At 68.2% G+C, this 57671-nt stretch carries 54 protein-coding genes (2 of these 54 only partly in view); 15 read left to right on the top strand and 39 right to left on the bottom strand.

Annotated elements, in window-relative coordinates:
- Positions 1 to 446: the 3' portion of an RNA polymerase sigma factor SigJ gene (gene sigJ / locus FYX01_RS06095; RefSeq protein ID WP_150238403.1), read on the top strand. It extends 460 nt beyond the left edge of the window; the window shows 446 of its 906 coding nt (coding positions 461-906); its start codon lies off the left edge, out of view; the stop codon is at positions 444 to 446.
- A gap of 95 nt (positions 447 to 541) precedes the next feature.
- On the opposite strand, the gene FYX01_RS06090 is transcribed toward sigJ, so the two are convergent.
- Positions 542 to 910, bottom strand: coding sequence for a VOC family protein (locus FYX01_RS06090; protein ID WP_150238401.1), 369 nt, complete (start codon positions 908 to 910; stop codon positions 542 to 544).
- A 1111-nt stretch (positions 911 to 2021) separates the two neighbouring features.
- Between FYX01_RS06090 and FYX01_RS06085 the strand changes: the two genes are divergently transcribed.
- The 5 genes from FYX01_RS06085 to FYX01_RS06065 all read left to right on the top strand — a co-directional run bounded on the left by FYX01_RS06085 (position 2022) and on the right by FYX01_RS06065 (position 6935).
- Positions 2022 to 2366 carry a MerR family transcriptional regulator gene (locus FYX01_RS06085; protein WP_150238399.1) on the top strand — a complete coding sequence of 115 codons (345 nt, stop codon included), beginning with the start codon at positions 2022 to 2024 and terminating at the stop codon, positions 2364 to 2366.
- 97 nt (positions 2367 to 2463) lie between these two features.
- The gene (locus FYX01_RS06080; protein WP_150238397.1) at positions 2464 to 3516 is read left to right on the top strand and encodes a LacI family DNA-binding transcriptional regulator; all 1053 of its coding nucleotides are present in this window, start codon (positions 2464 to 2466) and stop codon (positions 3514 to 3516) included.
- Between the two features lie 217 nt (positions 3517 to 3733).
- Complete coding sequence (locus FYX01_RS06075; protein ID WP_150238395.1) at positions 3734 to 5050, top strand: ABC transporter substrate-binding protein; 1317 nt, start codon at positions 3734 to 3736, stop codon at positions 5048 to 5050.
- Between the two features lie 60 nt (positions 5051 to 5110).
- Positions 5111 to 6103, top strand: a complete 993-nt coding sequence (locus tag FYX01_RS06070; protein WP_150238393.1) for a carbohydrate ABC transporter permease — start codon at positions 5111 to 5113, stop codon at positions 6101 to 6103.
- Positions 6096 to 6935 (top strand): carbohydrate ABC transporter permease, encoded by an 840-nt coding sequence (locus tag FYX01_RS06065; RefSeq protein ID WP_150238391.1) that lies wholly within the window; start codon positions 6096 to 6098, stop codon positions 6933 to 6935. Before FYX01_RS06070 ends, FYX01_RS06065 begins: the two co-directional genes overlap by 8 nt.
- Here the strand turns inward: FYX01_RS06065 and FYX01_RS06060 are convergent.
- Together FYX01_RS06060 and FYX01_RS06055 are read right to left on the bottom strand one after the other, a co-directional pair.
- Positions 6896 to 7150, bottom strand: coding sequence for a hypothetical protein (locus FYX01_RS06060; RefSeq protein WP_150238389.1), 255 nt, complete (start codon positions 7148 to 7150; stop codon positions 6896 to 6898). The genes FYX01_RS06065 and FYX01_RS06060 overlap by 40 nt on opposite strands.
- A gap of 155 nt (positions 7151 to 7305) precedes the next feature.
- Positions 7306 to 7917 (bottom strand): PaaI family thioesterase, encoded by a 612-nt coding sequence (locus tag FYX01_RS06055; RefSeq protein ID WP_150238387.1) that lies wholly within the window; start codon positions 7915 to 7917, stop codon positions 7306 to 7308.
- A 127-nt stretch (positions 7918 to 8044) separates the two neighbouring features.
- Between FYX01_RS06055 and FYX01_RS06050 the strand changes: the two genes are divergently transcribed.
- A complete protein-coding gene (locus tag FYX01_RS06050; RefSeq protein WP_150238385.1) occupies positions 8045 to 8797 on the top strand; it encodes an SDR family NAD(P)-dependent oxidoreductase in 753 nt (250 codons plus the stop codon).
- Between the two features lie 975 nt (positions 8798 to 9772).
- Here FYX01_RS06050 and FYX01_RS06045 read toward each other — a convergent pair.
- The 12 genes from FYX01_RS06045 to FYX01_RS05990 all read right to left on the bottom strand — a co-directional run bounded on the left by FYX01_RS06045 (position 9773) and on the right by FYX01_RS05990 (position 22556).
- Positions 9773 to 11446 carry a flavin-containing monooxygenase gene (locus tag FYX01_RS06045; protein WP_150238383.1) on the bottom strand — a complete coding sequence of 558 codons (1674 nt, stop codon included), beginning with the start codon at positions 11444 to 11446 and terminating at the stop codon, positions 9773 to 9775.
- A gap of 75 nt (positions 11447 to 11521) precedes the next feature.
- Complete coding sequence (locus FYX01_RS06040; RefSeq protein WP_150238382.1) at positions 11522 to 12409, bottom strand: LLM class F420-dependent oxidoreductase; 888 nt, start codon at positions 12407 to 12409, stop codon at positions 11522 to 11524.
- Entirely contained in the window at positions 12406 to 13980 is a 1575-nt protein-coding gene (locus tag FYX01_RS06035) for a class I adenylate-forming enzyme family protein (protein ID WP_150238380.1), read from the bottom strand. The genes FYX01_RS06040 and FYX01_RS06035 overlap by 4 nt, the downstream gene beginning before the upstream one ends.
- Positions 13977 to 14945, bottom strand: coding sequence for an amidohydrolase family protein (locus FYX01_RS06030; RefSeq protein ID WP_150238378.1), 969 nt, complete (start codon positions 14943 to 14945; stop codon positions 13977 to 13979). Before FYX01_RS06030 ends, FYX01_RS06035 begins: the two co-directional genes overlap by 4 nt.
- Positions 14946 to 16133: a thiolase family protein gene (locus FYX01_RS06025; RefSeq protein ID WP_190394203.1), complete on the bottom strand. Its 1188-nt coding sequence runs from the start codon at positions 16131 to 16133 to the stop codon at positions 14946 to 14948.
- Positions 16134 to 16145: 12 nt separating this feature from the next.
- Entirely contained in the window at positions 16146 to 16868 is a 723-nt protein-coding gene (locus FYX01_RS06020) for an SDR family NAD(P)-dependent oxidoreductase (RefSeq protein ID WP_190394202.1), read from the bottom strand.
- Positions 16869 to 16950: 82 nt separating this feature from the next.
- Positions 16951 to 18120, bottom strand: a complete 1170-nt coding sequence (locus tag FYX01_RS06015) for an acyl-CoA dehydrogenase family protein (protein ID WP_190394201.1) — start codon at positions 18118 to 18120, stop codon at positions 16951 to 16953.
- 159 nt (positions 18121 to 18279) lie between these two features.
- A complete protein-coding gene (locus FYX01_RS06010; protein WP_150238371.1) occupies positions 18280 to 19176 on the bottom strand; it encodes an SDR family NAD(P)-dependent oxidoreductase in 897 nt (298 codons plus the stop codon).
- A 65-nt stretch (positions 19177 to 19241) separates the two neighbouring features.
- Entirely contained in the window at positions 19242 to 19946 is a 705-nt protein-coding gene (locus FYX01_RS06005; protein ID WP_150238370.1) for an ABC transporter ATP-binding protein, read from the bottom strand.
- On the bottom strand, positions 19891 to 20709 hold the full coding sequence (locus FYX01_RS06000; protein WP_223830327.1) for an ABC transporter ATP-binding protein: 819 nt from the start codon (positions 20707 to 20709) through the stop codon (positions 19891 to 19893). Before FYX01_RS06000 ends, FYX01_RS06005 begins: the two co-directional genes overlap by 56 nt.
- A gap of 29 nt (positions 20710 to 20738) precedes the next feature.
- Complete coding sequence (locus FYX01_RS05995) at positions 20739 to 21641, bottom strand: branched-chain amino acid ABC transporter permease (protein WP_150238368.1); 903 nt, start codon at positions 21639 to 21641, stop codon at positions 20739 to 20741.
- A gap of 27 nt (positions 21642 to 21668) precedes the next feature.
- Complete coding sequence (locus FYX01_RS05990; RefSeq protein ID WP_190394200.1) at positions 21669 to 22556, bottom strand: branched-chain amino acid ABC transporter permease; 888 nt, start codon at positions 22554 to 22556, stop codon at positions 21669 to 21671.
- Positions 22557 to 22782: 226 nt separating this feature from the next.
- Here FYX01_RS05990 and FYX01_RS05985 point away from each other — a divergent pair, with 226 nt between their 5' ends.
- On the top strand, positions 22783 to 24054 hold the full coding sequence (locus tag FYX01_RS05985) for an acetyl-CoA hydrolase/transferase family protein (protein ID WP_150238363.1): 1272 nt from the start codon (positions 22783 to 22785) through the stop codon (positions 24052 to 24054).
- Complete coding sequence (locus FYX01_RS05980; RefSeq protein WP_223830326.1) at positions 24051 to 24542, top strand: MaoC family dehydratase; 492 nt, start codon at positions 24051 to 24053, stop codon at positions 24540 to 24542. Before FYX01_RS05985 ends, FYX01_RS05980 begins: the two co-directional genes overlap by 4 nt.
- 689 nt (positions 24543 to 25231) lie before the next feature.
- Here FYX01_RS05980 and FYX01_RS05975 read toward each other — a convergent pair.
- From FYX01_RS05975 to FYX01_RS05895, 17 genes are all read right to left on the bottom strand, one after another.
- Complete coding sequence (locus tag FYX01_RS05975; RefSeq protein WP_150238361.1) at positions 25232 to 26389, bottom strand: thiolase C-terminal domain-containing protein; 1158 nt, start codon at positions 26387 to 26389, stop codon at positions 25232 to 25234.
- Positions 26386 to 26787, bottom strand: coding sequence for a Zn-ribbon domain-containing OB-fold protein (locus FYX01_RS05970; RefSeq protein ID WP_150238359.1), 402 nt, complete (start codon positions 26785 to 26787; stop codon positions 26386 to 26388). The genes FYX01_RS05975 and FYX01_RS05970 overlap by 4 nt, the downstream gene beginning before the upstream one ends.
- 42 nt (positions 26788 to 26829) lie before the next feature.
- Positions 26830 to 28374 (bottom strand): AMP-binding protein, encoded by a 1545-nt coding sequence (locus tag FYX01_RS05965; protein ID WP_150238357.1) that lies wholly within the window; start codon positions 28372 to 28374, stop codon positions 26830 to 26832.
- A gap of 2 nt (positions 28375 to 28376) precedes the next feature.
- Positions 28377 to 29399: an acyl-CoA dehydrogenase family protein gene (locus tag FYX01_RS05960; protein ID WP_190394199.1), complete on the bottom strand. Its 1023-nt coding sequence runs from the start codon at positions 29397 to 29399 to the stop codon at positions 28377 to 28379.
- The gene (locus FYX01_RS05955) at positions 29396 to 30616 is read right to left on the bottom strand and encodes an acyl-CoA dehydrogenase family protein (protein ID WP_150238353.1); all 1221 of its coding nucleotides are present in this window, start codon (positions 30614 to 30616) and stop codon (positions 29396 to 29398) included. The genes FYX01_RS05960 and FYX01_RS05955 overlap by 4 nt, the downstream gene beginning before the upstream one ends.
- Positions 30613 to 31563 carry an LLM class flavin-dependent oxidoreductase gene (locus FYX01_RS05950; protein ID WP_150238352.1) on the bottom strand — a complete coding sequence of 317 codons (951 nt, stop codon included), beginning with the start codon at positions 31561 to 31563 and terminating at the stop codon, positions 30613 to 30615. The genes FYX01_RS05955 and FYX01_RS05950 overlap by 4 nt, the downstream gene beginning before the upstream one ends.
- Complete coding sequence (locus tag FYX01_RS05945) at positions 31560 to 32348, bottom strand: LLM class flavin-dependent oxidoreductase (RefSeq protein WP_150238350.1); 789 nt, start codon at positions 32346 to 32348, stop codon at positions 31560 to 31562. Before FYX01_RS05945 ends, FYX01_RS05950 begins: the two co-directional genes overlap by 4 nt.
- Positions 32349 to 32498: 150 nt before the next feature.
- A complete protein-coding gene (locus FYX01_RS05940) occupies positions 32499 to 33674 on the bottom strand; it encodes an ABC transporter substrate-binding protein (protein WP_150238348.1) in 1176 nt (391 codons plus the stop codon).
- 308 nt (positions 33675 to 33982) lie between these two features.
- Complete coding sequence (locus FYX01_RS05935; protein ID WP_150238347.1) at positions 33983 to 35191, bottom strand: ABC transporter substrate-binding protein; 1209 nt, start codon at positions 35189 to 35191, stop codon at positions 33983 to 33985.
- 116 nt (positions 35192 to 35307) lie between these two features.
- On the bottom strand, positions 35308 to 35559 hold the full coding sequence (locus tag FYX01_RS05930; RefSeq protein ID WP_263363689.1) for an AMP-binding enzyme: 252 nt from the start codon (positions 35557 to 35559) through the stop codon (positions 35308 to 35310).
- Positions 35560 to 35651: 92 nt separating this feature from the next.
- Entirely contained in the window at positions 35652 to 35834 is a 183-nt protein-coding gene (locus FYX01_RS05925) for an AMP-binding protein (RefSeq protein WP_150238343.1), read from the bottom strand.
- Positions 35835 to 36420: 586 nt separating this feature from the next.
- Positions 36421 to 37278, bottom strand: coding sequence for a MaoC/PaaZ C-terminal domain-containing protein (locus FYX01_RS05920; RefSeq protein WP_150238341.1), 858 nt, complete (start codon positions 37276 to 37278; stop codon positions 36421 to 36423).
- 75 nt (positions 37279 to 37353) lie between these two features.
- Positions 37354 to 38265: a hydroxymethylglutaryl-CoA lyase gene (locus FYX01_RS05915; RefSeq protein WP_150238339.1), complete on the bottom strand. Its 912-nt coding sequence runs from the start codon at positions 38263 to 38265 to the stop codon at positions 37354 to 37356.
- On the bottom strand, positions 38262 to 39347 hold the full coding sequence (locus FYX01_RS05910; RefSeq protein ID WP_150238337.1) for an acyl-CoA dehydrogenase family protein: 1086 nt from the start codon (positions 39345 to 39347) through the stop codon (positions 38262 to 38264). Before FYX01_RS05910 ends, FYX01_RS05915 begins: the two co-directional genes overlap by 4 nt.
- A gap of 69 nt (positions 39348 to 39416) precedes the next feature.
- The gene (locus tag FYX01_RS05905; RefSeq protein ID WP_190394197.1) at positions 39417 to 39962 is read right to left on the bottom strand and encodes a TetR/AcrR family transcriptional regulator; all 546 of its coding nucleotides are present in this window, start codon (positions 39960 to 39962) and stop codon (positions 39417 to 39419) included.
- 162 nt (positions 39963 to 40124) lie between these two features.
- Positions 40125 to 41318, bottom strand: coding sequence for an acetyl-CoA acetyltransferase (locus FYX01_RS05900; RefSeq protein WP_150238333.1), 1194 nt, complete (start codon positions 41316 to 41318; stop codon positions 40125 to 40127).
- Positions 41318 to 42706, bottom strand: coding sequence for a hydroxymethylglutaryl-CoA synthase (locus tag FYX01_RS05895; RefSeq protein WP_150238331.1), 1389 nt, complete (start codon positions 42704 to 42706; stop codon positions 41318 to 41320). Before FYX01_RS05895 ends, FYX01_RS05900 begins: the two co-directional genes overlap by 1 nt.
- Before the next feature lie 146 nt (positions 42707 to 42852).
- On the opposite strand from FYX01_RS05895, the gene FYX01_RS05890 reads away from it, so the two are divergent.
- From FYX01_RS05890 to FYX01_RS05880, 3 genes are read left to right on the top strand one after another with little or no spacing between them, the layout of a single operon-like run.
- Positions 42853 to 44058 (top strand): acyl-CoA dehydrogenase family protein, encoded by a 1206-nt coding sequence (locus FYX01_RS05890; RefSeq protein ID WP_150238329.1) that lies wholly within the window; start codon positions 42853 to 42855, stop codon positions 44056 to 44058.
- Positions 44055 to 45083, top strand: a complete 1029-nt coding sequence (locus FYX01_RS05885; protein ID WP_150238327.1) for a TIGR03617 family F420-dependent LLM class oxidoreductase — start codon at positions 44055 to 44057, stop codon at positions 45081 to 45083. Before FYX01_RS05890 ends, FYX01_RS05885 begins: the two co-directional genes overlap by 4 nt.
- On the top strand, positions 45080 to 45571 hold the full coding sequence (locus tag FYX01_RS05880) for a nuclear transport factor 2 family protein (protein WP_190394196.1): 492 nt from the start codon (positions 45080 to 45082) through the stop codon (positions 45569 to 45571). The genes FYX01_RS05885 and FYX01_RS05880 overlap by 4 nt, the downstream gene beginning before the upstream one ends.
- A 615-nt stretch (positions 45572 to 46186) precedes the next feature.
- On the opposite strand, the gene msrA is transcribed toward FYX01_RS05880, so the two are convergent.
- Entirely contained in the window at positions 46187 to 46849 is a 663-nt protein-coding gene (gene msrA / locus FYX01_RS05875) for a peptide-methionine (S)-S-oxide reductase MsrA (protein ID WP_150238323.1), read from the bottom strand.
- Between the two features lie 116 nt (positions 46850 to 46965).
- Between msrA and rarD the strand changes: the two genes are divergently transcribed.
- From rarD to FYX01_RS05860, 3 genes are all read left to right on the top strand, one after another.
- Positions 46966 to 47994 (top strand): EamA family transporter RarD, encoded by a 1029-nt coding sequence (rarD, locus tag FYX01_RS05870; protein WP_150238320.1) that lies wholly within the window; start codon positions 46966 to 46968, stop codon positions 47992 to 47994.
- Between the two features lie 120 nt (positions 47995 to 48114).
- A complete protein-coding gene (locus FYX01_RS26035) occupies positions 48115 to 49125 on the top strand; it encodes a flagellar associated protein (protein WP_190394195.1) in 1011 nt (336 codons plus the stop codon).
- A 221-nt stretch (positions 49126 to 49346) separates the two neighbouring features.
- Entirely contained in the window at positions 49347 to 50417 is a 1071-nt protein-coding gene (locus tag FYX01_RS05860) for a hypothetical protein (RefSeq protein WP_150238316.1), read from the top strand.
- Positions 50418 to 50505: 88 nt separating this feature from the next.
- Here the strand turns inward: FYX01_RS05860 and FYX01_RS05855 are convergent, their stop codons facing one another.
- The 6 genes from FYX01_RS05855 to FYX01_RS05830 form a co-directional block, all read right to left on the bottom strand.
- Complete coding sequence (locus tag FYX01_RS05855; protein WP_150238314.1) at positions 50506 to 51510, bottom strand: polyprenyl synthetase family protein; 1005 nt, start codon at positions 51508 to 51510, stop codon at positions 50506 to 50508.
- A 178-nt stretch (positions 51511 to 51688) separates the two neighbouring features.
- Positions 51689 to 53326 (bottom strand): NADH-quinone oxidoreductase subunit NuoN, encoded by a 1638-nt coding sequence (gene nuoN / locus FYX01_RS05850; protein ID WP_150238700.1) that lies wholly within the window; start codon positions 53324 to 53326, stop codon positions 51689 to 51691.
- An 8-nt stretch (positions 53327 to 53334) separates the two neighbouring features.
- Entirely contained in the window at positions 53335 to 55020 is a 1686-nt protein-coding gene (locus FYX01_RS05845; protein ID WP_150238312.1) for an NADH-quinone oxidoreductase subunit M, read from the bottom strand.
- 3 nt (positions 55021 to 55023) lie between these two features.
- Entirely contained in the window at positions 55024 to 56967 is a 1944-nt protein-coding gene (gene nuoL, locus FYX01_RS05840; protein ID WP_150238698.1) for an NADH-quinone oxidoreductase subunit L, read from the bottom strand.
- Positions 56968 to 56981: 14 nt separating this feature from the next.
- Positions 56982 to 57281, bottom strand: a complete 300-nt coding sequence (gene nuoK / locus FYX01_RS05835; protein ID WP_150238310.1) for an NADH-quinone oxidoreductase subunit NuoK — start codon at positions 57279 to 57281, stop codon at positions 56982 to 56984.
- Positions 57269 to 57671: the 3' portion of an NADH-quinone oxidoreductase subunit J gene (locus tag FYX01_RS05830; protein ID WP_150238308.1), read on the bottom strand. The gene runs 665 nt beyond the window's last position; 403 of the gene's 1068 nt are visible here — the last part of the coding sequence; its start codon lies beyond the right edge, outside the window; it ends in the stop codon at positions 57269 to 57271. Before FYX01_RS05830 ends, nuoK begins: the two co-directional genes overlap by 13 nt.

Here is a 57671-nt window from a genome sequence, read left to right as displayed (position 1 = left end):
TCCGAAGCCGGCGCCCCCGGTTCGAGGCCGACCGGGCCACCCGGAGGCGGATGACCGAGCGCTTCCTCCAGGCCTGCCTGGAGGGCGACCTGGACGGGCTGACCGGCCTGCTCGCCGACGACGTCACCCTGGTCAGCGACAGCGGCGGCAGGGCCAGGGCGCCCCGCCGGGTCCTGAACGGCGCCGCTAAGGTCGGCCGGTTCCTGGCGTCCTTGGTACTGCCGCGCAACACCGAGCGGTTCCTGCGCTCGGTGGACCTGCGTGGGACGGAGGACCTGCGGCCCGTGGTCACCGAGGTCAACGGCGGCCCGGCGGCGATCATCTCCGCAGGCGGCAGGGCGGTCACACTGGCGTCCCTGGACATCGCCGGGGGCCGGGTCCAACACGTGTACCTTCTGGTCAACCCCGAGAAGCTGTCACGCCTGCGGACGCCCGGACCGTCCTAGTGGTGTGTCCGCGCCTCGTATCCGGGGTTGCGGGGAGTACGGCGGGCGCCGCGGACACGCCCTCGGCGCGAGAGCGTGCGGTCAGGCGGGACCGCTCAGACGGGGACGTGCGAGACGGCCTCGACGTTGTTGCCGTCGGGGTCGCGGACGAACGCGCCGTAGTAGTGCTCGTGGTACTCGGGCCACTCCTTCGGCTCGTGGAGCACCTCCGCGCCCGCCTCGACGGCCGCCGCGAAGAAGGCGTCCACCGTCGCCCGGTCGGGCGCGGTGAAGGCGATGTGGGACTCCCGGGCGTCACCCGGCGTGTTCGCGGGCCCGATCCAGAAGTCCGGGGCCGACGTGCCGTAGCCGATGTTCTCGCCGAAGTCGAGGATGCGTCCGGCGCCCAGCGGGGCGAGGACCCTGTCGTAGAAGGCGGCGCTCGCCGCGGGGTCGCTGACCTGGATACCGAGATGGTCCAACATGTGCCGAGTGTGGCACGCCTCACCGACATCTCCCGGGCCGCGGTCCGGGAGGGCGTCCTGCGGGACGACCACACCAAGCGCCACGGGTACGCGGCGTTCGGTGTGACCGCCTACCGGGTCATCGACGCCCTGCCCGGCAAGGTCTCGGCATCATCGAACTGCGCCTGGAGGACGGTCAGTGCCGTGAGGTCACCCGGGCCTGGGACGAGGAGGCCTTCGAAACGGACCTGCCGTCCCCCGCGGGGTTCGTACCCCACCGGCTCACCACCGGCGGCGAGCCGGAGGAGGCCCAGGCGCCATCCAGCGGTAGAGACGCTCCGGGTGGTCCGCCGGGCGTGGTGCCTCCGACCCGGGCTGATCCCGTGGTCCGCCCTTCCCCGCGGCCCCGCCTCCGCCTCCGCGTCCCGGGAACGGGACACCGGTCTCCCGTCCTCGGAATACCTGTTCGCGGGACACACCGAAATCTCCATCGGTCGTAGTAGACATGTGTTTCCAGTGCTGCTAGATTTCTTCTCGTAGCCACAGAGATCCACGAGTGGACCACCGGATACGCCGGTGGGGAGCGGTACCGGTGTCCCGCCCGCACGGGGGACGCCGTAGCAGTGAGCAGGACAGCAAGAAGGACGCGGTAGGGCTCGACCGGCGCGCGGGTGTTGGACGGCGCCGGGAGCCGGTAGGACCGCAGCACCGCAGTACCGGTGCTCCGCCCGCACGGGGAGGACCGCGCAGTAACAGAGCAGGTCGGCTCGACCGGTGTGCACGTGCTTCAAGACGCCGGGAGCCGGTAGGACCGCAACACCGCAGTACCGGTGTCCCGCCCGCACGGGGGACACGGCAGTACGAGGAAACGCACGCAGTGAGGTCGAGAGGAGCAGTCGCCATCAGGATCGCCCGGGTGTGGGGATGTTCCGCTCGGGTACCGCAGGCCCCGGTTCGGAAGTAGGTGGTCCACGGTCACACAACCGCGATCCCCGCGATCCCGTCCCAGCTTGACCTCGGGAAGCGGAAGACCGGCAGCGACCGGTAGGTGGTACTGAACTCTCGGGCCCCGGCGCCGCACGGCGCTGGGGCCCTCGACGTGCGCTCAGGCTCAGGAGAGAAAGAGAGACGCTTGTCCCGTCCCGCAACCGAAGACCGGTTCGACGATGACGACTACCCCGCCTACACCATGGGCCGCGCGGCGGAGATGCTCGGCACCACGCCGGCGTTCCTGCGCGCCCTGGGCGACGCCCGGCTGATCGAGCCCCTGCGCTCGGCGGGCGGCCACCGCCGCTACTCCCGCTACCAGCTGAGGATCGCCTCCCGCGCCCGCGAACTCGTGGACGAGGGCACCCCGATCGAGGCCGCCTGCAAGATCATCATCCTGGAGGACCAGTTGGAGGAGGCGCAGCGGATCAACGAGGAGCTCCGCGCCTCCGAAGCCGGTTCGCGGGACGACAGGCGGTCGTCACCGTAATCGGTACCGAACGCGTTCCGGCCCGCAGCACCCGGAGGCCGCGGGGCCAGACACCATCGGCGCGTGTCCCCGAGGTCCAACGGACTACCATCTTCCCATGACAAGCGGAAACACGGGTCGAAAACGCCCCACGATCAGCGATGTCGCCCGTCGGGCGGGCGTGAGCAAGGGCGCTGTGTCACGAGCGTTGAACACCGGTACCGGTACCAGCGCCAGCACCCGTGAACGCATCCGCCAGGCGGCGGTCGAACTGGGATGGAGCCCGAGTTACGCCGCACGCGCGCTCAACGGCAAGTCGCTGGGCACCGTGGGCCTGGTCGTACGCCGCTCCCCCGAGATCCTCGACTTCGACGCGTTCTTCCCGTCGTTCCTGTCCGGCATCGAGTCGGTGCTCTCCGGCGAGGAGCACGCCACCGTCATCCGCTTCGTACCCGACGAGCGGACCGAGACCGCCACCTACGAGCGGCTGTTCAACGACCACTTCGTCGACGGTTTCCTGGTCACCGACCTGCGGACGGACGACGGTCGCCCCGCGCTGCTGCGCCGTCTGGGCGCTCCCGCCGTCGTGGGCGGTGCGCCCGAGGGCTCCTCCGACCTCCCCACCATCACCAATGACTCCGAGGAGGCGATCCGCGGTCTGGTTCGCCGCTTCGCCGAGGCGGGCCATCAGCGCATCGCCCACGTGCAGGGAGACCCCCACATGCTGCACGCACTCCAGCGCCGACGCCACTGGGAGAAGGCAGTGCGCGAGTTCGGGCTGGAACCTGGGCCGGTGGAGGAGCAAGGCGGCTACACCATCGCGGGCGGGGCCCAGGCCACGGAGCGCATCATCGCCAGGCGCGACGGTGAACGCCCCACCGCCATCTTCTACGGCAGCGACCTCATGGCCATAGGCGGTTACTCCGTGCTGAGGGAGGCGGGTCTGACCATCCCCGACGACATGGCGGTGGCCGGGTTCGACGACATCCCCCTGGCCTCGTTCGTCACGCCGCCACTGACGACCGTCCGCAACAGGCACCGCGCGCTGGGCAGTGTCGGCGCCCGCATCCTGCTGGACATGCTCAAGGGGCAGGAGCCGCCGCTGTCGACCGTACTCACCGGTGAGCTCTGCCTGAGGGAGTCCTCCGGACAGCCGGACCATCGCTTGTAACGGTTCCACAACTGACTCTGCTGCCTTCCTGTGATCTCACCTACACTGGCCAGGTAAACCGGTTTACTTAACCGTTGGGCTACGTAGAGCGACATGTGTGGCCCACCGGTTCCGATGCCCCTTGCCCACAGGTCGACGGGCGCGTCCGCCCTGCCCGTTCCGTCATCGCCGACGCTGACGACGGGCTCCCATGGCCTGCAGAGAAACGGAGACGGCCGTGAAGACACCTCCCACAGCGCTACTGTCCGCTTCGACCGCACTCGGACTCGTCGCCGCACTGACCGCCTGTGGTTCCGGCGAGGATTCCGGGGACCAGACGCTGACCTACTGGGCCAGCAACCAGGGAGCGAGCGTGGAGGAGGACCAGGAAGTCCTCCAGCCCGCGCTCGACCGCTTCACCGAGGAGACCGGAGTCGAGGTCGAACTGGAGGTCATCCCCTGGAGCGAGCTGTACAACCGCATCCTCACCGCGGTCAGCAGCGGCGACGCGCCCGACGTACTCAACATCGGCAACACCTGGGCAGCCAGCCTCCAGGAGACCGGTGCCTTCGTGCCCTACGAGGGCGCGGACCTTGAGGCGGTGGGCGGCGAGGAGCGCTTCGTCAGCACCAGCTTCGCCACCGGCGGCGCCGAGGGCCGGCCGCCGACGTCGGTGCCGCTCTACGGCCTGTCCTACGCGCTGTTCTACAACCCCACCATGTTCGAGGAGGCGGGCATCGAGGAACCGCCCGCGACCTGGGAGGAGTTCGTCGACACCGCGGACGAGCTGACCAGGGACGCCGACGGCGACGGCGAGACCGACCAGTACGGCTTCGTGATGGAGGGCGGCAGCGAGCGGCAGAACTCCCACATGGCCTTCGTCCTCGGCCAGCAGCAGGGCGGACAACTGTGGGGGGAGGACGGGCCCGCCTTCTCCTCCGACGAGCAGGTCACCGCGATCAAGCGGTGGGTGGACCTGATGGCCGTGGAAGAGGTCGTCGACCCCAGCAGCGCCGAGTTCAGTGACGGCACCCAGGGCATCAGCGACTTCGTCGACGGGCGCGCGGCCATGATCATCGTGCAGGGCAGCGCCCGTACCACCATGGCCGCCCGCGGATTCGACGACTACGAGGTCGCCCAGGTGCCGATGCTCGACCCGCTGCCGGGCGAGCCCATCCAGAGCCACGCGGCCGGGATCAACATCAGCGTCTTCAACGACACCGACGACAAGGAGGGCGCTTTGCAGCTGGTCGAGCACCTGACCAGCCCGGAGGAGCAGGTGTACCTGTCCCAGGAGTTCCAGACGCTGCCGGTGGCCGACGAGTCCTACGACAGCGAGGAGTTGCAGAGCGAGTCGATGGACACCTTCCGCACGATCCTCACCGAGCACTCCGCACCGATGCCGCTGATCCCCGAGGAGGGACAGATGGAGACGGTGCTCGGCGAGGCGATCAGTGGGCTCTTCGCCGAGGTGGCGACCGGCAGCGAGATCACCGAGGCCGACATCCGCCAGGCCATGGAGGAAGCCGAGACCCAGATGGACGCCGCGAACTAGGCGGTGTGTCCTTCGGTCGCCTCGCCCCGCGGCGGGGCGACCGTGTGATGGAGGCGCTAGATGTCGACTACCGAAGAACCGGAGCCCGGGGCCGCGGAGGGTCTGTCCGGGACCGGCCCCGTGGAAGGACCCGACAGGCGGCGCGGGCGCCGCCCGGGGTGGTTCCTGCCGTACGGCATGGTGTTGCCGGCGGCGGTACTGGAGCTGCTGGTCCATATCATCCCCATGGCCCTGGGGATCTACATCGCGTTCACCTCGCTGACGCAGCTGACCATCCGGCGCTGGACGACGGCGCCGTTCGTCGGCCTCGACAACTTCGTCCGCGGTCTCGATCCCGGGAACGCCCTGGGCAGCGCCCTGTTCGAGAGCCTGTTCCGCACCTCCGTCTACACCGTGCTGGTGGTGGGGTTGTCGTGGACGCTGGGGATGGCTGCCGCTGTCGCGTTGAACACGAAGTTCCGGGGGCGCGGTGTACTACGCACCCTGTTCCTCGTGCCTTACGCCCTGCCGGTCTACGTCGCCGCGATCCTCTGGGCGTTCATGTTCAACCAGCGCGACGGCATGGTCAACCGGATGCTCGTGCAGGATCTGGGGCTGCTGGACGAGCGCCCGTTCTGGCTCATCGGTGAGAACGCGTTCTGGGTGCTGGTGATCGTGTCGGTGTGGCGGCTGTGGCCGTTCGCGTTCCTGATGCTGCTGGCGGCGCTACAGAGCATCCCCGAGGACATGTACGAGGCCGCCGCCATCGACGGCGCCTCGACCTGGAAGCGGTTCACCGGCATCACGCTGCCCATGGTGCGCTCGGCGAACGCGGTCGTACTGCTTGTCATGGGGTTGTGGACGTTCAACGAGTTCAACATCCCCTTCCTGCTCTTCGGCGACACCTCACCCGAGAGCGCACGGCTGATCTCACCGCTGATCTACGAGCACTCCTTCGTCAACTGGAACTTCGGGCTGGGCGCCGCGATGAGCGTGCTGCTGCTTGTCGCGCTGGTCATCGCGTCGGTGGTCTACGTCCGCATGGTGCTGCCCAAGGGGAGGGGCAATGAATGAGACACGGGGATTCCGCTGGTTCCGCCGGATCGTCCTGACCTTTCTCACCGTGTTCACCGTGCTGCCCCTGTACGTGCTGGTGGTGACCTCGGTGAAGCCGCTGGAGAACGTCCGGGGAGCGTTCACCTGGCTTCCGGACCGCGTCACCCTCCAGCCGTACGTGGACATGTGGACGACGATCCCGCTGGCCCGCTACCTCGTCAACAGCCTGATCGTCACGACCACGGCGACGGTCCTGGCGCTGGTGGTGGCGGTGCTGGCCGCCTATCCGCTGTCGCGGCTGCGCTTTCGCGGCAAGCGGCTGTTCAGCATGACGGTGCTCTCGACGCAGATGTTCCCCGGCATCCTGTTCCTGCTGCCGCTCTTCCTGATCTTCGTGCGGCTGGAGGACCTCACCGGCATCGAGTTCACCGGCTCCTACACCGGGCTCATCATCACCTACCTGACCTTCGCCCTGCCGTTCTCGATCTGGATGCTGGCCGGATACTTCAGCGCCATCCCCGAGGGCTTGGAGGAAGCGGCGATGATCGACGGCACCGGCAGGATCGGTGCCCTGGTCCGGGTCATCCTTCCCGTGGCCCGCCCGGGCATCCTCGCCGTCGGGGTGTTCGCGTTCATCACCGCCTGGGGCGAGGTGCTGTTCGCCTCGGTGCTGACCGACACCGAGACCCGCACGCTCTCCATCGGGCTCAAGCTCTACACCAGCCAGACCGACACCCTGTGGAACGAGCTGCTGGCCGCGTCGCTGACCATTTCCCTGCCGGTGGTCGTCGCCTTCATGCTGGTCCAGCGCTACCTCGTGTCCGGGCTCTCTGCGGGCGCGGTGAAGTAGCGCGGGGTCCCGGCCGTCCCACCGCCGCGGCTGTCCGGCACCGCCACCGACAGGTTCAGGGCGCTCCACAGGGCGGTCGGGGCCTCCACCCCGCTGAGCCCGGTCGGGGAGGACTTCCTGGTCGGCGGCGGCCGGCGCATCCCCTTCATCCTGAGCGCGGTGGCGGTCGTCATCGGCCCGGCCATCCGTATGAAGGTCGACGGGTCACCGCTCATGACCGAGCTTGAGCGCGCCGAGGACCTCTCCCACCGCCCGTGGCGCGGCCCGTGCCAGAACGGCCGGAGTGCCGCGCGAGCGCACCGGCCGGGTCGCCAGCACGCCCGCGCGGGTGTGTGCCCTACGTAGTTCTCCGGTCCACGTGAGATCGGGTTCAGGCCTGACCGGGTCTCAGGGTGACGAAGAGGGCCTCCGCCTCCGCGCACAGCACTTGGCCGTGCCGCAGTTCGGCTCGCATGAACCTTTTGCGACCCTCCACGCGGTCCGTCCAAGCAGAGAAGGTGAGTTCGACTCCGATGCCGACGACTGAGTGGTAGCGGGTGTTCAGGTACGCCGTCCGTGAAGCCGGCATACCTTCGGCATTCGCCAACCTTCCGAACAACTCGTCGAAGAGCAGCGGTATGGATCCCCCGTGGGCGGCGCCTCTGCCGCCGAGGAAGAACGGACCGAAGACCGCTCGGCCCACGAGCAAATCAGGCAGTGTCAGTTCGAGTACCTCGTACCAGGGACTGGTCGCCTGACCTGCCGCAGGCAGATGGGGAAGGTGGCCGTAGTGCCGCCGTTCTTCGGGCGCCTGGTCCTCGGCGAGCCCTTGGGCCAAGTCGAACAAGGTGGCGCGGAGTTCTTCGCTCGCCGCCCCGGTGAGGACCGCGGAGGAGAACCTGTCCAGAAAAACACGCAGCTGCGAGACCAGCTGGTCGTGGTGCTGATCCGGGGAAGAGGTGATATCGGTCTGCGGGTCGGTCGTCGACGGGTTATCTACCACACAGGAAGTCTATCAAGCAGTTGCTTGACATGCGACTGAAGAAAGCCCTACCCTCGCGGACAAAGGTCGCGTCGGATCTCAGCGCAGAGAACAGCTGCGTCCGCCGCGGTCGACGAGGAGCGGGGTCATGGAACTGAGGCTTGACGGTACCCGGGCAATCGTCACCGGGGCCGGTGCAGGCATCGGCCGCGCGGTGGCGAGCGCTCTCGCCGAGAACGGTGCGCATGTGCTACTGGTCGCCCGGCGTGTCCACACACTCGAAATGGTCGCCGATCAGATCACCGAGTCCACGGGAAGGCGTCCGACTTTTCTCGCCTGTGACCTCAGCGCCCCTGATGCTGCCTGGGAAGTCGGCCGGGCGGCACGCGAAGGATTCGATGGCGTGGACATTCTGGTCAACAACGCAGGCCAGGCGGACCCGCCTTCCAGCGTTCTCGACGAAGAGGCTTGGAGGCACTCCTTTGAGTTGAACTTCCATGTCAAGCGCCGGCTCGCCGAGGAGTTCCGCCGCGAACTCGAGGCGTCCGGCCGTGGTCGGGTGGTGAATGTGGTCGGCCTGATCGAGCCCGTCGCGGTCACGGCTGCCCAAGCAGCCATCGCGGCTTGCCGCCTCTGGTCCAAGGCGTTCTCTCGCGAGGTCGCCGCCGCGGGCGTGACCGTCAACTGCGTGGCGCCCGGGCGGATCGACAGTGAGCAGGTGCGGCGTCACTTCCCCACTCCGGAGTCTCGCGAGGAGTACGCCTCACAGAACATTCCTTCGAAGCGCTTCGGCGATCCGGAGGAGGTGGCTGCCTTGATCGCTTTCCTGTGTTCAGAGGGAGCTTCCTACGTCAGCGGGGAGACGATCGGCGTCGATGGGGGTCTGCGGCGCCACGCGTGATCGAGGCCATGGGTGGACCGTGCCGTGGGACTTCTGGAACAGGGCCGCTCCCGGGCCCGCACGCATGCTCGGACCCCGACCGGGAGTATGGCGGTTGGCGGTACCTGGACTGACTCGTGCCGCACTGGGAGGTCCGAGTCCTGGATACGTCCTCTGGCCTGTGGTTCCCTGGTCGAGCGTAGGTTGGCTCGGGTACTGAGAACCTGGGGCGGAACGGTGGGAGCCGGCCACCGCGGTCTCCGAAACCGCCGATGCCCGCACTCGACCACCAGCCTGCTGACACCCGTGGAGTTCGAGAACAGACCACCCATCGCGGACCGGCCCGAGAACCAGGAACACGGCTCCATCACACCCAGCACGAAACACGTGTGGTGGGCGGGGAGGGCGCGGCACCGGCCCCCGCGGGCGGACCGGCTCACCCACGGGCAACCTGGGACCACAGAGGTTGCCTCCCCGCCGCACGGCGGCTGGAGGCAAAGGCGCTTCGTGACCGGCACGGACACCGTCGGCGAGGAACGGGTGTTCCGTGGCGGGGCGCCCGCCCTCCGGCTTCAGCCGCCCCGGGCCCTGACGGGGCGTGCGGCCCCGGCTCATATCGCCCAAGCCGCGTTCACCGGGTCTTCCGGAGGAGGCCGGTTTCCGCCTGGCACCGTGAAGGACATCGCGGCGGGTCTACAGCCGCTACGGTGCAGTTCACAGCGCATGTTCGAGGACGGCCCGGCCGATCGGACGAGCGACAGCGCGTACGCCTTCCCGTAGTACCTCGGCCAAGGCGATCTCCTCGCGTTCAGCCGGAGTGCGCCTCCGCCACACCCCCTGGCCGGCCACTGGGGCCTGCTGTGCTCCTCCGGCGGCAGATCCCCCCTTCGCCACGGCACACGGACAAGGGTCACCGTGGACCACGCGCTCTCGCTCCCCTGTGACCGAGTGAACTCTTCTCCTCGCGATTCTCCGTCCGGTTGTCTCGTGATGCCGTCAGGTCGATGGTGCCGCCGACACGGAAGAATGTGACAGAAGGAAGCTGGGATAGTCGTTCTCGATTTCCTCGGCAAGTCGGCGGCGATACCGGGGAGCACCCCCGAGATACACCATGACGCGCGGGTTGTCGTCGCGGTCGAGATTGATGTTGTGTCCGTTGAACCACGACCGTGTCTGCGACATCAGCAGTTTGGAGTTCATCTCACGCACGTGCGCGACCCACTCGATCTCTGCATCGCGACGCCCTTCGAACCTGCCGATTTCGTGCTTCTCGATGTAAAGCGCCGTCTGTGTCATCCAGTTGACGACGTCTTCGATCCCACGCGGAAAGTTGGCCGAGGCCGATCCCGACTGTGGTCCCACAAGAACGAACAGGTTGGGGAAGGAAGAGACCTGGATCCCCAAACACGTCTCCGGACCGTCCTTCCACTGGTCCTTGAGCCGAACATCATCGACGCCAATGATCTCGATCCGGTCGAGGGGCCCGGTCACAGCGTCGAATCCAGTGGCATAGACGATGACATCCAGCTCAAGGTCGCGGAATTCTCCGGAACCGAGGTCGATCCTGATACCGGTCTCGGTCACCTCGTGGATCGGATGATCCATCAGATCGACCAGTTCGACGTTGGATTTGTTGAAAACCTCGTAGAAACCAGATTCTCCCGCAACCCGCTTCATCCCGAACCCGTGGTCCTTGGGAATCAACAGGTCGGCCACCCCGGGGGCGCTGACTCGCTCGCGGATTTTTTCGGCAACGAACTCAGAAAGCTCACGGTTCGGTTCCGGTTCCATGATGCAATCACGGTAGTTACCCATGTACAGGCCGGCACCTTGGCCATTGTAGAGCTCCTCCCAGTGACGTAGCCGCTCTTCACGTGTCACGTCGGTCGAAAGCGTCCGGTCGGGCCGGTGGATGAATCCCGCCGGAGTTTCACGACACCAGGCGAAGATCTCATCGTACTTTTCTCTCAACTCGCGCATCTCCTCTGTGGAGATCGGCGCGTTGCCCAAGGGCGCACACCAGTTGGCGTCTCGTTGGAGGACGTACATCGACTCCACCCCGTCGGCGATATCGGTGATCACCTGTACACCGCTCGAACCGGTGCCGATCACCGCGACCCGCTTCCCGGTCACGTCGTATCCCTCTGGCCAGTCGAACGTGTGCGTCTCCAGCCCTCGGAACGCTCCCCGACCCGCGATCCGCGGATATGTAGGAACGGAGAGAAGACCCATCGCGCCCAGCACGAACTTGGCGCGGGTCGTCCGACCGCCCTCGAAGGTGAGTGTCCACCGCCAGTCGTCCTCCGACCACTCGGCCCGGACAACACGCGCGTTGAAGGTGATGTGCGGACGCAGGTCGAACTTGTCCGCCACGTACTCGAGGTAGGAAAGCGTCTCGGGTTGCGCGGCGAACTTCTCTTTCCAGTCCCACTCGTCGAGAAGTTCCTGGGAGAACGAGTACTGGTACGTGTAGGACTCGGAGTCGAAACGACAGCCCGGGTACCGGTTCTTGTACCACGTACCGCCGAGTCCCGCGTTGGCGTCGACCACCCGCACATCGGCCCCGATCTCGAGCAACTGGTGCAGTTGGTAGAGACCACACACCCCGGCGCCGATGATGAGGTAGTCCACCTCGGATGTCCGCTCTGTCTCGCCGCTGACTTGCGCCACGCCATCTCCTAATTAATCAAGCGCTTGCTCTATTACACGGTACCGTACAACCGCCGAGGCAGGTAGTGACGGCGCTCAAAGACCGATGATCTCGGCGTAGCGGCGCATGTCCCTCTCGTAGTTCTCGTCACCGATCCGGGGTGAGACCACGACTTCATCGATACCCAGCCGGAAGGCCTCGTCAATGTAGGCACGGGTGTCCTCCCAGTCCTTCTCCGTCGAACCCTTGTTGCGTCGACCGACCTTGAGGGAAAGCTCAGACATGTCACGACCGGCCGCCGTCATCCCTTCCTCGAGTTGCTCCAGGAAGATACGGATGTCCTCATGCGTTTGGCTGTAACCGGCCCATCCGTCGCCGAACTCCACGATACGTCGCAGAGTCGAAGCCGAATTACCTCCGACGATGACAGGCAGAGGCCGCTGGGCAGGTTTGGGGAAACAGTAGAGAGGATCGAACTCCACGAACTCCCCGCGGTACTCACTCAACTCTTCCTCGGCCCACAGGACACGCATCGCGGCCAGGTAGTCGTTCATACGGGCGCCCCGCCGTTCGAACGGCACGTCGAGCGCTTCGTACTCCTCCTCGGCCCAGCCCACACCGACACCGAACTCGAAGCGTCCTCCGCTGAGCTGGTCGAGGCTCGCCACCTGGCGGGCGGTGACGATCGGGTTGCGCTGCGGAACGACAAAGACGTACGTCCCGATGCGCAGCGTCTCCGTGCTCGCCGCGATGGAGGCGGCGAGCACCAGCGGGTCGTGTACCCCCAGCGTCCGGTTGACCTCTGCCCCGCCGCCCGACTCGTACGGGTACTTCGAGCGATAGTCCGGGAAGAACACGACGTGCTCGGGCAGCCACACCGAGTTGTAGCCGATCTCCTCGATCAGCTGGGCCGCGTCGTTGGACCACGTGCCCGATCGAGATCCCGTGCCCGGGAAAAGCTCACTGATACCAAGCTTGCTCATGGTCGGACTCCGTTGACGTTGTCGTCCGTGCCCGGAACGAACTGTTCCTTGAGCACGTGTTTCATGACCTTCAGACTGGCGTTGCGTGGCAGTTCGTCCACGAAGAACACGTTCACCGGCTTCTTGTATCCGGCGAGCCGCGACCGTGCGAAAGCGCGCACGGTCTCCTCGTCCACGGTCGCGCCCGCAGCACGTACGACGGCAGCGGACACCGCCTCGCCCCAGTGGTCATCGGGCAGACCGAAGACCGCCGCGTCGGCGACCTCGTCCATCGACACCAGAACCCGCTCGACCTCCGCCGGGTAGACGTTGGCGCCCCCGCTGATGATGAGGTCCTGGGCCCGCCCGGTGAGGTAGCAGTAACCGGTTTCATCGCGGTACCCCAGGTCACCGGTGAAGTACTCACCGTCTCGGAGTACCTCCGCGGTTTTCTCCGGCTGGCCGTGGTAACCGGAGAACATGGTGTCGGCCTCGATCACGAGCTCTCCGACCTCGCCTTCGGGAACCGGATCACCGTCGCTGTCGACGACGCGCACCGACGCGGTCGGCAAGGGACGGCCGACGGAGGAGAAGATGTCGCGTGCTGCGCCCTGTCCCGTCCAGTCCCCGCGATTGGTGATGGTGATCGGGCCGACGACCTCGGTCATGCCCCAGGTCTCCACCAGCCGGTCCCCGATGGTGTCGACGAGCTTCCTCGCCTGCTCGGATGGCAGCGGCCCGCCGGAGTGAAGCACGGTCTGCAGAGTCCGCAGCGCGGCGGGATGGGCCTCGATGGCCGCGAGCAGTCCCGGGATCAGCGGGGTGAGACCGAGTGTGAAGGTCGCTCCGTACTCGACCATGTGTCGGCCCCACTCCTGGGGTGTCGCACCGGGGATGAACGCCACGGTCCCACCGGTGTAGAAGTTCGGGAAGATCACCCCCCACAGACCTGAGACGAAGGACCAGCCCCCCGGGAACGCCACATGGCCCTGTAGCGGCATCCGGTAGGCGTACGGCACCAGCTTGACGCAGTTGACCACCGCACGATGGCTGACCAAGACGCCCTTGGGGAAACCCGTCGTGCCACTGGTGTAGCCGATCAGTGCGATGTCCTCCAACGACCGGTCGATCGGCAGGGGTGATGCATCGGCGCCGGCGAGCGCGTCGGCATACGGGGTGGCTCCCGCGGGCGGCGACTCGTCGATGGCCAACCACGTGGAGAGCCGATCGGCGGTGGACAACCCGGCCGCCACCTTGCTCGCCTGACCGGTGTGGACCAGCGCCGCGGCGCCTGAGTCGGTCAACACGTGGTCGACCTCCGGCGCTGTGAGGCGGTCGTTGACGTGGACCGCGGTGTAGCCGCCGAGCGCGAGTCCGACATAGACCTCCAGCGACTCGACCCGGTTGCCGAGCATCGCCGCCACCGGGGTCCCGGGTTCGATCCCCCGAGCGCGCAACGCGTGTGTGAGTCGCCAACCGTTCTCGACCACCTCCGCGAACGTGCGCTGTTCCCCCTGCGAGATGATCGCCACGTTGTCGGCGAACCGCTGGCCGGCCTTACGGAAGACTTCTCCCAGTGTCTCCTCGGTCATGCGTACTCCTTCAGGTCATAGAGTCGTACCGCGTTCCGCGCCAGGAAGAGCGCGAGTTCCTCTGTGCTCAACACGGGAGGATCCCCCGCGTGTGACGACGCCAGGTCGCGCACTCTCGTGATCCATTCCTCCAGGTGTGCTCCGTCGGGGTCCTCTCTGGGCCCGCGGATGATGTCGGAGCCGAAGACGAGGCGGTGTGCGCCGATCTGGTCCCGCATCCGACGCACTCGCCGTCGGAACTCGGGGTAGTCGGTGAGGGCGCAGCGCTGCCACAACGACAGTTCCAGGTAGGCGTGCTGCCAGCCGGTCGCGCAGTCCAATGCCTCCGCCCACCACGCCTCCAGTCCGGCGTGGGCGAACACCACACGGAGTTCGGGATGGCGCGACATCATCGAGGCGACCTCGGCGGGGCGGCACCGGGCGACCTGGAGCGGGTCTCCGCCCAGCGGGCTCGTGTGGACCACGACGGGCAGTCGACGCTCCTGCAGTTCGTCGAACAGCCAGGAATGCGCTTCGTCGGCGAGGTCCCACCCCGCCGCCGGGTAAAGCTTGAAGCCCTTGCAGTGGGGGTGTTCGAGCGCGGCGGCGAACAGTTCGCGTGCGTTCCCGTGTCTCGGGTCGAGACCGGCGCAGAAGTAGAGACGTCCTTCGTTGGCCGCGCAGACGTTCTCGTAACGTGCGTTGAGTTCACCAATGGGGAGGTGTCGTCCACCCGGCGTCCCGACGATCGTCCAGTCGACGACCGGTACCACTCCGGCGGCGACCCCCGCACGGTCGAAGGCCGCGGTGGTCAACGCGGCGTTCGGGTCGCTCTGCCCCACCGCCACCCGGTCCATTAGGATCTCGGGGTCGCGCTCGGGGAGTCGCCGACCGGACGCTTGTCTGGCCCAAGCACGGCGTAGACCCTCAGGGAGCCAGCTCGCGTCCCAGACGTGCATGTGCGCGTCGATGACGAGGTCGCTCATCTAGCCCCTCCCCAGCACGTGCACCGTGGAGGCCGCTGTCTGCCAGTCCACCACCCCGCCACCGATCTGCACCACCGCGCGTTCCGGCGCGGTGTCGAGTTGCAGCTCCCCGGCCTCCCCGCGCAGCTGCGCCACCACGTCGTGCACTTGCGCCAGACCGCTGGCACCGAGCGCGTGGCCCCGGCCCACCAGACCTCCCGTCCGGTTGACCGGCAGGGTTCCGTCCGCCTCGGTGATCCCCTCGGCGATCCACCGGTGCTCCTCACCCCTCTGGCAGAGACCGACATCGGTCCAGGCCATCAGTTCGTAGGCGACCGAGGCATCGTGCACCTCGGCCAGATCCATGTCCGAAGGGCCCAGACCCGCCTGCTCGAACGCTGCGAGCGCCGATGCCTGGACCGCGTTGGGCGCATCCGGCCGGTCCTTGGGCGGGCGGGTGGCCAGCTGCGAGGCGAGGATGCGAACGGCGCGGTCCGACGCCGCCACCTCGGGTCTGCTCGTGACGACGACCGCGGCGGCGCCGTCGCTGACCGGCGAGCTCATCAGCACGGTGAGGGGGTCCACAACGACACGCGCCGCGAGCACTTCCTCCGTGGTCGCGCCGAAACGACGGTGGGCGAACGGGTTCAGCATGGCACTCTTCAGCGAGCGGGACGCGACCTGGGCAAGGTCCTCGACCGTTACTCCGCGCTCATCGAACAACGCGGTGGCCAGCTTGGCCTGGCGGTCGACGAACGGGCTGCGGTCCTGCCCCGCCCCCTCCCCGGTGCTGAAGCTCTCCTCCACGTCCGCGCCCGCCGCGTAGGCGCTGAACATCCGTTGCCGGTCGGCGTGGTTGGCCTTCTCCACACCCAGTGCCAACACGGTGTCGTACATCCCCGACGCGACCGCCATCCACGCGAGGTGGAGCGCGTTGCCCCCCGAGGCGCAGGCGTTCTCGACGTTGTGGATCGGGATGCCGGCGAGCCCGAGCGGATAGCCCACCACTTCGCCGCGAATGCACTCCTGGCCGGTGATCAGGCCGGCGAGCGCGTTGGAGAAGAACATCGCCTGGACATCACCTACCCCGATGCCGGCGTCCGCCAGTGCGGCGTCCACAGCCACCCGGCCGAGGTCCTTCATCGAACGGTCGAGAAACTTCCCGAACGGGCTCATACCCACGCCGCTCACCACCACGGTCTCAGCCATCGTCATCCTTTCTCAAGCAGGTGCGAGCGGGGGCGTCGGCCATGCGGCGCTGACTCCCCCGTCCACCAGCAGGTTCTGGCCGGTCACGTAGCCCGCATCGTCGCCGGCGAGGAAAGCGACCGCCGCGGCCACTTCCTCAGGGGTTCCCTCTCGCCCCATCGGGACCACCGAGCCGCGCGTTGCTCCCCCGTCTCCGAACTCTCGTCGTACCAGCGCAGAGTCGATGTTGCCCAGGGCCACCGCGTTGGAGCGGACCCCTCGGCCGGCGTAACGCACCGCGAGGTGTCGCATCACGCCGAGTTGAGCCGCCTTGGTCGCTTCGTAGGAGAGCGAGCGCCGGCTGCTCAGCACTCCGGCCGTGGAGCCGATGAAGACGAACACGCCCTGCCGCCGGGCGAGCATCTGCGGCAGTGCCGCTTGGGCCGTCAGCCAGTGCGAGCGGACGTTGACGGCGTTCGCGGTGTCCCAGTCCTCCAGGGACTGCACCTTGGCCGGCTCGTGGCCGGAGACACCGACGTTGCAGACCACGACGTCCAGGCGCCCGCCACCGAACCGCACGGCCTCCTCGACCGCGGCCCGACAGGATTCGGGGTCGGCTGCGTCGACCTCGACGGCCAGACCCGGGGTCTCAAGGTGGGCCACCGTCAGCTCGGCGCGCCCGCGGTCCTTGTCACCGACGACGACCCGGGCTCCCTCGGAGGCGAGCCGGAGCGCGATCGCGCGTCCGTTACCCATGGGGAGCTCCTCTCCCGCACGTGTGGGACCCTCGCTTCCGCCCCCCAGGACGTAGGCGACCCTGCCTTCGAACCGACCCATCTCAGTAGCTCCTCGGAAGGCCGAGTACCTGCTGGGCGATGAAGTTCAGCGACATCTCCTGACTCACCGGCGCCAGGCGCATGATGCGCGCCTCCCGCCAGTACCGTTCCACGTGGTACTCCTGGGCGTAGCCCAGTCCACCGTGGGTCTGCATGGCGCGGTCCGCGGCCTGGTAACCGGCGTCGGCGGCGAGGTACTTCGCGATGTTGGCCTCGGCGCCGCAAGGCTGGTCGGCGTCGTACTTGGCCGCGGCGATCAGCGTCATCTCCCAGGCCGCCTCGAGGCGCGCGTACGAATCTGCGAGCGGGTGGCTCAAGGCCTGGTTGCTGCCGATCGGCCGATCGAAGACTCGGCGCACCTTGGCGTGCTCGGTCGCTCGTCGCATGGCCGCCTGACCGATCCCGACGGCCTCGGCGGCGATCAGCACCCGCTCCGGGTTGAGACCGGAGAGAATGTGTTTGAAGCCCTTCCCCTCCTCGCCGACGAGCCGCCACCCCTCGACCGGTAGGTCGTCGTAGAAGGTCTCGCACGAGGTGACCGCGTTCCGTCCCGCTTTGGGGATCGGCCGGATGTCGACGTACTTCGGGTCCATGTCGACGAGGAAGAGGCTGAGCCCGTCGAAGCGCCGGGCGGGGTCATCGGGTGCCGGAGACGTACGTGCCAGCATCAGGGCCACCGAGGATTCGATCGCCTTGCTGGTCCAGATCTTCTGGCCGCTGATGCGCCAGCCGTCGCCGTCGCGCACCGCCCGCGTCTTGATGCGTGACGTGTCCGTACCGGCGTCCGGCTCGGTGACGGCGAAGGCCACATGGAGGTCTCCGGCGGCGGCCTGGGGCAGGAACGTCTCCTTGAGCCGGTCGTTGCCGTACTTGATCACCGGCTGCAGCCCGAAGACGTTCATGTGCAGGGCCGTACAGCCGTTCATCGCCGCGCCCGAGGCAGCGACCTCACGCATGAGGATCGCCGCCTCGGTGACGCCCCGCCCGCCGCCCCCGTACTGCTCCGGCACGGCGATGCCGACCCAGCCGCCGTCCGCCATCGCGGTGAAGAACTCCCAGGGGAACCGGTGGTCGCGGTCGCAGGCCAACCAGTAGTCGTCGTCGAACTCGGTCAATCTTTCTCTGACCGCCCCCGCGATGAGGGCATGGTCGGGGTCGAGTAGCTCTGGCACGAGCCGCCTCCAGATTCAGCCAGCGCCCATCGCTGGGCTCCTTCGTCGAATGTCGACCGTGGTCCGCGGCGTTCACGCCGGGATCACCCCACTGTATCAAGCAAGTGCTTGATTTCCTATGCGCACACCCGTACCACCCCGGCTCGGCAGTAGCCGGGCTCAGCCTCGCAACATCTCGGTGAGCAGGGTGAGCTCCTGCTGGAAATCGGTCAGCACCACCGTCTCGGCGGGGTCGTTGATCTCCTCCCAGGCGTCCCGGATGCGTTCCGCGGTCAGTTCACGTGCGAAGAGACCCGGTGTCTGGGCGACCAGCACACGTGCGACGCGGCCGCCGCCGACGTTGTACACCTCCCCCGTGGCCTCACACTCGCGCGCGCTGAGCCACAGGACCAAGGGCGCGACCAGTGAGGGATCGAGGCTGTCGGCGAGGTCGCCGAGCAGATCCTCCGTCATCTGGGTCCGAGCCCCCGGTTCGATGGCGTTGACCAGTACACCGGAGCGGGCGCCCTCGATCGCGAGAGTCTTGGTGAGACCGATGATGGCGGCCTTGGCCGCCGCATAGTTGGCCTGGCCGAAGTTGCCGAACAGTCCCGCGGCCGAGGTGGTGTTGATGATCCGCCCGGACCCCTGCCCCCTCATCACCGGCCAAGCAGCCTTCGACATCCACAGCGTTCCACCGACGTGCACCTTCATGACCGGGTCGATCTCCTCGCTCGAGATCTTGGAGAAGGAGCGGTCACGCAGGATCCCCGCGTTGTTGACGAGGATGTCGAGTCTCCCGTAGGTCGACGTCGCGAGGTCGACGACCCGAGCCGCCCCTTCCGGTGTACTCACGTCGGTGCCCTCGACCGTGGCGGTGCCCCCCGCCACCCGGATCTCGTCGACGACCTGCCGCGCGGGTGAGACCGCGCCGCCCGCACCGTCGCGCGGTCCGCTGACGTCATTGACCACGACCCGGGCACCGCGTTCGGCCAGCAGCAACGCGTGCGCACGGCCAAGGCCCTGTCCGGCGCCGGTGACGATGGCGACCTGCCCGTCAAGGCTGATCTCACTCATGGGACTCCTCATATTCGGGGCCGACACCCCGTCGGCCGGATTCGACGGCCGAGCCTCTGAAGGACTCATCCGAACAGGGCGGCCATGGCCTCACTACGCTCGCGAACCTCTTCCGGTTCGCCCGAGGCGACGATCTGTCCTCTCTGCATCACGTACACCCGGTCACTGACCGCGAGTGCGAGTTCGGCGTTCTGCTCGACGAGAAGGATCGTCGCACCCGCCTCGTGCAGCGTTGTGATGGTCTCGAAGAGCACGTCGACGATCGAGGGCGCAAGACCCATCGACGGCTCGTCGAGCAGCAGTACGTCGGGGTTGGTCATCAGTGCACGCCCGACCGCGAGCATCTGTTGCTCACCGCCGCTCAGCATCCCCGCAAGCTGGTTGCGCCGTTCAGCGAGTCGGGGGAAAAGATCGAGGACGTGCTCGTGCCGCACACGGAACTCGGCTTTGGTACTGCGCCTGCTGTAGGTCGCCAGACCAAGGTTCTCCTCCACGGTCAGCGGCGGTGCGATACGGCGCCCTTCAGCCACCAGCGCGACACCGGCACGCACTACCTTGTGGCATGTCCAACCGGTGATATCGGCACCGTCGAGCTCGACGGTGCCGCCTGCGGGGCGGTGCAGCCCCGCAATACTGTGCAGTGTCGTGGTCTTGCCCACACCGTTGGAGCCGATCAGCGCGACCAGCGATCCCTTGGCAACGTCCAGGTCGATTTCACGAACCGCCTGAACCGCGCCGTGCGCGGCGGAGAGTCGCGATACGCGCAGCATCGGAGCGCTTTCCAAAATAGGCCTCCCTCACATCGTCTTGCTCCAGACACCAGCCCGGCGTACCTTGCGCGAGCATCACCCCAGAGTTCATCACCGACACCGACTCACAGAATCCCTCGACGAGCCTCATGTTGTGCTCGATGAGGATCAAGGTGAGCCCGGATTCGCGCAGTTCGAGCAGGAGCTGCCCGATCTCGTGGGACTCGGCGTCGTTCATTCCAGCGGTCGGCTCGTCCAGCAGCAGTACCTTCGGATCGGTGGCGAGCGCACGGGCGATCTCCACTCGACGCTGGTCACCGTAGGAGAGTGTTTCGGCGAGCTCATCGTGTGCGGATCTCACTCCGACCTGTTCCAGGATGGAGTGAGCCTGCTCGCGCACCCTTCTGCGCTCACGGCGCTCGCCTGGGCTGAGGAGGAGCGTCCCTCCGATGGTGGAGGAACGACGCAGATAGGCACCGGCCACCACGGTCTCCAGCACCGTCATCCCCGCGAAGAGGCGGATGTTCTGGTACGTCCGGGCCACCCCGTGCCGGGCGATCCGATGCGGCGGTATCCGCGTCACCTCGTGACCGAAGACCGAGATCGAGCCGTCGTCGGGGGCGATGAAGCCACTGATCATGTTCAGCACGGTGGTCTTACCCGCACCGTTGGGACCGAGAATGCCGTGGATGCGTCGTTCGGCGACCTCGATGTCGATGTCGGACACGGCGGTCAGGCCGCCGAACCTCTTGGTCAGGCCCGCGATCTCGACCGCGGGGGTCACTGACCCGGAAGCCTCGGGAGAAGCCGAGGTCATGAGACCACCTCCTGGTTCGCCGAATCGCGCGACGCACTGGCGCCAGGGGGCGCCTCACCCCGCGACCGGTGTCGGAACAATCGGAACCGTCGCAGGTCGACCAGGCCGCGTGGCATGTAGATGATGATGGCGACGAGAAGGACACCGGTGACCACGCGGTCGTAGTCACCCATCACATCGCGCAACAGCTCGGGCAGGATCGTGAACACGAGGGCGCCGACGATCGGGCCCGCCCAGTGAAACGCTCCGCCCAGGACGACGGCTGCCAACGTCACAAAGCCGAGGTGGGTGTAGAAGGTGTCCGGTCCGATGTACTGCAGGAAGCTCGCCTGCATCACACCGGCCGCTCCCGCGAAGGCGCCGGAGAGGATGAAACCCACCAACTGGATGTGGCGGGTCGAGATGCCCAGGGTCTGCGCGACCGCAGGGTCCTCCCTCACCGCGTCGGCGGCAAAGCCGAAGCGGGAACCCGCCAGTCGCGACAGCACGAACCCGGCGATGGCCAAACACCCGATCAGCCACAGCCATGTGCCGAGCTCGCCCGGCACCAGCGTGCCGGCGGCACCACCCGTGTAATCCGGAAGGTTGATGATCAGCACCCGGCCGATGAGCACCATCGCGATGGTGGCCATCGCCAGGTAGTGACTGCTGAGCCGAATGACGATCCCGGCCGTGAGTACCCCCAGACCCGCACCGATGACCACTCCGAGCACCAGTCCGAGAAACGGGGGGAGGCCCAGGGCGGCGGAGAGGTAGCCGAAGGTGAAAGCACCCACGGCGCCGAAGAAGATCGGTGCCAGGCTCAGGACTCCGGTCCATAGGGACGCATACACACTCAGGGCGAAGAGCGCGTTCACACCGGCGAACTGGAGTGTGGTGATCCAAGCGGTTGTGCTCACAGATGACCCTTTCGAGACGCGATGCGGTCAGGCGCGGACCAGTTGACGTTCCCTGAACAGCCCTTGGGGCCTGGTCACGAGGACCAGCAGCAGGATTCCGAAGGTGATGGCATCGCGGAAGTCGGAGGAGATGTACTGAGAGCTGAGGACCTCCAGAACCCCGATCGTCACCCCCACCGCGGCCGCGCCACGAATGTCGCCGTAACCACCCACCACGACCGCGGCGAAGCCCTTCAGCAGCAGAGCCTCTCCCAAGCCGAACGACACGTTGTTGTCAGCCAGCCCCGAAAGGAGGCCGGCGATCCCGGCGATCCCGGCCGCCATGAAGGCGACGACCAGGAGGGTCCACCGGGGATTCACGCCCACGATCGCCGCCGAGCGACTGTCCACCGAAACCGCGCGCACCGCCGCTCCGAACCGCGAGCGACTGAGCAGGAGGTGAACCGCCGTGACCACGAAGATCAGCGTCGCCACGATCAGGATGTGGGCCGGCAGCATGACGATCCCACCGATCTCCATAGGCGTCGATGGGACCACGTCGATCGGAAAGCTCTTGGTGGTGGGCCCGATGAACGCCTCTGCGACGTTGAGCAGAACAATCCAGATGCCGATACTCGCGATGATCGGAGCGAACGATCCAGCGTTGCGTTTGCGCAAGGGCCCGAAGGCGAAGACCTCTGCCAGCACACCGAGGAGACCCGCGAAGACGACGCCCAGCACCGCCGCGACCCAGAAGTTCAATCCCCCCTGGACGACCAGCCAGAAGGAGGAGAGTGCTCCCCAGGTGGCGAAGGTCCCGTGCGCCACGTTCAGGATCCCCATGCGCGCCAGGATGAGGGCGAACCCGATCGCGAACAGAGCGTAGACCGAGCCGACCGCGAGCCCGTTGAAGAGTTGTTGCGCTAACAGTCCCACCGAGTCGATCTCCTGCCTCTAGAGGTCCGACGAGCATCAATCGAGCGCTCGCTAGACACCAAGTAAGCCACGTCACACCGACTGGGGTCAATACACAATCAAGCACTTGCTTCATTCTGGCATTGCGGCTAGTGTCGCTGCACGGACGTGCGAAAACGTCCCCCATCGGCTGCGACCCGCTTCCGGTCCGGCAACCTCGGCTGGGCCCGTGCATAGAGGAGGAGCGATGAAGCCGTCTCGGACGGTCTCCGCGACCGCGGCGATCCGAACCATTCCTCCTCGAAGCACCGTCGTGGCGGCACCCGGCTGCGGCACCCCGGAGACGCTGCTCACCGCGCTCGGCGGGCTCGCGGACACGCTGAGGTCGGCGCGCCTGTGTTCAGGCCTTCAACTCGGCTCGTATCCGTTCCTCGAAGCCTCGGCGGCCGGCCACCTCCCGTACGTGACGTGGCACCCCTACGGCCCCGCCCGTGCCGCCCTGCGTGCCGGCAGCGTCGACTACGTACCGGCACGCGCCTCGGCCGTCCCTGAACTGCTCGATCTCTGGAACACCTCCGTCGCTCTGGTGCGTGTTTCACCCCCCGATCACAACGGGTGGTGCAGCCTCGGCCCGTCGGCCAGCTACGTCAGGCACGCGGTCGACCGCGCGGCCCTCGTGTTGGCCGAGGTCGACCCCGAGGTCCCCCGCACCCACGGCGATTCGATGGTGCACGCCACGTCGATCACCCGCTTCGTCGAGGCCGACACACCGATGTGCGAGTTCCCCGCCGCGACACGGGACTCGGTCAGCGACCGTGTGGCCGAGCACCTCCTGGCGCTCCTTCCTGAACGACCAACCCTCCAACTGGGGATCGGCGCCGTGCCCGAGGCGCTGACGGCCTTCCTCCTCGACAGCGGACTGCGCGACGTCCGCTTCGTCGGAATGGCCAACGACGCGATGGTGCCGTTGTTCGCCGCCGGAGTCACCCCCTGGAGCACCGAGCCCCGACCAGCCATCCTCGCCGCGGAACTGATGGGCACCCGGCAGCTGATGGAGTTCGCCCACCACAATCCCGCGATCGTGCTGCATGACAGTAGGTCCTCGCACTCCCCGCAGGCACTCGCTCAGATCCCGCGCCTGGTCACGGTGAACTCCGCGGTCGAGGTCGATCTAGCAGGCCAGGTCAACGCCGAACTCGTCGGGAGCCGACAGATCTCCGGGATCGGTGGCAGCGCCGACTTCGTCGAAGCCGGGTTCGGGTCGCCCGGAGGTCTTTCGCTCATCGCCCTGCCCTCGACGACCCCCGACGGTCGCCGCAGCAGGATCGTCTCCCGGCTCGGCACCGACATCGTCTCGCTCGCCCGCCACACTCCCGACGCGGTCGTCACCGAGTACGGCGTGGCCTGGTTGCGCGGCCGCTCGGTCACCGAGCGGGCCCATGCACTGGCCGAGGTGGCCCGTCCCGATCACCAGGCTGCGCTTTCGGCGTCCGCCTCCCGACCGCAGGAGATCCCGTGACCGTTCACACCCGACGTGGCCGCTACTACGAGGAAATGATCACCGGGGACGTCTTCAAACACGAGCCCGGACGAACGATCACCGAAACGGACAACGTCCTGTTCTGCAGCATGACGCTGAACACCCAGAGCCTGCACTTGGACGCCGTCAAATCCGCCGACTCCGAGTTCGGCCAGCGCCTGGTCAACAGTCTCCTCACACTCAGCATCGTCTGCAGCATCGGCGTGCCCGACCTGACCCAGAAGACCACCATCGCCAATCTGGGTTTCCAGGAGATCTCCTTTCCCGCACCCGTCTTCATCGGCGACACGCTCTACTGCGAAACCGAGATCGGCCCGAAGCGGCTCTCCGCGAGTCGTCCGGGTCAGGGCATCGTCACCCTTGAACACCGCGGCCTGAACCAGAACGGTGCCGAGGTCTGCAAGGCCGTTCGCACCGCCCTCGTGCACCTGCTGCCCGAGGACGAGGGCACCGCCGCCTCAGCATGAGCGGGCCAAGCGCCACAACGGGGTGTTCCCATGGCTCGGACACCCGGGCCTGAGGACGAGGGCACCGCCGAAGAGCCGGTCGTCCGCCCCCGCGGTCCTACGGGGCCGGCCGAGGTTTCGACGGCGAGGGTCGCGGGGCCCGTGGGCGGGCCGGCAGGTGGGAACACGCAGGGCGTTGCGGTGCGTCCGGGGCCGGGCCCCGGCCCGCTCACCGGCCTGTCCGTTCAACGAGTCCTGTTGAAGCGCTCGGTACCCGACCCGGGCCTGGGGGCGCGGCCTGGGGCACGAGGCCACCCGGCACGGGACGTCCTCGTGCCGGACCGGTGGTCCGCCCCTGCCAGGACCTGTTCGGAGTAGGAGTACCTCCGGGCCACTCCTGCCCCGCACCCCCGATGGTGAACCCGCCCGGGGCGCTGCAGACCGCATGGCAGTGGGGCGAACGCGGCCACGGCGTTCTCACCGCCGGTCGGACCGCGTCCCTGAAGGGAGCAGCCCCGGGGAAGGCCCGCGGAACCGGTGCCGCACGACAGAGGTCGCCCTACTGCTACAGAGGGCGCCCTGTCCGAGACCGGTCCTCGCACGGGAAACCGCTGCGGTGAGGCAGTCCGCACGAGCGGGCCGCCCCCTGTCAGGGGCGGCCGAAATCCGCTTTCCTTCGGTCAGGGAGCCGGTCGTCTCCCCGGATGGGATCAGCCGAGTGTCGCCTCACTACCCAGGACAAGCGTCCCAGAGGTCATGAACATGCCGCCGACCCCTACGGCCACGCTGACATCGACCCCCTCGACCTGCGCGGGAGCGCTTCCACGAACCTGGCGGACGGACTCCTGGATGGCGAACATGCCGTACATCCCGGTGTGCGTGTACGCCAGTCCCCCGCCGTTGGTGTTCAGCGGTAGTGCACCGTCCGGCGCGGTGTTGCGGTCGGCGACGAACGCGGCGGCCTCTCCGCGACCGACGAAACCGAGGTCCTCGAGCCCGTACAACGGGACGTGGGCGAAGGCGTCGTAGATCATCAGGTGGTCGACGTCGGCGTGCGCGACCTCGGCCTGAGCCAGTGCAGCGCGTCCACCTCGCTCGATCGCACGAGAGGAGGTCAGGCTCGACAGACCCGAGACCACCGAGGACTCACTGGACTCACCGGCTCCCAGCACGTACACGGGCGGAGCCGCCGCGTCGAGCTTCCTCGCCCGGTCCGCCGAGGTCAGTACGAGGGCTCCACCACCGTCGGTGACCAGGCAGCAGTGCGATAGGTGGACCGGGTCCGCGATCACGGGCGAGGCCAGGACGTCGTCGACGGTGATCGCCTGCCGCAGCTTCGCGCGGGGGTTGCGTGAGGCCCACTCCCGCTGGACGACCGGGACCATCGCGAACTGCTCCTCGGACATACCGTACTCGGCCATGTAGCGACGTACACCGATCGGGAACAGGGACGGAGCGCCGAGCGGCCCGTAGGGAACCTCGAACTGAGCCATCATCGACTGCGGGGCCGGGTCCCACGGTCGCATCCCCACTCTCGAACGGCCGGACTCACCGTGCGTGACCAGTACGGTGGAGCACAAACCGGACGCGATCGCGGCCATGGCGTGGCGCACGTGCAGCATGTAGGAGCATCCACCCACATTGGTGGCGTCCAGGTACTCGGGCACGATGCCCAGGTAATCGGCGACGTCGTTGGGCAGTTCCCCGGCCGAGGCGACACCGTCGATGTCCGAAGGTTCAAGACCGGCGTCGGCGAGCGCGTTGAGCGCGGCGTCCACATGCAACTGCAGCGCCGACATGTCCGGCACCTTGCCCAACCGGGTGCTCTCCGCGGCGCCGACGATGGCGATCGCTCCACGCAGACTCATACTGTTCCCACCTCCGGGACGAACTGGACCACCCGTCGCTCACCGCGTTGTTCGAATTCGGCGCGCACCGGAAGACCGGCCGACACGGCGTTCGGGTCCTCGACCAGGATGTTCGACATCAGCATCGGCCCCTCTTCGAGCCGCACCAGGGCGATGACGTACGGCGCCTCCTCAGCGAACACGCCGGGCCCTCGGTGATTGACCACCCAGGACGCGACCGACCCACGACCGCTCACGGGGATGAGGCCGACGGCACGTGAACCACAGCCGGGGCAGCACATCCGCGGATACAGGAACCGAAGCGCGCAGTTCTGACAGTGGGCCACGGTCAGTTCTCCGACGTCGATCCGGTCGAACCATTCCTGCGTGTCAGGGGTGGGTGAGGCGACAGGCTTCACGACTTCCCTTTCGGTTGGAGGGGAGCGGGTGGCCGGCGCCGTTCAATGCCGGACCATCGGCACCAAGAGCTGCTTGCGCAGCTTGCCGTTGGCCGCCCGGGGCAAGTGCTGCACCACCGTGACCGTGCGAGGCACCTTGTACCGGGCAAGCCGATCCGCGAGGTACTCCCTGAGCGCGACCTGGGCGGAGCGCTCGTCGGTCGCGAGCCCGGAGTCGGGGCGCGTTTGCACGACCGCGCCCACGCACTCGCCCCATTCGGGGTCCGGCACGCCGATCACGCCCACGTCCTCGACATCGGGGTGGCTCAGGATCGCCGCCTCGACCTCGGCCGGATAGACGTTGATTCCGCCACTGACCACCACCTCGGCCGAACGGCCGAGCAGATAGAGGTAACCCTCCTCGTCCAACCGGCCGAGATCGCCGACCGTGACGAAGTCACCCACACACGAGGACCGGGTCTTCTCCGGGTCACCGCGGTACTCGAACGCACGGGGCCCCATCCGCAGATAGACCCTGCCCGTCTCACCGGTCGGCACGTCTTCGTTGTCGGAGCCCAGAATCCGGACCTGGGCACCCGGCTGCGCACGCCCCACGCTCCCCGGGCGCTCGAGCCACTCGCCTGAGGAGATCACGGTGCCGGCCGCCTCGGTGGCCCCGTAGTACTCCCAGACCACCTCGCCGAACCAGTCGATGACGCCCCTCTTGACCTCCTCCGGGCAGGGACCCGCGCCGTGGACCAGAGTGCGCATGCTGCCGACGTCGTAGCGGGAGCGCACCTCGGCGGGAAGCCGGAGGAGCCGGTGCAGTTGGGTCGGCACCATATGGGTGGTGGTGACCCGCTCCTGGTCGATGAGTCGCAGAGCCCGCTCGGCGTCGAACCGCTCCATCAGGACGACGGCGTGCCCGAAGTGGAGGGAGGCGACGGCAAGGCCGCTGACGGCCGTATGGCTCAGGGGGGAGGTGACCAGGTTACTCCCCCCGTTCAACGGCGCGATGTCGAACATCCCGAGTTGCCACTGTGCCCCAGCGGCGAAGACGTCGTCGGGATCGCCCTCGGCCAGCCGCCGGTACACGCCCTTGGGGCGGCCGGTCGTCCCCGAGGTGTACCCGAGGTAGGCACCGGGGCTGCGGTCCTCTAGCGGACCGGCGGAGTAATCCTTGCTCTCGGCGAGAAGGTCCCGGAAGCCCTCGGCCCCGCCCAGGGCGAACCGCCGCTCGGCGGGAAAGCCGACCTCTCCGGCCGCAGCGGCGAGCACCTCGGTGTAGGCCTGCGAAGCGATCGCCACAACCGGATCGGCGTCGGCCAGGATGTGGGCCACCTCCGAGGTGGTCAGCGCGGTGTTGATGGGAACGTAGTAGGCACCACTCTGCTGACAGGCCAGCACGACGGACAGGTTCACCGCCTCGTTGGCGGCGACGGCCACGACCCGGTCACCGTGCTCGAGCCCCTGATCCCGTAGTAGCCGCGCCACCGCGTTCGCCTGCGCCAGAAGCAGCCCCCGTGAGATCCGCGAGCCGTCGGGGTCGACCACCGCACAGGCATCGGGGTCGGCGGCCGCGAGTCGCCAGAAGCCGAGTGCGCTCATCCTCATTGCTCCTTGTTCATGTGGGTCAGCAGGTCCTGGGCGAGCGCACGGCGATGGGTCGTCGTCGTGCCGTAAGCGGCGCTCAGACTCATCACCCGCTTCAGCCAGAAATGGAGGTGGTACTCCCATGTGAAACCTGTGCCGCCGTGCAGTTGAAGCGCCTCGACATTCGCGCGGTCCGCAGCCTGACCAGCGTACGCTTTGGCCACGGCCGCACGGTGAGCGGCATCGTCCTGGGTCAAATCGCCGAGTGCGCTCGCCGCGGCGGCTTCGGCCATGTCGACGCCGACGGCCACGTCGGCGATCTTGTGTTTGACCGCTTGGAAGGAGCCGACCGGTCGGTCGAACTGGTGCCGGACGCTGACGTATTCGACGGTCATGTCCACGAGTCGGCGTGCGGCGCCGGCCAACTGACACGCCGCACCGGCCACGGCGAGAGTCCTCAGCCGCGTCGCGATTCGGGGTGAGGTGCCGAGCACCTCGCCCGCGCCCCGCGGGGTCACCCGGGCCACCGGCCGCAAGGGGTCCACCGCGTTGAGCCCTTCGACCTCCAACTCCTCGGGCCGGTACGCCGTCACCCGCCCTTCGGCTTCGATGTCGAGCACCAGGTCCGCGTCTTCTCCGAAGACGACGTAGGGATCGAGGTGGCTCAAGCGGATACCGACGATCAGTTCACCCTCTGCGAGCGCTTCGAGCCGAGCGGAGGATTCAGGATGGTCGGAGAAGGCCTCGAACGCCGTCGCGCCCAGCACCGCGGTCTCCAGGAACGGCTCGGGGACTGCGTGGTACCCCATCGCGTGGAGCACCCCCGGCAGGTGCTGCGGTGTGAGCCCGGCCCCGCCTCGGTCCTCCTGGATCAGCGCGGAGAGGAGCCCTGTATCGGCGAACCGTCGCCACAGCTCCGGGCTGTGCACGGCGCCGACGTCGATTCGGGCACGTAGATGGTCCACACCGCTGTAGCGTTCCAACAATTCGGTGGTGACCTCGTCGAGCTGACGGCGGTCGGTGTCCACATTCCCGGTCATGACGGTCGGGGCTCCTTGGGTAGTCCGAGTACGCGCTCGCTGATGATGTTGCGCTGGATCTCCGAGGTACCTCCGAAGATCATGGCCGCCCGCGCGTACCAGTAGCGGTGGTGCCACTCCTGCCATGCGTGCGCGGTGACGGGGTCGTCCCGGCCGATGGTGCCCGGGTCACCGATGACGGCACCCTCCTCGGCCATGAGGCGCAGTCCGGTGGCGAAGATGTCGTGCTGCATCTCGGTCCAGTAGAGCTTGTTGATGCTCGCGGTCCGGTCCAGGTCTCCCCCTGCCTCGGAGAGTGCCGCCAGCCGGTAGACGTTGGCGCGGTACACCTCCGTGGTGACCAGCACCCGGCCCAGTTCGTCGAGAGCGAGCGTGTCGTCGGTGAAGCCCCGCTGGCGTACCAGCCCGGCCAGTGCCGCGACGTCGTTGGAGAACTTCGCGTGGTCACCGAAGACCGCCCCGCGCTCGAATCCCAGCGTCGACATCGCGATCTGCCAGCCCTGGTCGACCTTGCCGACCACGTTCTCCACCGGGACGCGGACGTCGGTGAAGAACACCTCGGCGAAGCCTTGGGTGCCGTCGACCATCGTCAGCGGCCGGACCTCGACTCCGGGGCTGCGCAAGTCGATGCACAAGAAACTGATCCCCGCGTGCTTGCGCTTCTTCGCCGCTTCCGGATCGGTCCGCACGAGTGCGAAGATCCAGTCGGCGAAGCCGCCCATCGAGGTCCAGATCTTCTGTCCGTTGACGACGTAGTGATCACCGTCCCGGTCAGCGCGTGTACGCAGCGACCCCAGGTCCGAGCCCGCACCGGGCTCGGAGAAACCCTGGCACCAAACGGTGCTGCAGGAGAGCAGGTCGGGGATCCACCGCCGACGTTGCTCCTCGGTCCCGTACTGCATCAGCACCGGGCCGAGCAGGTAGAGACCGCCCATGTTGACGCGCTCCGGAGCGCGGGCGCGGTAGTACTCCTCGGCGAAGGTGATCGTGTGCCGTAGCCCGGCACCGAGACCCTCGTACTCGACCGGCCAGTCGACTGCCGCGTACCCGCCCTCGAAAAGGGTTCGCTCCCACTGACGGTGCTGGTCGAACCCCTCCCGGGTGGTCCACGGTCGGAGTTTCTCGGCCGGGACGTTCTCAGAGAGCCACTGGCGCACCTGTGTCCTGAACTCGTCCACGGAACCGTCGAAGACGTCTGTTCCCTTTGTCGCCATCATGCGTCCGATCCCGTCAGTTCCAGGGCATCCGCAACCTCGGACATGACATGCGCGTAGTTGTCCTCGGTCATTCGCAGGGAGATATTGACGCCGTCGACACCGAGTTCGGCGTACCGGGCCACGATTCGTGAGAGATCCGCGATCTCACCCACAGCGCGAAAACCGGCGATGACGTGTACGTCGTCGCGGGAGCGCCCCGCCGTGGCCAGGTGCCGGTCCAGGGCCTCCAGGCCCTCCTCGAACTCCGCGGGCGTCAGATTCCACGGGTACCAACCGTCCGCGACGGTCCCCGCGCGCCGTACCGCCGCACGCGAGTGGCCACCGATGAGGACGCGCGGCGGTGTGGTCCCAGCCGGGAGCGAGGATCGTTTCCCCCTGTCGCCGCTCCAGGCGGTCTTCAGATCGTTGATCAGACGTTCACAGCGTTTTCCCCGTACGGTGAAGTCGCTCTCGCACGCCTCGAACTCCTCGGCAGACCACCCCACCCCGACCCCCAGGTCGAACCTGTCCCCGGTCAGTTCCGCTACCGTCAACGCCTCTCGGGCGAGAAGACGAGGATTGCGCAGCGGCAGAAGAAGCACCGAACTTCCGAAACGCAGTCGAGTCGTGGCCGCACAGACCGCGACCGCGGTTTGGAACATGTCGAGCAGCCCCTGTTCCGGTGCCGACTCGACCTCCGCCTTGCCGTCGACGACCTTGTTGTGCTGCTCCTTGACATCCGGATTCGCCGCGATCGGCGCCTCAGGATAGGGATAAACCGAGTCGTACTCGTCGAAGAAGAGGACGTGCTCGGGCATCCAGATGCCGTCGAAACCCGAAGCCTCGGCGGTTCGGGCGAACTCGGTCATGAAGTCCAGGTTCCGCTTCTCGCTGCCGTCGAAGAGATCTACGAGCCCGATCCGGACCCGGCCACGAGATCCCATGACGCCGGCGCTGTTCGTGCTCACGCGATCACCTTTCTCAATTCGTCGGCCCCGGGGACGTGCTCGAAGACGGCGACCAGTTCGTCGACACCGGCCGCGGCGGCCCCCTCCCTGCTCGCCCCCGTCTCTCCTGCGTCGACGAACCAGGTCTTGCGCACCTGAGCCGCGTCGGCACCGAGAACGTCGGCCAGTTCCCCGAGGCCGTTGCGCAGCTCACCCTCGTTCACACGCCATGCGAGCCACCCGTCGATGTGACCGCGGCGTTCGAGCACCCGCCGCAAGGCCTTCGTCCCCCGCAGGTGCACCGGGAGGCGGCGCTCCCCTACGGTCTTGGGAAGGGCTATCGCACCTGCGAACGTGACCGTGTCACTGCGAACCTCACCACGGCACCGCGTCCACAACGCCTCCATCGCGGCCAACCGGTCCATGGCGGTACCGAGGGAGTCCACGCTGTCGGCAGGGCCGTCGTCCTCAAGGAGTCCCTGTGGCGGTTCGTCCACGTCGATCCCCAGTTCCACACGCCCGTCGGAGAACCAGTCGAGACTGGCCAGCTGTTTGGCGCGCACCGCCGCTGCTCGCACGGAGGGGAGGTCACCCGCCAAACCGAGGCGGATCGTCCGCGTGGCGCGGGCCACGCAGTGCAGACCCAGTGTCGGGTCGTGCGCGGAGCTCGTGAGGACCTCTCGGTCACCCAGCGCCCACCAGGACGCGAAACCGAGTTCTTCGGCCGCGCGTGCCCCTGTCTGAATCGCGTCGTACAGGGAACCGGTCGATCCGGACCCGAACGCGCACGCTATGCCGAACTCCATCCCGTCTCCTTTGTTCTGTGCGGTATTCGGGCCCGCTCTGGATGGGGACCATCACGGTGGGACCGGGTTGCACTGCGGCCCCACCGCACACGGTGGATCCGATCTCGTCAGGAGGCCCGGACCGACCGTCGTATCTCCGGTTTCCGGTCCTCAGCCGTCCCATCTGACGATGGTTCCGTCTTCGGACCACCGCAGGTAGGTCGCTTGGGAGTCCATTCGCGCCTGGCCGTCCTCGTAGATGACCGGTCCGTACACGGTCTCGAGTTCGGTGATGCTCGACAACGCGGCGGCGACTTCCTCGGGCTCTCCGGAACCGGCCTCCTTGAGTGCCTCGGCCACTAGCCACATCGCCGTGTACCCCTGGGCCCCGTACATGTCGGGCTGGGAGCCGTACTCCTCCTCGTAGAGCTCCACGAAACGACGTGCGGTGTCGTTCTCCGTCAGTTCGGCGTGGAAGGGGCTGAAGAAGATCGTGTTGCGGAGTCCCGCCCCGGACGTTTCGAAGAGTTCGGCGCTGTCGATGCCGTAGTTGGCCAGGATCGGCTTCTCGAATCCGCGTTCACGCAACCCCCGGGCCAGAAGGGCCGAGGGGGTTCCCAGCATCGAGCTGACGACCACGTCGGGGTCCAAGGACTGGACCTCGGTCGCCGCCTGCGTGAAGTTGGTGTCGGCGGACTGGGTGTTGATGCGCTTGAAGACCTCGACACCGTTACGTTCGAGCGCGGCTTCCCAGACATCGGCGTCGGCGACCATGCCGTCGTTGTCAGCCGTCACCAGAAGCACCGCGGTACCGATCTCCTCAGCGGGCACGAGGGCATCGATGAACTGGTCGTACAGACCGCCCGGCTCCGAGGGGATGATCACCGGCCGCACGAGGTGGGGCGGGTCCGCCAGGTCGGGCAGGACGGCCGAGGTGACGACGCCCGGGGTCCCGGACTCCGCGATCACCGGCGCGAGCGCGCCGGCCTCCGAGGAGAGGCCGCAGCACAGCACCGCGCTCGCCCCGTCGGCGATGTACTGCCGATACAGGGAGATGGCCTGGGCCGGGTCGTTGTTGATGTCGTCGATCTCGAGCTCAACGGTGGCCCCCTCACCGAGGAAGCCGGTCTCGTTGATCTCCTTGACCGCCAACTCCGCACCTTCGGTGATGGGCACGCCGGCGAAGGCGGCCGGGCCCGAGGTGAGCGCCGGGAACCCGACGAGATAGCTCGTTCCGTCGTCCGTGCTCTCGGATCCGGCGCACGCGGTCGCCAGGAGCATGGCCAGCGCGGCGGCTCCTGCGGTGAGGACACGACGACGCGCGCGTCCCCGATGATTGACGATCATGGGATCTCCTTCTTTCTGAAGACTTCTCGACACGATGAGGCCCGCTTCGGCCGACTTTTATCGTGCTGACATTCTGATCAGCCCAGACCGACCCACTCAAGCGATGGTCGACTTGATAATTCAAAATTCTTCTGGGGCTGTGCCGCCTGATGCTCTTGCATCGAGGGTTTCTTTAGGAAACCCTTCGCTGTTCTGCGGTAGATGTCTTCTTTATTCTGTGTGCCGGAGCACAGCAGCTCTCTTTGCTTGTCGAAAGCACCCCAATAGCTGGGCGTGAGAGTTTCGGTCCGCGACGCTTCGTTCGAAGGTCAAGGGTCCATCGGTTCCCAGAGAACCACCTCACCATCGGCTCCCCACACCAGGTGCCGCGCCGACTCCGCGACCCGGGCCTGCCCGTCCTCGAAGGTCAGGCTTCCGTAGACACTCTCCAGTTCGGCGAGGTTCGACAGTTCCTCACCGACCGTCTGCGGATCGAAGCCTTCTCCGGCGACGATGGCGGCGATGAGTGTCTGCGCCGCTGTGTATCCCTGGGCCGCGAACATGTCGGGCGGCGCTCCGAAGGATGCCTCGTACTCCACCGCGAACTGGGCCCCGGCCTCGTTGACAGGGTGCTCCGCGTGGAACGGCGTCGGGAAGATGGTCCCCTCCATCATCCCGGCCGAGGCCTCGTAGGCGGCCGCGCTGTCCGCGCCCACATTGGAGACGATGGGTCGGTCGAAGCCGCGTTCCCTGAGGGAGCGCGCCAGGGAAGCGGTCGAGGAACCGATCGCGCTCGCCACGACGATGTCGGGGTCCTTCGCCACAATCGTCGTCGCGGCGCCGGTGAAGGAGGTCTCCGCCGTCCCGGCGCTGATCGTCTCTAGGACCTCGATCCCGTTGCGTTCGAGTCCCTCCGCGTAGACCCGGGCGTCCTGGACCATGGCGTCGTTGTCGTCGTTGACGACCATGACCGCCGTCTCGAACCCCGCTTCGGCCACGGCGTCGAGGAACTCGTCGTAGATACCGCCCGGTTCCGAGGGGACCTCGAACGGTCGGAAGAGATGGGGCGGCTCCGCGAGGTCCTCCAGGATCGAGACGGTGACGACGCCCGGTGTGACCGACTGAGTCATCACCGGTCGGAGGGCTCCCGCCTCACTCCCCAGGGTGCAGCACAGCACCCCGGCCGCGCCGTCGGCCTCGAACTGTCTGTACGCGGCGATGGCTGCGGCGGGGTCCCCAGCCACATCCACGATCTCCAGCTCGATCGCGGTTTCCGCGCCGAGAACACTCTGCTCGTTGGCCTGTTCGACGGCAAGCTCGATGCCCTGGCGGACCGGCACCCCGGCGAAAGCCGCCGGACCGGACATGCTGATGGCCGTACCGAGGAGAACCGTTTCCGGATCGCTGGCGGACGACCCCTCAGCACCGCAGCCGGCTGCGACCACGACGACAGCCGCGACAGCGAGCCGACCACAGCTCTGGAAGATGGTGGTGCGAGACACGACCCCTCCCTCCTTTTCAAGCAACTGCTTGATCAAATTAAGGCTGATAATTACACAGTGACCGGCATCACGCAAGGGGGGGGGTGTGTAACCGACCCTCCCCCTGGCCGTGGATCCTCACCCCGGATGAGCGGGCACAACGCCCGACCGACTCAGCCGCCGGCCTCCTCGGTGGCCGTCATGACCCGCCGACGGACCTCGCCCCTGCGCACTTCTCCCGTCGCGTTGCGCGGCAAGGCGACGACGAACGCGACACCCGTCGGCACCTTGAACCGGGCCAACTGTTCCCGGCGGTGCGTGAGCACCGCCTCCTCGTCGAGTTCGCTGCCAGGTGCACGCACCACCACCGCGAGGGGCGACTCACCCCATCGCCGTGACGGCACCCCGACCACAGCGGCGTCCACGGCACGGGGAGCGATGCCAGCACCCGTTCGATCTCAGCCGGACAGACATCCTCGCCACCGCTGATCAGCATGTCCTTGAGGCGGTCGTGCAGCTAGAGGACCCCGTCCTCGCCGAACGAGCCCGCATCGCCCGTACGGAACCAACCATCCGCTCCGGCTGAGGCCGCCTCCTCCGGAGCCCGCCGATAGCCCCGCATCACCTGGTGCCCGCCGACCACCACCTCACCGTGGGCACCCGGCGGTAGCGCCTCCAGCGAGTCAGGGCCGCGAAGCATGATCGGTTCCTCTCCTCAAGGGTGGGGAACAGGCATTCCTCCTGTTGTTCGGGGACCGCCCGGTAGAGGGTGTTGTCGATTCAACGCCGAAGGCGAAGGAAACCCTCGCGCTCACGCCGAAGAACCTCTGGTTCGAGCGGGTACAACTCACGCTTCAGGAAACGTCGGACCGTCTCCACGATCGTGGCCTGCTCACCGGTCGGGACGAAGTCGATAGCCATCCCAGCCCTGCCCCGGCTCGTGAAGCGTGCGCTCAGACCCCTGCTCCCGGAAGGTTCCGTGGTCGAGCGGGACCGGTCGGCCCCTCGACCACGGCTGGCACGGGCACCTTGGACGGCGAGGCGGGGAGCCGACGGCGTACATCGGCGGTACGTCGACGGAGCCGTACGCGGCGGTGAGGGGCGGTGCCGCCGCGGCAGCGGCCAACAGCCCTCGGAAGGGATGTGCGTTTCATGTGACCCACCCCTCTATTAATCGCTTGCTTTATTGAAGCGTTCGCTTGATTTATATCACATGGATATGACCTGTGTCACATATTGGATCGAGGCCTTCCCGCCGTCCCCCCGAACCGGGCCCCAGGCGGGAGTCACCTCGGCCGCAGCTCCATCCGGCCACGGTCGAGCACCGACTCACCGGCCTCGTTGAGCGTACGGAACAGCACACTCGCACCACTCGCCGTGGCCCAGGCATGAATCGTCAGCTCGTCACCGGGCAAGACCGGACGGGTGAAACGACCACTCATCGAGGCCACGCGCCCCGCGTCCCCGTGAGCCAGTTCGTTGACAAGGATCCGAGCCGTGTAGCCATAGGTGCACATGCCGTGCAGGATCGGACGGGGGAAGCCCCCGCGCGTCGCGAAGGTCGGATCCGAGTGCAGCGGGTTGCGATCACCGGTCAGCCGGTAGAGCAGCGCCTGCTCAGGGCGGGTGCGCACACGGATATCGAGGTCAGGGTCCCCGCTGGAAAGCTCCCACGGAACATTCTCGCCACGCTCACCTCCGAAACCGCCGGCGCCTCCGAGGAACGCCCCGGTGCGGTTGCGTGCGAGCAACCTGCCGGACTCCTTGTCCACCAACTCGGTCTCGGTCCACACGATGGCGTCATGGCCCTTGTCCCACATATCGGTGACGACGGTGGTCGCGGTGGCGTCGCCCGCCGCGGGGAGCGGACCTTCCAGGTACATCGCCTGCTCGGCGTGGACCGCCCGGGTCCGGTCGTAGTCACCGATGTCGGGGAGTCCCTCCCCGAACCCCAGCACCACCGCGAAACTCGGGATGACCTGCTGCGCGACTCCCTTGGAGTTCTCCGTGGTGAACGCCAGTTCAGCGAGCGGGTCCCGCTGGCCGGCTCCGACCGCCAACGCGTACAGGAGCGAGTCACGGTCGGTCCAGCTGACAGGCCAGGGCCCGACGGTGGTACCGATTCGGCTTGGATCCAAAGGCATGAGGGTCCCTCCTTGGAGATGGCCTGGTGGGTGGCGGCGCCCACACGACGGGTAGGGGCGTTGGGGGCTAGCGGATCAGACCGCCAACCTCGTACGGGGTCCGGCTTTAAGCAGCCGCGACGGAAGTTCCCTGCCCACGATCCGTTGCGCGGTCCCGGCGACTTCCAGCATGCGGTCGAGGTCGACACCCGTCTCGATGCCGAGTTCGTGCAGGAGGTAGACGGCTTCCTCGGTGGCGATGTTCCCGCTCGCCCCCGGCGCGTACGGGCAACCTCCCAGCCCGCCCACACTCGCGTCGAAACGGTCCACCCCGACCTCCAGGCCGGCGGCGAGGTTGGTCATTCCGGTACCGCGGGTGTCGTGCAGATGCAACGCGACCTGTACATCGGCGGACGCCTCCCGGAAGCTTCCGAGCAGACGTCGCACTCGGGGCGGAGTACCCATACCGGTCGTGTCACCGAAGCAGATACCGTCCGCCCCCGCGGCCACGGCCCTCGTGGCAAGGCTCCTCACGCGCTCCTCGGGGACCTCCCCCTCGTAGGGGCATCCGAACGCCGTGGCCACGATGACCTGGCACGCGACCTCGCTGTCATGGGCGAACTCGATCAGCTCCGTGATGGCCTCCATCGACTCCTCCGGAGTGCGGTTCACGTTGCGCTGGTTGTGGGTGCGTGAGGCCGAGACGACGACCTCGATGTCGGTGAACCCCGCCTCGATGGCACGGCGCGCACCGATGAGGTTGGGCACGAGGGCGGAGTAGCGGATCGCGGGATCACGACGGTGGCCTGCCCAGACCTCGTCGGCGTCGGCCATCTGCGGGATCGCTCGCGGATGTACGTAGGAGACCGTCTCGATCTCGGTGACACCGGTGGTCGCGAGCTCATCGATGAGGCGGATCTTGTCAGCGGTCGGTACCGGCGGCTCGTTCTGCAGTCCGTCCCGCGGTCCGACCTCGCGCAGCACCACGCGAGCAGGAAGATCGCTCATGTCAGCCCCTTTTCCGCTGCCACGAAACTCCGGTGCAGCGTCGGGGTACCGTACAGCCCCCGGCACGCCATCACCCGACGAAAATGGTGGGAAAGCTCGTGCTCCCAGGTGAAACCGATGCCACCGTGCACATGAGTCGATTCGCGCAGGATGTGAGTAGTGGCGTCACCCACCAGGGCCGCGGCGGCCGACGCGGCCTCCCTCCATCCGTTCGCCTGCTCCTCACCGAGGCGCAACGCCTCACGAACCGCGCTGCGCGCCAGTTCGAGCTCGGCGTACATGTCCACCAGCTTGTGCTTGACCACCTGGAACGACCCGATCGCGCGACCGAACTGCTCGCGCGTACCGGCGTACTCCCTGGCGAGCTCGAACGCACGGTCTGCGGCACCCAGCGCGTCCGTGGCGATCAGCAGCGAACCCACACACCACGCATCACGCGTGGCCGCCTCCACGGTGCCTCCCCTGGCGATCACCCTCGCCGGCGCTGCGGTGAGCTCGACCGAAGCAAGCCCTCGGCCCGCGTCGGCCCCGTCCTGCGCCCGGACCTCGACGCCCTCACCGTCGCTCCGCACCGTCACCAATGTCGGTTCGCCCGCCTCATGCGCCACCAGCAACAGATCCGTTGCGTGAGTGCCGCTGTCGACGAACCGCCGCCGACCGTCGACCCGCCCCTCCCGTAACGTGGCGGTACTCACCAGGCTCTCCCCGGTGGCGTCTTCGTAGAAGGCCGGGACCACGACACGTCCTTGCTCGGCGATCTGGCGTTGGAAACGGGAGGTGTCATCGGGATCGACGGTGCGCAGCAAACTCACCGCCGCACCGGCGACGGCGGCCAACGGGCCCGACCACCCATGGCGTCCCGCCTCGAACAGCGCGGTGCCGAGTTCGACCAGGCCGGCCCCTTGCCCTCCCAGGGCGTCGGGAACGAGCAACCCGACGACGCCGATCTCGCAGGCCAGACCGGACCAGGCCTGCGGCAACGTCTCGCCCTGGTCCCTGTTGTCCTCGACCGGACTGTTCTGTTCCAGGTAACCGGCGATGACCGGCCCGAACTCAGCGTTCAACGCGAACGACTCAGCCATGACTTCTCCTTCGATCGAGCAACCGCTTGCTAAGCGAGGGGCGCCCGGCGTTGTGTGCTGTGGATCGACTCAGTCGGTCGCCCGCATCCCGTCGAGGAAAAGCGAGCACTGCACATCGATCACGTTGTCCACCGTGTTCTCCCCGTGCGGATCGAACCAGCGGATGACCGTCTGGATCGACCCCAGGACAGTGCGGTAGATCATTCGGGTACCGAGGTCCGAGCGGAAGACACCGGCCGCCACCCCCTGCTCGATCACATCCAGCCAGATCTGCTCGACCTCGCGCTGACGGATCGCGACCATCTTCAACGGGCCGACGTAGTGCCAGTCGTTCTGCAGGATGGTCACCTCGTCCCTGTACTGAACGACACCGCGCAACGCGACCCGGATCAACTCCTCGAAGGCCTCCACCGGGTCGTTGGACTCCTTGACGGCACGCCGGTACCCCGCCACCGTGATCTCGAGATAGGAGGACAGGACCTCCTCCACCATCTCTTCTTTGGAGTTGAAGTAGTAATAGAGGCTCCCCGAGAGTATCTCCGCCTCGTAGGCGATATCGCGGACCGTCGCGTTCGCGAACCCCTTCTCGGCGAAGACCTTCGTGGCGGCGCGCACGATTTCCTCCTTGCGCGCGACCCCCGTCGGTGAACCTGTGGATCGGCGCCGTGTTGTACCCATATATTTTTCCTTTTCTGACATGGCTCAACATGGTGCCATAGTCGGCCCGGGGACTGAGACCTCGATGTACCGGCGCCCTCCGATCCGCGTACGCCGTACTCAGGTGACGGGCGCCCGGGACGACACGATAGTGACCGCGCTGACGAGATCACCTGGACTGCCACCCTGGTTCTGCACCAGGCCGAACCCGGGAGTGGGGACCTGCCGATCACCGGCTTCGCCTCGGAACTGCAACCACATTTCGAAGAGCATTCGCAGCCCACTCGCCCCGATCGGGTGACCGAAACTCTTCAGACCACCGTCGACATTCACCGGGAGCGTGCCGAGGCGATCATACCGACCGTCCAGGACGTCGCGCCACGCCTCACCCCGTTCGGAGAGCCCGAGCTCCTCCATGAGCACGAGCTCGGTCGGCGTGAAACAGTCATGTACTTCGGCCAGGGAGATCTCGGTAGCCGGATCCGTGATTCCCGCCTGGGCATAGGCCGCCTCCGCCGACAGACGTGACTCGGCGAGATCGGAGTAATCGTAGTCACTGTCGTTGCGCCCGGTGCCCGCTCCGGCGTCCAGCGCCAACGCGTGCACGTAGAGTGGCCGGTCGGTGTACTTCAACGCGTCCTCGGCACGCACGACCACCGCCGCGGCTCCGCCGTCGGCGACGCCCGAGCAGTCGAAGAGGCTGAGGTTGCCCGCCAAGGCCGGTGCGGAGGCGATGGTCTCCTTCGACATCACCTTGCGAAACTGAGCACGCGGGTTGAGCGCGCCGTTGGCGTGGTTCTTCCAGGCGATGTGCGTCATCGCCTCCTTGATCCGCGCCTCGCTGAGGCCGTACCGGCGGGCGTAGGCGGGCACGATCATCGAGTACATCGCCGGAGCGCTCAGCACAGGCGGCGTACCGTCATTGGGCACGCTCGGCATCTCCAAACCGGAGTAACCGGCGTCCTTGAGCTTTTCTCCTCCTACCGCCATCACCACGTCGTACGCACCCGAGGAAACCGCGTAGCAGGCATTGCGAAACGCCTCCGAGCCGGTCGCGCACATGTTCTCGACGCGGGTGACCGGCTTGTGCGCCAGGCCCAACGGCCGGGTCAGTGTGAGACCGGAGACACCGGAGGTCATCACCCCCAGCCAGAAGGCGTCGACCTGTTGGAGGTCGAGTCCGGGCACACTGTCCACCGCCCCGTGGGTCGCCTCTATCAGGAGGTCGTCGACCGAAAGGTCCCAGTGCTCACCGAACTCCGTGCACGCCATCCCCACGATGGCGACGGGGTTTCTCAACGCATGGGTACCCATCAGCAGCCTCCTTCTCGGTGCGGACGCACCTTCCAGATGTAGTTACGCACCTTGTTATCGGCGACGCCGGCGACACGGAAAGTCGGCACCACGGGGTCCCCGGGGTTGACGGTGCGGCCCGCCGCGTCCGCCAACTCGAACTCGAACCGGCCCCCACCCTCGAAGTCGACCGCGGCGACCTTGGCCGGAAGCTGCACGGACTCGGAAAGCCAGTCATCGGTGAGCGTCGCCACGTACGCCGGAACGTCGATCATCGGCTCGGGTTCGGAGGAATCGCGTGCGTTGCACCGGAGACAGACCCGGCGCGGCGGCAGGTTACGGTACTCGCACTCGCGGCACCGGCCCGCGACGAAACCGAACTTCCATCCACTGGCGCGGAGCGAGGCCGGTGGAACCGGCGGTTTGAGGGCGGGGCGTCGTGCCGGCTCACGCGGGAGCAGACCTCGCCAGGTCAGGAAATCGGCGTAGGAGATCTCCGCGGTCGAGGTGCCGAGGGTTTCCAGACCGCTTCCCCCGGGACGGTGTCGCTCGGTCATCCGGAAGACGAAAGCGTCCGCGCCGTCCACCACGCTCATCGCCAGAACCAGGTCCCCCGGCGCGGCCGCCTCGAACGCGGCGACCAGACCGACCCCGAGGTCGGCGGCACCGGCGTACCCCAGATCCGCCACGGCCCCGAGATCCCCCTGCTCGGCACTGAACTTCTTCTGCAGCGCCGCACCTGTTCGCGAGTGCGGGGTACTGATCACGACCTTGCGAAGGTCTTCGGACTTGATCTCACAGCGGTCGAGCACGTCATCGAGGGCGCGTTGCCCGAGAGGAACGTACTCCTCGGCACCGAAGCGGTCCTCCCAGGTGTGTGTCCGTGTCTCTCCGGGCTCGCGCCAACGTTCCAGCAGCTCCCTGGTGATCGACACGCTCGCGACCAGTTCCGCCACGGCCTGGGGACCTACCACGAACCCCGCTGACGCGTCGGCGCCTTCCGACTCGTCAACGGAACCGGGCAACGCGTACCGCAGGTCGGACGCGACCACGACCGCGCTGCCTTCCGCGAGACCGGCCCGCAGGGCACCCGCGCCGCCCCGTAGCGCGCCGCCGACGTCATAAGCCGCGCATCCTTCGGGCAACCCGCCGGCGGTCGCGACGGTCGCGGCGTTGGACTTCTCCAGATAGGCCGGGCGCGACGTGGCGAACCACAGCGACCCATCGATGTCGCGCGCTGACACGACCGCTCGCCGCACCGCCGCGACGGCGAGCGTCGTGCTGTCCTCGTCGTACGAGGCGACAGGGCGGGCACCGCGTCCTCTGGGGGTTCCGAGCGTCTCGCCGATGGCCGCACGAACCAGGCGGCCGCTCGGGACATAGACGGCGTAAGACTCGATGCCGGCCACGCAACCTCCGTTCTGCCGCACACCTCTGGGCCGCGGCATTTAAATCAAGCACTTGCTTTGCTACTGTAAGTGCCCTCACCCACCACCGCAACCATGAGGGGGAGCAGCGACGTCCAGCGGTAACACGGGATCTGATCAGGAGAGTCATGAGCAAACCAGTGGCGCCCCCGGGGCTCGACGAGTTCAGGCGCGAAGCGACCGAGAAGCTCTCAGGGTTCGCAGAGCGACGACAGACGGAAGCGACACGTTGGGGCGTCGGGGACGACCGTGTCTCCGTGGTCGCGGAACCCTCCGAGGGCGAGGCCGAAGAACTGAGCGCACTGCGCCGATACCGCTCCTACCTGGTCGAACACGGGCTCGGATGGGTGGACGGCCCGCGTGCTTTCGGCGGTCGTGAACTCCCTTCGGCGCATGCCGCCGTCCTGCGCGAGGTCGAGTCGGAGTTCGATCTCCCCGATGACGCCTACGTGCGTTTCAGCGTCTCGACCCTCACACCGACCCTGCTCGCACACGGCACCGAGGACCAGCAGCGCTACTGGCTACCCCGTCTGCGTTCTGCGGAGTCGATCGCCTGTCAGCTCTACTCCGAGCCGGGCGCGGGCTCGGACCTGGCAGGACTGTCGACCCGCGCGGTCCGCGACGGCGAAGGCTGGCGCATCTCGGGTCAGAAGGTCTGGAGCTCCGGCGCCCACTACAGCGACGTGGGACTGTGCATCGCACGCACTTCTCCGGAAAAACCCAAGCACTCCGGGCTCACGACCTTCCTGCTGGATCTGGACGCACCCGGGATCGAGATCCGGCCGATCCGGCAGCTCACCGGCGGTGCCTCCTTCGACGAGGTCTTCCTCACCGACGTCCACGTCCCGGACGAGCGGCGCGTAGGCGAGATCGACGCAGGGTGGGCCGTCGTCATCACGTCCCTGCTCACCGAACGATCGGCTATCGGCACCGAAGTGGGCGTCGACGAGGCCCTGGTCGAGCGGCTCCTCGACCTCGTGCGCCACGTCGGCGCGCCCCTCGACACGCGGACACGGGACGCCGCGGCGCAGATCGCCATCCGCGCTTGGGCGGCACGACTGACCACCGCACGTTTCCTGGAAGGCGGCGGTACTCCCGGGCCCGAACTCGCCCTCAGCAAACTGCTCGCCACCGACCTACTCCGCTCCATGAGCGATCTCGCCGCCGACATCCTCGGCGCCGCCCACGTCGCCGATTCCGGGGACTGGGGCACCTACGCCTGGTCCGAACTGGCACTGGGCCTTCCCGGGCTACGGGTCGGCGGGGGAACCGACGAGATTCTCAGGAACACCGTGGGCGAGCGGGTCCTCCATCTACCGAAGGATGCACGTTGAAGATTGACATGGGTTTGATCGGCTCTTCGGCGTTCGGCTGCGGACCGGCCTCGGCCGGAGCAGAAGCCGTGGGTTTCGACGGTGTCTGGGCGAGTGAGAGCGTCACCGACGCGTTCCTGCAATCCCAGGCCGCCTTGATGGCGACGAAGGACATCAACGTCGGCACCGCGATCGCGGTGGCCTTCGCCCGCAACCCGATGTCGACCGCGTACTTGGCCTGGGAACTGGCCGCGATGTCGGGGGGACGGTTCACTCTGGGGCTGGGAAGCCAGGTCCGGGCCCATGTCGAACGCCGGTTCTCCATGCCCTGGGACTCTCCGATCGCACGCATGCGTGAATTCCTTCAGGCGCTGGACGCGATCTTCACCTCCTGGCGGGAAGGGACCCGTCTGGACTACCAGGGTCAGTACTACCAGCACACCCTCATGAGTCCCGTCTTCACACCGCACCACCACGAACACAGGATCCCGACCATGATCGCCGCGGTCGGCGCCAAGATGACCGAACTCGGTGGCGAGCTGTGCGATGGGCTGTTGCTGCACGGTATGACGACGACCGCCTACCTCGACGAGGTCACCCTTCCCGCGCTGGAGAGGGGCCTCGCCACCTCCGGACGGAAGCGTTCCGATGTGGAGCTCTACGTCCCGCTCTTCATGGTGATGGGTGATACCGAGGAGGAGATCACCGAGCGCGCACACAATGCACGCGAGCAGATCGCGTTCTACGCCTCGACCCCCGCGTACCGTCCGATCCTGGAGAGCGTCGGCTACGGCGGACTCCAGCCGGAGCTGCAAGCTATGTCCCGGCAGGGCCGTTGGTCGGAGATGGGGGAACAGATCGACGACACCCTGCTCCACGAGATCGCGCTCGTCGGCTCACCCGAGGACATGCCCCGCCTGTGCCGGGAGCGGTACGCGGGACGGCTGGATCGTGTGTCCTCCTACTACCCATGGCCCGGCAACGACCCCGACCGCCTGCACGAAATCATCGCGGGCTTCGCCGACACGACCGAGAGGAACCTATGAATCCCACCACCCTCCACGAGCTGCTGGACCGCTCCCGCATCGCCGACACACTGCACGCCTACAGCCGCGGTGTCGACCGCCGCGACATCGACCTGCTGGTCGACCTGTTCGCCGAGGACGCCACCTTCGACTACGGTCACGGCAACCTCGCCCGTGGGCGCTCCGCACTCGCCGATCTCTTCAGGGAGTCGACCGGGCGGTACACCGCCACGAACCACCACTGCTCGACGATCAGCTACCTCTCCCTCAGCGAAGGCAGAGCCGAGACCATCACCTACGTCTATGCCTTCCACGAGAACACCACGGCCGACCTCCAACTGCATGTCTGGGGCAACTACGAAGATCGGTTGACCGACGAGGGCGACCGGTGGCGGATCGAAGAACGCCGGGTGCGAATAGCGGGTGTCAAAACCCTCTCGGGCGAAGAGTTGCCCAACCGTTTCGAACGCTATCTCCGGGGCGAGCCGGCCCACGGCCGGCGCCCCTGAGTCGCCCAGGCCCGAAGACGCAGCGGTCCACGGTAGTGGTGTTGCTTCAGATCAGCGCCCCACACGTTGGAAGGCTCGGGAGCGCGGGATTCGCACGGGGCCGGGAGCAGAGACCCCGTGACGTCGGTCGCGGTCAACCGCACTGCCGAGCTGGCGCAGACGCGGCGGATGTTGAACAGGGCCATGGTCGGACATCCAACTCATGGGCAGTCGTATTCGACTGCGTGCGAGGGGTGATCGCCCCGTCACGGCTGGCCGGGTCCTGGCGGGGCTTGCACGGCCATGCGGGTGGCGCGTTCGCACAGCTCATCGGGGTGTTTCCTCGGGGCTGGCATGTCTGGCATCCTTCCCAGGTCTGCGAACCTCCATCACACCCGGTACGAAACAGCCGAAGCAGGCCCGTTTTTCAGCGGGCCTCCGGTCGTGCAACCGCCCCCGGCGAGTCGCTGAAAACACCCCTTCCCCGTACGTTCCACCTCCAGCGACCTCCACCCACCCGCGCCGGGGCCGTGGGCGCCCCAACCATCATTGAATGATGGTTGAGCCATCACTCAACCATCATTCGAGCGTGCACGGGCGTACTCGCGCATGCTCGGACGTACTACTCGGCCGCGGTCACTCCGTGGAGGCCACACCGATCGGGCAGCTGGCGCCGGTGCCGCCGATCCCGCAGTAGCCGCCCGGGTTCTTGGCGTCCGACAGGTACTGCTGGTGGTAGTCCTCGGCGAAGTAGAACTCCTTGAGCGGTGCGATCTCGGTGGTGATCGGCCCGTAGCCCGCTCCGGTCAGTACCGGCTGGAACGCGTCGCGGCCGGCCTCGGCCGCGGCCCGCTGGGCGTCGTCGTGGTACAGGATCGCCGACCGGTACTGGGTGCCGATGTCGTTGCCCTGGCGCATCCCCTGGGTGGGGTCGTGGCCCTCCCAGAAGACCTTGAGGATCTCCGTGTACGAGATGCGCTCGGGGTCGAACACCACGCGCACCGCCTCGGTGTGGCCGGTCAGGCCCGAGCACACCTCCTCGTAGGTGGGATTGGGCGTGTAGCCGCCCGCGTAGCCCACCGCGGTCGTGATGATGCCCCGCTCCGGGCCCAGACGCCAGAACATGCGCTCGGCGCCCCAGAAACAGCCCATCGCCACGTCGGCGATCTGACTGCCCTCCGGGTAGGGCGGCGTGAGTCTGGTACCGAGGACGGTGTGCTCTCCGGGCTCCGGCAGCGGGGTGTCGCGGCCGGGAAGGGCGCGGGCTGGGTCGACCATGGTCGTCTTTGTCCCGAACATGTGTCCAGGGTATCCACGGGAGGAGTGCGGCGCACGGCTTCCGCCCGGCCTGTGGACGACCGGTTCAGGGCGAAAAGAGGGAGACACTCCGGAGAATTCGTCCTACCATTACGGGCGTGCCCGAATCCAACCGCGGCGTCGCCCTCGGGGCCCTCGCCTTCCTCCTGTGGGGCGTTGCGGCCCTGTACTGGCCCCTCCTGTCCGCCGCCGAGCCCAGCGAGATCCTCGCCCACCGCATGGTGTGGTCCCTGTTGGCGATGTGCGTCTTCCTCCTCCTCACCCGCACGGGCTGGTCCTGGCTCCCGGCGGTGGTGCGCAGCCCCAGGCGGCTGCTGCCGGTCGCCGCGGCGGCGGTCCTGATCTCCCTCAACTGGTGGGGGTTCATCTTCTCGGTCTCCATCGAGCAGACCCTCCAGGCCTCGCTCGCGTACTTCATCAACCCGCTGATGTCGGTGTGCCTCGGGGTGGTGTTCTTCTCCGAGCGCCTGCGGATCATCCAGTGGGCGGCGGTCGGCCTGGGCGTCCTGGCCGTCATCGTGATGGCCGTCGGCTACGGCGTGACTCCCTGGCTGTCCCTGCTCATGGCCTCCTCCTTCGCCGCCTACGGCGCGGTGAAGAAGTACGTGGACCTGGACGGCATGCAGAGCCTGACCGTCGAGACCCTGGTGATGTTCCTGCCCGCGCTGGGCTTCGTGGTCTACCTGGAGGCCACGGGAACGAGCAGCGCGCTCTCGGTCTCGCCCGCCCACACCGCCCTGCTGGTCGGCAGCGGCTTCGTGACCGCCGTTCCGCTGCTGTTGTTCGGTATGGCCACCCGCAAGGTCCCCCTGAGCATCATCGGTATGCTCCAGTACATCACCCCGACCCTCATCTTCCTCGCGGGCTGGCTCGTCCAGGGCGAGGAGATGCCGCTCGCCCGCTGGCTGGGGTTCTCGCTGGTGTGGCTGGCCCTGTGCGTGTTCGCCTTCGACCAGGTGCGCGGCCTCCGGTCCCGACGCGCGGCCCGGATCCGGCACGACGGGCCGGCCGGGCCGGTCGGAACGGCCGAGGCGTCCGGGACGGCCCGCGGGCGGGGGCCCGGAACGCGGACGCCTCCCCGGAAGCCGCTCTCCGAGGACCCGGCACGACCGGACCCCGCGAACTGACTCCGGATTCCCGGTTTCGAAAAACCCAAACTACCCTCTGTGACTCTGTGCTAACGTCAGGTCGCGGGCCGGGGACCTCTCCCGGCTCCGACCCGGCCGCACGTCCCGGAGGGCCCTTCCATGCCTCGCACCAGCCGAACGGCAGGCGCCATGCGCGCCGCCGCGGCCGTGTGCCCGCCGGCGCCCTCCCTGGTCCTCCTGCCGCTGGTGGTCGGCGCCGTCATCGTCGGCCTGTGGCTGCTCGGCGCCGCTCCCGCCTCCGCCTCCGCCTCCACTGACGAGGGTTCCGTCGGCGACGGCTCCGGAGTCACCGGTGCCCTCCGCGAGGCCCCGGTCAGTACCGACTCGCCGGCCGACGGTTCCCTCGGGAGCGGCCCGCTGGGAGAGGGCGTCCTGGACGGCGGGCCCCTGGACGAGAGCGCCCCGGACACCGCCGCTCCGGACGGAGGCTCCCTCGGTCTGCGGGACACCGCGGCCCTGGAGGGGCTGGTCCCCGGCGGGGTCGCCGAACCTGTCACCTCCACCCTGGGGAGTGTCCACCACCGTCTGGAGGAGGGCGCCGAGCGCACCGCCGCCGGGACGGCCGCCGTTCTGCCCGAGGCCACCCGGAGGGTCGGCGAGGTCGGTGCGGGGGCCCGCCAGGTGGTCCGGGAGCTCGACCGGACGGGCGGCACCGTCGAAAGCACCCTCGCCCCGGTGACGAGGACGGCCATCGCCCCCTCCGCCCCTCCTGCCCGGAACGGCGAATCCGGCACCGACCGGCGCCCGGCCGGACACGAGCGGTCCGAGGGCGGGACCACGGAGCGCGACACCGCCCATGACCACTCCCCCCGCGCCGTCCTCGGCGCCTTCCCCACCGCCGACTCCTCCGTTCCCTCCGAGGGCTCCGCGGACCGCGACTCCGGCGCCCGGGCACCCGCCGCCCCGGCCGCCCCAGCCGCCCCCGCCGCTCAGCTGACCACCGGCTCGGCCGCGCCCACCGGAGGCTCCGCCCCCGCGCCCGGCGTCGCGGGTTACCTCACCGCCGCGCCCGTCCCCGCGCCCGACGCCGGAGCCGTGCCGCTCGCCGCCCACGCCCTGCACCCCGTACCGGGCGGTCCGAGCGACGACCCCACGGTCTCCCCCGACTAGGACGGGCCCCACCGCGCGGCTCTCGCCCGCGCACGGACCCGTTCCCAGCCCCGGCCCTTCCGCGCCGAGTCCTCTGGGAGTTGACGTGAGTCCCGTGCCGCCGTTCACGGAACTCACGTCAGCCGGTGGTCCGCCCCGGCTCCGGCCGCCCGCGCCCCATGCGCACGGCCGCCCCGTATCCACTGATCCAGATCCGGACCGCATCCTTCGGAAGGAAACCCATGACACAGAGCAAGCGCATCCCAGCCCGGACCGTCCTCCTCGCCGCGGGAACGGCGGGCTTCATCGCCCTCGGTTCCGGGGTGGCGGGCGCCGAGACGCTCTCCTCCCCCGTCCACGAGATCGCGCCCGTCGTCGAGCGGGCTCTCGTCGAGGGTGTCGCGCCCACCGTGAACAGCCTGGCCCCCGAAGGCGTCGGACCCGTCGCGGACAGCGCGCTGTCGGAGCTTCAGGAGACCGCGCACAACCCCGACAAGCCCGCGCCCGACCTGTCCGCTCCGCTGCCCGAGGGCGAGGCCCTGCGCACCCCGGTCGGCGAGCTGCCCAACCCGACCTCCGCCCTCGCCGACACCGTTTCCAGGACCCAGGACGCCACCGGACTGGACGGCGACCCCCACGACACCGCCGGCCACGACCTCGGCAGGGCCCTCGAACAGGGCGGCCAGCAGGCGGGCGTCGCCGTGGAGGACGCGGCCACCCGCACCGGTTCGCGCGCCGAGGAGACCGCCATGGAGGTGCTGCCCCACACCGTGGAGTCCGTCTACGCGCTGCGTGAGTCGGTGGACCTGCCCAGGATCGGCCAGGTCGCCCAGCTGCCGGACACCTCCGGCCTGCCCTCGCCGACCGGCGCCCTCGGCCTGACCGACTCCGCCACCGTTCCGCAGTCCTCGCCGAGCGCGCCCGGCCTCGGGGACCTGGCCGGCGCCGTCCTGGCCGGCGACGTCCCGGCCGCCGAACTGGAGACCGTCAACGTGGACGGCCCCCTGGCCGACTCCGGACTGCCCCGCGTCTCCGGCACCGGCCTGCCCCTCGTCGACGACACGGCCGACGCCACCCTGCCGCAGCTCGCCGACGCCGGTCTGCCCCGGGTCGCCGAGGACATCGACACCCAGACCGCCGAGGACCTGGTGAACGAGCTCGGCCGGGGCACGGACCTGCTGAACGATCTGGACACCGGCGACCTGGTCTCCGTCGACGGGGGGACCGTCCCGCAGGAGACCCCTGAGGGCATGACCCAGCACCCGACCTTCATGGAGATGCCCGGCTTCGAGGCCCTGCCCGTCGTGAGCTAGCCCCGACCACGACGACGGCGCCGTCCCGGTGGGGCGGCGCCGTCGTCATGTGCCGGGTGGCGGCCTGTGTCCGCGGGCTGTGGCCCGGTCAGCCGGAGCGCTCGACCACGTAGTCGCACAGCGACTCGAAGGCCTCCCTCGCGGGGACCTGGGGCAGGGTCACCAGTTCGGCGCGCGCCTTGTCGGCCCAGCCCCGCAGGGTGGCCCCGGCCTCGGCCATCGCCGGGTGCACCCGCAGCAGGGCCAGGGCCTCCTCGGCCTCGTCGTCGTCCAGCGGGCGGCCGAGCAGCGACTTGAGCCGCGCGTCGGACGCGTCCCGCGAGCGCAGCGCGTAGAACATCGGCAGGGTGAGCACGCCCTCGCGCAGGTCGGTGCCCGGGGTCTTGCCCGAGTCCATGCTCTCGCTCGCCACGTCCAGGATGTCGTCGGCCAGCTGGAAGGCCATGCCCAGGGCGTCGCAGGCCCGCGTGACCGTCCCGACCGTCTCCGGGTCGACCTTGCCGAACATCCCGCCGAACTCCGCCGACGACGCGATCAGCGACGCCGTCTTGTCGCTGATCACCCGCAGGTAGTGGTCCAGCGGGTCGGCGCCCTCCGGCGGGCCCGAAGTCTCCAGGATCTGTCCCTGCACCAGGCGCGCGAACGTGACCGCCTGCAGCCGGACCGCCTCGGTGCCCAGGTCGGCGAGCATCTCCGAGGCGCGGGCGAAGACGTAGTCGCCGGTCAGGATGGCGATGCTGTTGCCCCAGCGCTGGTTGGCGCTCGGCTCGCCCCGCCGCAGCTCGGCCTCGTCCATGACGTCGTCGTGGTAGAGCGTGGCCACGTGCGTGAGCTCCACCACGGCCGCGGCCGGGATGAGGTCGGGCACGGTCGGGTCGCCGAAGTGGGCGGCCAGCAGCACCAGGGTCGCGCGGAAGCGCTTGCCCCCGGCCTCCAACAGGTGGGAGGCGGCCTCGGTCAGCAGGGGGTCGCTCGACGTGACCGACTCCCTCAGCAGGCTCTCGACCTTCTCCAGGTTGTCCTCGACCTCACGGACGAGGGCCGTATCGACTCTCGGCAGAGCGAGAAACCCGCTCGGGACAGCACCGCTCACCGTAAAGCTCCACCTGTTGAACGGGCACGGCGGTGACCCCCGGTGAGGGGGCCACCGCGTGCTCGGCACATGAACATGATCCGACTTGCCACGGTATCCGACCCGGAATGAACAGCCAAAGCCACACCCGGATACGGGACCGTCCGGTGCCCAAGCGCAGGTCAGACCTGATAACCGGTCATTCCGCGCCTGTTTCCGTGGACGTCTGGTCCACCATCACCGCGACCGGGTCGGAGCCGATCTCCGAGGACGGCAGCATGTGGTCCAGCACCGGTCCCGGGTACAGGCCGAGCAGCAGCGTCGCCGCCACCCCGATCACGATGACCCCGCCCGTGGCCGCGCCCGCGCGCACCACCATGGGGCCCTCGCCCTCCGGGTCCCGGAAGAACATCACCACGATGATCCGCACGTAGAAGAACGCGGTCACCACGCTGCTCAGGACACCCACCACCACCAGCGGGGTGGCACCGGCCGCCACGGCCGCCTCGAACACCGCGAACTTGCCGATGAAGCCGCTGGTCAGCGGAATACCGGCGAAGGCCAGCAGGAACAGTGCCAGCGCACCGGCCAGCGCCGGGGAGCGGCGGCCCAGCCCCGCCCACCGGTCCAGGTCACCGAGCTCCTGCCCGCCGTCCCTGGTCCGCACCAGCGTCACCACGGCGAACGCGCCCAGCGTGGTGAACCCGTACGCCGCCAGGTAGAACATGGCGCCCGCGAGCCCGTCGGTGCTGCCCGCCACGACCGCGGTCAGGACGAACCCGGCGTGCACCACGGACGAGTAGGCCAGCAGCCGCTTGACGTCGCGCTGGGTGACCGCGATGACCGCGGCGACGACCATCGTCAGGACGGCCACCACCCACAGCATCGGCTGCCAGCTCTCCGCCGAGCCGCCGAAGGGCACGAAGAACACCCGCAGCAGCGCGCCGAACGCGGCGACCAGCGTGCAGGAGGCCATCAGCGCCGTGATCGGGGTCGGCGCGCCCTGGTACACGTCCGGCTTCCAGTTGTGGAAGGGCACGGCGCCCACCTTGAACAGCAGGCCGATCGCCACCATCCCGATGCCCATCAGCAGCAGCGGCTCACCGTCGCCGCCCTGGAAGATCTCCGCGCCGCCCGCCTCGACGGCCTCGCGGATCTCGCCGAAGTTCACCGATCCGGCGTAGCCGTAGACCATGGCGGCACCGAACAGGAAGAAGGCCGAGGAGAACGCGCCCAGCAGGAAGTACTTGACCGCGGCCTCCTGCGAGAACAGGCGGCGGCGCCGGGCCAGCCCGCACAGCAGGTACAGCGGGAGGCTCATCACCTCCAGCGCGATGAACATCGTCAGGAAGTCGTTCGAGGCCGGGAACATCAGCATGCCCAGCACCGCGAACAGCACCAGCGGGTACACCTCGGTGTGCTGGGAGCCCGCCAGGATGTGCGCGCGCTCCTCCTCGCTTCCGGGCACCGTCGCCGCCTGCGCGGCGAAGGCGTCGCGCCCGTCCCTGCGCTCGGAGATCAGCAGCAGGCTCACCAGCGCCAGCACGGTGATGGTGCCCTGGAAGAAGATCACCGTCCGGTCCACCGCCAGCACGCCGGCGGCGATCGTCACACCCGGCTCCTCGGCGGGCAGCGAGCCCACCTGGAGCACCAGCAGCACGAACGCCGTCAGCAGCGCGAGCACCGCGAGTCCGATCTGGATCCCGCGGCGCCGTCCCTTCGGTACGAACGCCTCGAACAGCACACCCAGAACACCGGCGGCGAACACCACGACCAGCGGCGCGAGCAGCCACCAGTCGATGTTCGGCGGCGTCTCGGTGATGACGGGAAGGTCCATGTGGGGGATCACTCCGCGTCTCCTTCCTCTTCCTGGGCGCCCACGGCGCTCTCACTGCCGCCGTCCGCGGCCGTGTCCGCCGTCCCGGAGCCGATACCGACGGTGCGCTCGACCGCCGGGTTGATCACGTCCAGCACCGGCTGCGGGTACAGGCCGAGCACGAGGATGAGCGCGAGCAGCGGGGCGACGGCCCACGTCTCCCGCGCGGACAGGTCGCGCAGACCGGTCAGCCCCTCCTTGGTGGGGCCGTTCATGGTGCGCTGGTACATCCACAGGATGTACAGCGCGGCCAGCACCACGCCGACCGCGGCGATGACCGCCGGGACCGGGTTGAACGCGTACACCCCGACGAACACCAGGAACTCGCTGACGAACGGCGCCAGGCCCGGCAGCGCCAGACCGGCCAGGCCCGTCACGAGGAACACCCCGGCGAGTCTGGGCGCGACCTTCTGCACACCGCCGTAGTCGCTGATGAGCGAGGAGCCGCGGCGGGCGATGAGGAAGCCCACGACCAGGAACAGCGCCCCGGTCGCGAACCCGTGGTTGACCATGTACAGGGCGGCTCCGGCCTGCCCCTGCGCGGTCAGGGCGAAGATGCCCAGGGTGATGAAGCCGAAGTGGGACACCGAGGTGTACGCCACCAGGCGCATCATGTCGTTCTGCCCGATGGCGAGGACCGCTCCGTAGATGATGCTCACCAGGCTCAGCGCCACCACCGGCCACACGAACCACGACACTGCCGCCGGGAACAGCTCCAGGCAGTAGCGCAGCATGCCGTAGGTGCCGACCTTGTCGAGCACGCCCACGAGCAGCACGGCGGTACCCGGGCGCGAGGCGCCCGCCGCCGAGGGCAGCCAGGTGTGCACGGGCCACATCGGCGCCTTGATCGCGAAGGCGATGAAGAAGCCGAGGAACAGCCAGCGCGCCGTGGCCGGGTCCACCGCGGCGAGGGCGCTGCCCTCGCCGACCAGGTCGGTCCACAGGAAGCTGCCGCCGATGACGTACACGCCGATCACCGAGACCAGCATGATCAGGCCGCCGGCCAGGCTGTACAGCAGGAACTTGGCCGCGGCCCTGGCACGGTCGTCGCCACGTCCGTAGCGCCCGATCATGAAGTAGACCGGGATGAGCATGGCCTCGAAGAACACGTAGAACAGGAAGACGTCGGTGGCGGCGAAGACGCCGATCATCATCGCTTCCAGGACCAGGATGAGCGCGAAGTACCCGCGCCCGCCACCGGGACGGTCCTCGTGTTCGTTCCAGGCGGCCAGGATGACCAGAGGCACCAGGACGGCCGACATCAGGATCATCACCAGGGCGATGCCGTCCACGCCCACGGCGTAGTTGACGCCGAAGCGCTGGATCCAGGGATGGACCTCCTCGAACTGCAGGCTTCCGGCCTGGGAGGTGTCGAACCGCAGTGCCATGGCCGCGACCACGAGCAGGGTGGCGATCGAGAAGCCCAGGGTGAGCCGCTTGGCGGTCTCGGCCGACCCGCCGCCCCCGGCCGCGGTGGCGGGGCGGACGGCCGTGGCCGTGCCGCCGCCGTCCGCCGGGGCCTCGGCGGCCCTGTCGGCCTTGGCGGTCCTGACGGCTTGGGCCGGGGAGGCCTTCGCCGCTGTGCGCGGTAGTGCCCAGACCAGGGCCGCGCCGACCGCGGGGAGCGCGATCGCGATAGTGAGCCAGGGGATCATTGTCTACAACCTCACAGCCAGCGTCGCGGCGACGACGACGGCGCCGAAGAGCATGGTGAGCGCGTACGTGCGGGCGAACCCGGTCTGGGTCCGGCCCAACCCCTTGGAGGAGTCGCGCACGCCCGCGCCGAGTCCGTTGACCGCTCCGTCGATGACCTTGTCCTCGATGAGGAGCAGCGCCCCGGTGAGCGCCTGGCCGGGCCGCATGATCAGGCCCTCGTTGATCTCGTTGCCGTACAGCTCGCGGCTGGCGGCGACGGTGACCGGGTTGCCCTTGGGAGCGGTCTCGGCCACCGGCCTGCGCAGGTACACCGCCCAGGCGGCCGCCACGCCGACCACCAGTACGCCCAGGGCGGCCAGGCCGTAGGGCGAGGTGAACGCGTGCGCCACGTCGAAGTGGTGCGGGTGGGCGCCGGTGGCCGGGGCGAGGAAGCCCGCGAACCGGTCACCGAGCGTCAGGAAGGCGCCGAGCGCGACCGAGCCGATCGCCAGCACCACCATGGGGGCGGTCATGCTGACCGGCGACTCGTGCGGGTGCACGCCCTCGTCCCACCGCTTCCTCCCGAAGAAGGTCATGAAGACCATCCGCGACATGTAGAAGGCGGTGAGCCCCGCGCCGACGATGACGGCCGTTCCGAGCACCATGCCCTGGGTTCCGCCCACCCCGAAGGCCGCGGAGATGATGCTCTCCTTGGTCCACCAGCCCGACAGCAGCGGGAAACCGATGATGGCCAGGTAGCCCAGGGCGAAGGTGGCGAAGGTGACCGGCATGATCCGGGCCAGTCCGCCGTACCTGCGCATGTTCACGCCGTCGTTCATGGCGTGCATGACCGATCCGGCGCCGAGGAACAGCCCGGCCTTGAAGAAGCCGTGGGTGACCAGGTGGGCGATGGCGGCCACGTAGCCGACCGGGCCCAGCCCGGCGGCCAGCACCATCATGCCGATCTGGCTCATCGTGGACCCGGCCAGGGACTTCTTGATGTCGTCCTTGGCCGAGGCGATGATCCCGCCCGCCAGCATGGTGGCGGCGCCCACGACGGTGACCGCGGTCTGGGCCACCGGGGCGCCCTCGAAGACGGGTCCGGCGCGCACGATGAGGTACACGCCGGCGGTGACCATGGTGGCCGCGTGGATGAGCGCGGACACCGGGGTCGGGCCCTCCATGGCGTCGAGGAGCCACGCCTGCAGCGGCAGCTGCGCGGACTTGCCGCAGGCGCCGAGGAGCAGCAGCAGCCCGATCGCCAGCAGCACGCCGTCGCTCGCGCCCGGGACGGCGGCGAACACGTCGCTGAAGCTGACCGCGCCCATCACCGAGAACATGATCATGATCGCGATGAGCAGGCCCATGTCGCCGACCCGGTTGATGAGGAACGCCTTCTTGGCCGCCACGGCCGCGGAGGGCTTGTACTGCCAGAACCCGATGAGCAGGTAGGACGCCAGGCCCACACCCTCCCAGCCGAGGAAGAGCAGCACGAAGTTGTCCGCGAGCACCAGCACGAGCATGGCCGCCACGAACAGGTTCAGGTAGGCGAAGAAGCGCCGCCTGCCCGGTTCCTCGGCCATGTAGCCGACCGAGTAGACGTGGATCAGCGAGCCCACGAAGGTGATCAGCAGGGCGAAGCTGATCGAGAGCGGGTCCACCAGCAGGTCCACCCCGGCTTCGAGGCCGCCGACGGAGAACCACTGGTAGACGGGGACGGAGACGCTGCGCGCGTCGGAGGCCCTGCCGAGCAGGTCGAACAGGACGAGGAGGGCCCAGACGAAGGAGGCCGCCGGCAGGGCCGTGGCCAGCCAGTGCCCCCACTTGTCGGTGCGCCTGCCGCCGAGCAGCAGGATCGCCGCGCCCGCGAGCGGCAGGGCGATGAGCAGCCATGCGCCCGACAGCACCGCGCTGTCGGCCGCGGTCGCCACCGCGGGTTCGGCGGCGAGGTACGCGTGAGATGTCACAGCCACGTCGCCTTCTAGTGCTTGAGCAGGTTCGCGTCATCGAGCGACGCGGACCTGCGGGTTCGGAAGATCTGCATGATGATCGCGAGGCCCACGACCACCTCGGCGGCGGCGACGACCATCACGAAGAAGGCGATGACCTGCCCCTCGATGTCCCCGTGCATCCGGGCGAACGAGACGAACGCCAGGTTGCAGGCGTTGAGCATGAGCTCCACGCACATGAAGACGATGATCGCGTTGCGCCGAAGGAGCACGCCGACGGCGCCGATGGTGAACAGCAGCGCCGCGAGGACGATGTAGTTCATCGGGTCCACGAGGACTCGACCTCCTGCCCGTTGCCGTTGCTGTCGGAGCCGTCCGTCCCGGCCGGACCGCCCGCGCCCTCGGAGGCGTCGGGGGTGTCCGGGCCGCCCGTGTCACCGGGGCTTCCCTCGTCCGGTGCGCCGTCGGAGCCGCCCGGCTCCCCGGGCTCCCCGGGGTCCTCCGCGGCGGGCCGGGCCTGGTCGTCGGCCACGGGCCCGACCGTCTTGGCCTCGGCGGAGTCCGAGGCCCCGCCGAACAGCGGCGCCTGGGTGGCCCGCACGTCGGAGGGCACCCGCGACTGGTACTCGGGGTCGCGCGCGGTGAGCACCGGGTTGAGGGACAGCTTGGCGACCGTGCCGTCCGGCAGCAGCGCGGGCATGTCGATCGCGTTGTGCCGGGCG

The organism is Nocardiopsis quinghaiensis (assembly GCF_008638365.1).
Taxonomy (GTDB): Bacteria; Actinomycetota; Actinomycetes; order Streptosporangiales; family Streptosporangiaceae; genus Nocardiopsis; species Nocardiopsis quinghaiensis.
The sequence above is the reverse complement of the archived record's forward strand: the minus strand, read 5'-3'. Positions and strand labels throughout refer to the sequence as shown.

Coding starts and splice junctions, on each gene's coding strand:
- FYX01_RS05920 (WP_150238341.1), bottom strand. CDS start 37,278: ATGCCTTTGGATCCAAGCCGAATCGGTACCACCGTCGGGCCCTGGCCT.
- FYX01_RS05960 (WP_190394199.1), bottom strand. CDS start 29,399: ATGACCGGGAATGTGGACACCGACCGCCGTCAGCTCGACGAGGTCACC.
- FYX01_RS06005 (WP_150238370.1), bottom strand. CDS start 19,946: ATGCTGCGCGTATCGCGACTCTCCGCCGCGCACGGCGCGGTTCAGGCG.
- FYX01_RS06010 (WP_150238371.1), bottom strand. CDS start 19,176: ATGAGTGAGATCAGCCTTGACGGGCAGGTCGCCATCGTCACCGGCGCC.
- FYX01_RS05985 (WP_150238363.1), top strand. CDS start 22,783: ATGAAGCCGTCTCGGACGGTCTCCGCGACCGCGGCGATCCGAACCATT.
- FYX01_RS05890 (WP_150238329.1), top strand. CDS start 42,853: ATGAGCAAACCAGTGGCGCCCCCGGGGCTCGACGAGTTCAGGCGCGAA.
- FYX01_RS06030 (WP_150238378.1), bottom strand. CDS start 14,945: ATGAGCGACCTCGTCATCGACGCGCACATGCACGTCTGGGACGCGAGC.
- FYX01_RS06070 (WP_150238393.1), top strand. CDS start 5,111: ATGTCGACTACCGAAGAACCGGAGCCCGGGGCCGCGGAGGGTCTGTCC.
- FYX01_RS06035 (WP_150238380.1), bottom strand. CDS start 13,980: ATGACCGAGGAGACACTGGGAGAAGTCTTCCGTAAGGCCGGCCAGCGG.
- FYX01_RS26035 (WP_190394195.1), top strand. CDS start 48,115: ATGCCTCGCACCAGCCGAACGGCAGGCGCCATGCGCGCCGCCGCGGCC.
- FYX01_RS05965 (WP_150238357.1), bottom strand. CDS start 28,374: ATGAGCGCACTCGGCTTCTGGCGACTCGCGGCCGCCGACCCCGATGCC.
- FYX01_RS05940 (WP_150238348.1), bottom strand. CDS start 33,674: ATGATCGTCAATCATCGGGGACGCGCGCGTCGTCGTGTCCTCACCGCA.
- FYX01_RS06060 (WP_150238389.1), bottom strand. CDS start 7,150: ATGAGCGGTGACCCGTCGACCTTCATACGGATGGCCGGGCCGATGACG.
- FYX01_RS05900 (WP_150238333.1), bottom strand. CDS start 41,318: ATGGGTACCCATGCGTTGAGAAACCCCGTCGCCATCGTGGGGATGGCG.
- FYX01_RS06065 (WP_150238391.1), top strand. CDS start 6,096: ATGAATGAGACACGGGGATTCCGCTGGTTCCGCCGGATCGTCCTGACC.
- FYX01_RS05910 (WP_150238337.1), bottom strand. CDS start 39,347: ATGGCTGAGTCGTTCGCGTTGAACGCTGAGTTCGGGCCGGTCATCGCC.
- FYX01_RS06090 (WP_150238401.1), bottom strand. CDS start 910: ATGTTGGACCATCTCGGTATCCAGGTCAGCGACCCCGCGGCGAGCGCC.
- FYX01_RS05955 (WP_150238353.1), bottom strand. CDS start 30,616: ATGATGGCGACAAAGGGAACAGACGTCTTCGACGGTTCCGTGGACGAG.
- FYX01_RS06040 (WP_150238382.1), bottom strand. CDS start 12,409: ATGAGCAAGCTTGGTATCAGTGAGCTTTTCCCGGGCACGGGATCTCGA.
- FYX01_RS06050 (WP_150238385.1), top strand. CDS start 8,045: ATGGAACTGAGGCTTGACGGTACCCGGGCAATCGTCACCGGGGCCGGT.
- FYX01_RS05925 (WP_150238343.1), bottom strand. CDS start 35,834: ATGCTTCGCGGCCCTGACTCGCTGGAGGCGCTACCGCCGGGTGCCCAC.
- FYX01_RS06020 (WP_190394202.1), bottom strand. CDS start 16,868: ATGGGTAACGGACGCGCGATCGCGCTCCGGCTCGCCTCCGAGGGAGCC.
- FYX01_RS05880 (WP_190394196.1), top strand. CDS start 45,080: ATGAATCCCACCACCCTCCACGAGCTGCTGGACCGCTCCCGCATCGCC.
- FYX01_RS05860 (WP_150238316.1), top strand. CDS start 49,347: ATGACACAGAGCAAGCGCATCCCAGCCCGGACCGTCCTCCTCGCCGCG.
- msrA (WP_150238323.1), bottom strand. CDS start 46,849: ATGTTCGGGACAAAGACGACCATGGTCGACCCAGCCCGCGCCCTTCCC.
- FYX01_RS05945 (WP_150238350.1), bottom strand. CDS start 32,348: ATGGAGTTCGGCATAGCGTGCGCGTTCGGGTCCGGATCGACCGGTTCC.
- FYX01_RS05845 (WP_150238312.1), bottom strand. CDS start 55,020: ATGATCCCCTGGCTCACTATCGCGATCGCGCTCCCCGCGGTCGGCGCG.
- FYX01_RS06080 (WP_150238397.1), top strand. CDS start 2,464: ATGACAAGCGGAAACACGGGTCGAAAACGCCCCACGATCAGCGATGTC.
- FYX01_RS05975 (WP_150238361.1), bottom strand. CDS start 26,389: ATGAGTCTGCGTGGAGCGATCGCCATCGTCGGCGCCGCGGAGAGCACC.
- FYX01_RS05915 (WP_150238339.1), bottom strand. CDS start 38,265: ATGAGCGATCTTCCTGCTCGCGTGGTGCTGCGCGAGGTCGGACCGCGG.
- FYX01_RS06025 (WP_190394203.1), bottom strand. CDS start 16,133: ATGGCTGAGACCGTGGTGGTGAGCGGCGTGGGTATGAGCCCGTTCGGG.
- nuoN (WP_150238700.1), bottom strand. CDS start 53,326: ATGGACCTTCCCGTCATCACCGAGACGCCGCCGAACATCGACTGGTGG.